The organism is Streptomyces sp. NPDC043867 (genome assembly GCF_056435845.1).
Genome location: NZ_JBWKDS010000027.1, coordinates 57,054 through 112,743 on the forward strand (window position 1 = coordinate 57,054; position 55,690 = coordinate 112,743).

At 70.8% G+C, this 55,690-nt stretch carries 57 protein-coding genes and 3 pseudogenes (2 of these 60 only partly in view); 36 read left to right on the plus strand and 24 right to left on the minus strand.

Translation table 11 applies throughout. From position 1 onward, the window contains the following. The 4 genes from AC069T_RS25275 to AC069T_RS25290 form a co-directional block, all read left to right on the plus strand. Positions 1-419, plus strand: partial view of a MarR family winged helix-turn-helix transcriptional regulator gene (locus AC069T_RS25275; protein WP_478784890.1) — the 3' portion only. 85 nt of this gene lie to the left of the window's left edge; 419 of the gene's 504 nt are visible here — the last part of the coding sequence; its start codon lies beyond the left edge, outside the window; its stop codon occupies positions 417-419. 305 nt (positions 420-724) lie between these two features. Then, positions 725-2,446, plus strand: coding sequence for a dolichyl-phosphate-mannose--protein mannosyltransferase (locus AC069T_RS25280; RefSeq protein WP_478784891.1), 1,722 nt, complete (start codon positions 725-727; stop codon positions 2,444-2,446). 154 nt (positions 2,447-2,600) lie between these two features. Next, a complete protein-coding gene (locus tag AC069T_RS25285; RefSeq protein WP_478784892.1) occupies positions 2,601-2,780 on the plus strand; it encodes a hypothetical protein in 180 nt (59 codons plus the stop codon). A gap of 51 nt (positions 2,781-2,831) precedes the next feature. After that, the gene (locus tag AC069T_RS25290; protein ID WP_478784893.1) at positions 2,832-3,017 is read left to right on the plus strand and encodes a hypothetical protein; all 186 of its coding nucleotides are present in this window, start codon (positions 2,832-2,834) and stop codon (positions 3,015-3,017) included. Positions 3,018-3,540: 523 nt separating this feature from the next. Here the strand turns inward: AC069T_RS25290 and AC069T_RS25295 are convergent. After that, the gene (locus AC069T_RS25295) at positions 3,541-5,190 is read right to left on the minus strand and encodes an FAD-binding dehydrogenase (protein ID WP_478784894.1); all 1,650 of its coding nucleotides are present in this window, start codon (positions 5,188-5,190) and stop codon (positions 3,541-3,543) included. Positions 5,191-5,314: 124 nt separating this feature from the next. Between AC069T_RS25295 and AC069T_RS25300 the strand changes: the two genes are divergently transcribed. From AC069T_RS25300 to AC069T_RS25310, 3 genes are all read left to right on the plus strand, one after another. After that, entirely contained in the window at positions 5,315-6,496 is a 1,182-nt protein-coding gene (locus AC069T_RS25300; RefSeq protein ID WP_478784895.1) for an RsbRD N-terminal domain-containing protein, read from the plus strand. A gap of 111 nt (positions 6,497-6,607) precedes the next feature. Further along, the gene (locus tag AC069T_RS25305; protein ID WP_478784896.1) at positions 6,608-6,829 is read left to right on the plus strand and encodes a hypothetical protein; all 222 of its coding nucleotides are present in this window, start codon (positions 6,608-6,610) and stop codon (positions 6,827-6,829) included. 298 nt (positions 6,830-7,127) lie between these two features. Continuing rightward, positions 7,128-8,132, plus strand: a complete 1,005-nt coding sequence (locus tag AC069T_RS25310) for an AraC family transcriptional regulator (RefSeq protein WP_478784897.1) — start codon at positions 7,128-7,130, stop codon at positions 8,130-8,132. Positions 8,133-8,314: 182 nt separating this feature from the next. Here the strand turns inward: AC069T_RS25310 and AC069T_RS25315 are convergent, their stop codons facing one another. Genes AC069T_RS25315 through AC069T_RS25335 form a run of 5 tightly spaced genes read right to left on the minus strand, consistent with a single transcriptional unit; the run spans position 8,315 to position 13,344 of the window. Continuing rightward, positions 8,315-9,361 (minus strand): SMP-30/gluconolactonase/LRE family protein, encoded by a 1,047-nt coding sequence (locus tag AC069T_RS25315; RefSeq protein WP_478784898.1) that lies wholly within the window; start codon positions 9,359-9,361, stop codon positions 8,315-8,317. Positions 9,362-9,363: 2 nt separating this feature from the next. After that, entirely contained in the window at positions 9,364-10,512 is a 1,149-nt protein-coding gene (locus AC069T_RS25320; RefSeq protein ID WP_478784899.1) for a phosphotransferase family protein, read from the minus strand. Further along, positions 10,509-11,267: an SDR family oxidoreductase gene (locus tag AC069T_RS25325; RefSeq protein WP_478784900.1), complete on the minus strand. Its 759-nt coding sequence runs from the start codon at positions 11,265-11,267 to the stop codon at positions 10,509-10,511. The genes AC069T_RS25320 and AC069T_RS25325 overlap by 4 nt, the downstream gene beginning before the upstream one ends. After that, positions 11,264-12,103 carry an SDR family NAD(P)-dependent oxidoreductase gene (locus tag AC069T_RS25330; RefSeq protein WP_478784901.1) on the minus strand — a complete coding sequence of 280 codons (840 nt, stop codon included), beginning with the start codon at positions 12,101-12,103 and terminating at the stop codon, positions 11,264-11,266. The genes AC069T_RS25325 and AC069T_RS25330 overlap by 4 nt, the downstream gene beginning before the upstream one ends. Further along, positions 12,100-13,344, minus strand: coding sequence for an acyl-CoA dehydrogenase family protein (locus tag AC069T_RS25335; protein WP_478784902.1), 1,245 nt, complete (start codon positions 13,342-13,344; stop codon positions 12,100-12,102). The genes AC069T_RS25330 and AC069T_RS25335 overlap by 4 nt, the downstream gene beginning before the upstream one ends. A 547-nt stretch (positions 13,345-13,891) precedes the next feature. Between AC069T_RS25335 and AC069T_RS25340 the strand changes: the two are divergent. Further along, positions 13,892-14,071 (plus strand): annotated as a pseudogene (locus AC069T_RS25340) (phospholipid carrier-dependent glycosyltransferase); the annotation flags it as partial. A gap of 272 nt (positions 14,072-14,343) precedes the next feature. Here AC069T_RS25340 and AC069T_RS25345 read toward each other — a convergent pair. After that, a pseudogene (locus tag AC069T_RS25345) lies at positions 14,344-14,562 on the minus strand (HD domain-containing protein); the annotation flags it as partial. A 513-nt stretch (positions 14,563-15,075) separates the two neighbouring features. Here AC069T_RS25345 and uppS point away from each other — a divergent pair. Together uppS and AC069T_RS25355 are read left to right on the plus strand one after the other, a co-directional pair. Next, complete coding sequence (gene uppS, locus AC069T_RS25350; RefSeq protein ID WP_478784952.1) at positions 15,076-15,777, plus strand: polyprenyl diphosphate synthase; 702 nt, start codon at positions 15,076-15,078, stop codon at positions 15,775-15,777. Continuing rightward, on the plus strand, positions 15,774-17,279 hold the full coding sequence (locus AC069T_RS25355) for an oxygenase MpaB family protein (protein WP_478784903.1): 1,506 nt from the start codon (positions 15,774-15,776) through the stop codon (positions 17,277-17,279). Before uppS ends, AC069T_RS25355 begins: the two co-directional genes overlap by 4 nt. Before the next feature lie 66 nt (positions 17,280-17,345). Here the strand turns inward: AC069T_RS25355 and denD are convergent, their stop codons facing one another. Continuing rightward, positions 17,346-18,362 (minus strand): D-erythronate dehydrogenase, encoded by a 1,017-nt coding sequence (gene denD, locus AC069T_RS25360; RefSeq protein ID WP_478784904.1) that lies wholly within the window; start codon positions 18,360-18,362, stop codon positions 17,346-17,348. A 508-nt stretch (positions 18,363-18,870) separates the two neighbouring features. On the opposite strand from denD, the gene AC069T_RS25365 reads away from it, so the two are divergent. The 4 genes from AC069T_RS25365 (at position 18,871) to AC069T_RS25380 (ending at position 21,531) form a co-directional block, all read left to right on the plus strand. Continuing rightward, positions 18,871-19,476: a hypothetical protein gene (locus tag AC069T_RS25365; protein ID WP_478784905.1), complete on the plus strand. Its 606-nt coding sequence runs from the start codon at positions 18,871-18,873 to the stop codon at positions 19,474-19,476. Position 19,477: 1 nt separating this feature from the next. Next, a complete protein-coding gene (locus AC069T_RS25370; RefSeq protein ID WP_478784906.1) occupies positions 19,478-19,885 on the plus strand; it encodes a phage holin family protein in 408 nt (135 codons plus the stop codon). Further along, a complete protein-coding gene (locus AC069T_RS25375; RefSeq protein WP_478784907.1) occupies positions 19,861-20,541 on the plus strand; it encodes a DUF3618 domain-containing protein in 681 nt (226 codons plus the stop codon). Before AC069T_RS25370 ends, AC069T_RS25375 begins: the two co-directional genes overlap by 25 nt. A 498-nt stretch (positions 20,542-21,039) precedes the next feature. Next, complete coding sequence (locus tag AC069T_RS25380) at positions 21,040-21,531, plus strand: cupin domain-containing protein (RefSeq protein ID WP_478784908.1); 492 nt, start codon at positions 21,040-21,042, stop codon at positions 21,529-21,531. A 64-nt stretch (positions 21,532-21,595) separates the two neighbouring features. On the opposite strand, the gene AC069T_RS25385 is transcribed toward AC069T_RS25380, so the two are convergent. Further along, positions 21,596-22,483: a LysR family transcriptional regulator gene (locus AC069T_RS25385; protein WP_478784909.1), complete on the minus strand. Its 888-nt coding sequence runs from the start codon at positions 22,481-22,483 to the stop codon at positions 21,596-21,598. A gap of 105 nt (positions 22,484-22,588) precedes the next feature. On the opposite strand from AC069T_RS25385, the gene AC069T_RS25390 reads away from it, so the two are divergent. From AC069T_RS25390 to AC069T_RS25405, 4 genes are all read left to right on the plus strand, one after another. After that, positions 22,589-23,452, plus strand: coding sequence for a PhzF family phenazine biosynthesis isomerase (locus tag AC069T_RS25390; RefSeq protein ID WP_478784910.1), 864 nt, complete (start codon positions 22,589-22,591; stop codon positions 23,450-23,452). A 416-nt stretch (positions 23,453-23,868) separates the two neighbouring features. Beyond that, on the plus strand, positions 23,869-24,072 hold the full coding sequence (locus AC069T_RS25395; RefSeq protein WP_358852537.1) for a cold-shock protein: 204 nt from the start codon (positions 23,869-23,871) through the stop codon (positions 24,070-24,072). Between the two features lie 77 nt (positions 24,073-24,149). Next, the gene (locus AC069T_RS25400; RefSeq protein WP_478784911.1) at positions 24,150-24,854 is read left to right on the plus strand and encodes a DNA alkylation repair protein; all 705 of its coding nucleotides are present in this window, start codon (positions 24,150-24,152) and stop codon (positions 24,852-24,854) included. A gap of 175 nt (positions 24,855-25,029) precedes the next feature. After that, a complete protein-coding gene (locus tag AC069T_RS25405) occupies positions 25,030-25,737 on the plus strand; it encodes an SDR family oxidoreductase (RefSeq protein WP_478784912.1) in 708 nt (235 codons plus the stop codon). Positions 25,738-25,788: 51 nt separating this feature from the next. On the opposite strand, the gene AC069T_RS25410 is transcribed toward AC069T_RS25405, so the two are convergent. The 4 genes from AC069T_RS25410 to AC069T_RS25425 all read right to left on the minus strand — a co-directional run bounded on the left by AC069T_RS25410 (position 25,789) and on the right by AC069T_RS25425 (position 30,620). Next, a complete protein-coding gene (locus tag AC069T_RS25410) occupies positions 25,789-26,457 on the minus strand; it encodes an SDR family oxidoreductase (protein WP_478784913.1) in 669 nt (222 codons plus the stop codon). Positions 26,458-26,750: 293 nt separating this feature from the next. After that, positions 26,751-28,211, minus strand: a complete 1,461-nt coding sequence (locus AC069T_RS25415; RefSeq protein WP_478784914.1) for a dihydrolipoyl dehydrogenase family protein — start codon at positions 28,209-28,211, stop codon at positions 26,751-26,753. Positions 28,212-28,413: 202 nt separating this feature from the next. Next, positions 28,414-28,857 (minus strand): VOC family protein, encoded by a 444-nt coding sequence (locus tag AC069T_RS25420; RefSeq protein WP_478784915.1) that lies wholly within the window; start codon positions 28,855-28,857, stop codon positions 28,414-28,416. A gap of 461 nt (positions 28,858-29,318) precedes the next feature. Next, entirely contained in the window at positions 29,319-30,620 is a 1,302-nt protein-coding gene (locus tag AC069T_RS25425) for an MFS transporter (RefSeq protein WP_478784916.1), read from the minus strand. A 74-nt stretch (positions 30,621-30,694) separates the two neighbouring features. On the opposite strand from AC069T_RS25425, the gene AC069T_RS25430 reads away from it, so the two are divergent. The 7 genes from AC069T_RS25430 to AC069T_RS25460 all read left to right on the plus strand — a co-directional run bounded on the left by AC069T_RS25430 (position 30,695) and on the right by AC069T_RS25460 (position 34,792). Next, positions 30,695-31,264 carry a TetR/AcrR family transcriptional regulator gene (locus AC069T_RS25430; protein ID WP_478784917.1) on the plus strand — a complete coding sequence of 190 codons (570 nt, stop codon included), beginning with the start codon at positions 30,695-30,697 and terminating at the stop codon, positions 31,262-31,264. Between the two features lie 192 nt (positions 31,265-31,456). Further along, on the plus strand, positions 31,457-31,825 hold the full coding sequence (locus AC069T_RS25435; RefSeq protein ID WP_478784918.1) for a sortase-dependent protein: 369 nt from the start codon (positions 31,457-31,459) through the stop codon (positions 31,823-31,825). Continuing rightward, the gene (locus AC069T_RS25440; protein ID WP_478784919.1) at positions 31,822-32,439 is read left to right on the plus strand and encodes a class F sortase; all 618 of its coding nucleotides are present in this window, start codon (positions 31,822-31,824) and stop codon (positions 32,437-32,439) included. The genes AC069T_RS25435 and AC069T_RS25440 overlap by 4 nt, the downstream gene beginning before the upstream one ends. A gap of 98 nt (positions 32,440-32,537) precedes the next feature. Next, positions 32,538-33,029 (plus strand): RNA polymerase sigma factor, encoded by a 492-nt coding sequence (locus tag AC069T_RS25445; RefSeq protein ID WP_476750606.1) that lies wholly within the window; start codon positions 32,538-32,540, stop codon positions 33,027-33,029. Beyond that, a complete protein-coding gene (locus tag AC069T_RS25450; RefSeq protein ID WP_478784920.1) occupies positions 33,013-33,468 on the plus strand; it encodes a hypothetical protein in 456 nt (151 codons plus the stop codon). Before AC069T_RS25445 ends, AC069T_RS25450 begins: the two co-directional genes overlap by 17 nt. A 150-nt stretch (positions 33,469-33,618) precedes the next feature. Then, positions 33,619-34,131 (plus strand): peptide-methionine (S)-S-oxide reductase MsrA, encoded by a 513-nt coding sequence (gene msrA / locus AC069T_RS25455; RefSeq protein WP_478784921.1) that lies wholly within the window; start codon positions 33,619-33,621, stop codon positions 34,129-34,131. Positions 34,132-34,300: 169 nt separating this feature from the next. Beyond that, entirely contained in the window at positions 34,301-34,792 is a 492-nt protein-coding gene (locus AC069T_RS25460; RefSeq protein ID WP_478784922.1) for a DUF5949 family protein, read from the plus strand. Between the two features lie 162 nt (positions 34,793-34,954). Here the strand turns inward: AC069T_RS25460 and AC069T_RS25465 are convergent, their stop codons facing one another. Next, entirely contained in the window at positions 34,955-35,809 is an 855-nt protein-coding gene (locus AC069T_RS25465; protein ID WP_478784923.1) for a helix-turn-helix domain-containing protein, read from the minus strand. Between the two features lie 285 nt (positions 35,810-36,094). On the opposite strand from AC069T_RS25465, the gene AC069T_RS25470 reads away from it, so the two are divergent. Both AC069T_RS25470 and AC069T_RS25475 read left to right on the plus strand, forming a co-directional pair. Next, the gene (locus AC069T_RS25470; RefSeq protein ID WP_478784924.1) at positions 36,095-36,499 is read left to right on the plus strand and encodes a hypothetical protein; all 405 of its coding nucleotides are present in this window, start codon (positions 36,095-36,097) and stop codon (positions 36,497-36,499) included. A gap of 376 nt (positions 36,500-36,875) precedes the next feature. Continuing rightward, the gene (locus AC069T_RS25475; RefSeq protein ID WP_478784925.1) at positions 36,876-38,255 is read left to right on the plus strand and encodes an APC family permease; all 1,380 of its coding nucleotides are present in this window, start codon (positions 36,876-36,878) and stop codon (positions 38,253-38,255) included. A gap of 66 nt (positions 38,256-38,321) precedes the next feature. Here the strand turns inward: AC069T_RS25475 and AC069T_RS25480 are convergent, their stop codons facing one another. From AC069T_RS25480 to AC069T_RS25495, 4 genes are read right to left on the minus strand one after another with little or no spacing between them, the layout of a single operon-like run. Continuing rightward, complete coding sequence (locus AC069T_RS25480) at positions 38,322-38,849, minus strand: MarR family winged helix-turn-helix transcriptional regulator (protein ID WP_478784926.1); 528 nt, start codon at positions 38,847-38,849, stop codon at positions 38,322-38,324. Positions 38,850-38,907: 58 nt separating this feature from the next. Continuing rightward, positions 38,908-39,384, minus strand: coding sequence for an STAS domain-containing protein (locus AC069T_RS25485; RefSeq protein ID WP_478784927.1), 477 nt, complete (start codon positions 39,382-39,384; stop codon positions 38,908-38,910). Continuing rightward, positions 39,381-40,466, minus strand: coding sequence for a cobalamin B12-binding domain-containing protein (locus tag AC069T_RS25490; protein ID WP_478784928.1), 1,086 nt, complete (start codon positions 40,464-40,466; stop codon positions 39,381-39,383). The genes AC069T_RS25485 and AC069T_RS25490 overlap by 4 nt, the downstream gene beginning before the upstream one ends. After that, on the minus strand, positions 40,463-42,061 hold the full coding sequence (locus AC069T_RS25495; RefSeq protein WP_478784953.1) for a PP2C family protein-serine/threonine phosphatase: 1,599 nt from the start codon (positions 42,059-42,061) through the stop codon (positions 40,463-40,465). The genes AC069T_RS25490 and AC069T_RS25495 overlap by 4 nt, the downstream gene beginning before the upstream one ends. 902 nt (positions 42,062-42,963) lie before the next feature. On the opposite strand from AC069T_RS25495, the gene AC069T_RS25500 reads away from it, so the two are divergent. Further along, positions 42,964-44,124, plus strand: a complete 1,161-nt coding sequence (locus AC069T_RS25500; RefSeq protein WP_478784929.1) for a PP2C family protein-serine/threonine phosphatase — start codon at positions 42,964-42,966, stop codon at positions 44,122-44,124. Positions 44,125-44,276: 152 nt separating this feature from the next. Next, a complete protein-coding gene (locus AC069T_RS25505; RefSeq protein ID WP_478784930.1) occupies positions 44,277-45,488 on the plus strand; it encodes a PP2C family protein-serine/threonine phosphatase in 1,212 nt (403 codons plus the stop codon). 10 nt (positions 45,489-45,498) lie between these two features. On the opposite strand, the gene AC069T_RS25510 is transcribed toward AC069T_RS25505, so the two are convergent. After that, positions 45,499-46,002, minus strand: coding sequence for a MarR family winged helix-turn-helix transcriptional regulator (locus tag AC069T_RS25510; protein ID WP_478784931.1), 504 nt, complete (start codon positions 46,000-46,002; stop codon positions 45,499-45,501). A 248-nt stretch (positions 46,003-46,250) separates the two neighbouring features. On the opposite strand from AC069T_RS25510, the gene AC069T_RS25515 reads away from it, so the two are divergent. Beyond that, positions 46,251-46,394 (plus strand): hypothetical protein, encoded by a 144-nt coding sequence (locus tag AC069T_RS25515; RefSeq protein WP_478784932.1) that lies wholly within the window; start codon positions 46,251-46,253, stop codon positions 46,392-46,394. 427 nt (positions 46,395-46,821) lie between these two features. Then, positions 46,822-47,106 (plus strand): hypothetical protein, encoded by a 285-nt coding sequence (locus tag AC069T_RS25520; protein ID WP_478784933.1) that lies wholly within the window; start codon positions 46,822-46,824, stop codon positions 47,104-47,106. A gap of 150 nt (positions 47,107-47,256) precedes the next feature. On the opposite strand, the gene AC069T_RS25525 is transcribed toward AC069T_RS25520, so the two are convergent. Continuing rightward, a complete protein-coding gene (locus AC069T_RS25525) occupies positions 47,257-48,222 on the minus strand; it encodes a magnesium and cobalt transport protein CorA (protein ID WP_478784934.1) in 966 nt (321 codons plus the stop codon). 208 nt (positions 48,223-48,430) lie between these two features. Here AC069T_RS25525 and AC069T_RS25530 point away from each other — a divergent pair. Next, positions 48,431-48,852 (plus strand): annotated as a pseudogene (locus tag AC069T_RS25530) (Hsp20/alpha crystallin family protein). 115 nt (positions 48,853-48,967) lie between these two features. Beyond that, complete coding sequence (locus AC069T_RS25535) at positions 48,968-49,363, plus strand: DUF2267 domain-containing protein (protein ID WP_478784935.1); 396 nt, start codon at positions 48,968-48,970, stop codon at positions 49,361-49,363. An 83-nt stretch (positions 49,364-49,446) separates the two neighbouring features. Here the strand turns inward: AC069T_RS25535 and AC069T_RS25540 are convergent, their stop codons facing one another. Beyond that, positions 49,447-50,070 carry an NAD(P)-dependent oxidoreductase gene (locus AC069T_RS25540; protein ID WP_478784936.1) on the minus strand — a complete coding sequence of 208 codons (624 nt, stop codon included), beginning with the start codon at positions 50,068-50,070 and terminating at the stop codon, positions 49,447-49,449. 461 nt (positions 50,071-50,531) lie between these two features. Between AC069T_RS25540 and AC069T_RS25545 the strand changes: the two genes are divergently transcribed. After that, the gene (locus AC069T_RS25545) at positions 50,532-52,247 is read left to right on the plus strand and encodes a PP2C family protein-serine/threonine phosphatase (protein WP_478784937.1); all 1,716 of its coding nucleotides are present in this window, start codon (positions 50,532-50,534) and stop codon (positions 52,245-52,247) included. A gap of 108 nt (positions 52,248-52,355) precedes the next feature. On the opposite strand, the gene AC069T_RS25550 is transcribed toward AC069T_RS25545, so the two are convergent. Continuing rightward, complete coding sequence (locus AC069T_RS25550) at positions 52,356-52,973, minus strand: GAF and ANTAR domain-containing protein (RefSeq protein WP_478784938.1); 618 nt, start codon at positions 52,971-52,973, stop codon at positions 52,356-52,358. 355 nt (positions 52,974-53,328) lie between these two features. Further along, on the minus strand, positions 53,329-54,066 hold the full coding sequence (locus AC069T_RS25555) for an SAM-dependent methyltransferase (RefSeq protein ID WP_478784939.1): 738 nt from the start codon (positions 54,064-54,066) through the stop codon (positions 53,329-53,331). Between the two features lie 274 nt (positions 54,067-54,340). Between AC069T_RS25555 and AC069T_RS25560 the strand changes: the two genes are divergently transcribed. Beyond that, positions 54,341-54,565, plus strand: coding sequence for a hypothetical protein (locus AC069T_RS25560; protein WP_478784940.1), 225 nt, complete (start codon positions 54,341-54,343; stop codon positions 54,563-54,565). Positions 54,566-54,669: 104 nt separating this feature from the next. On the opposite strand, the gene AC069T_RS25565 is transcribed toward AC069T_RS25560, so the two are convergent. Then, complete coding sequence (locus AC069T_RS25565) at positions 54,670-55,107, minus strand: ATP-binding protein (RefSeq protein WP_478784941.1); 438 nt, start codon at positions 55,105-55,107, stop codon at positions 54,670-54,672. A gap of 240 nt (positions 55,108-55,347) precedes the next feature. Here AC069T_RS25565 and AC069T_RS25570 point away from each other — a divergent pair, with 240 nt between their 5' ends. Further along, positions 55,348-55,690, plus strand: the 5' portion of a protein-coding gene (locus AC069T_RS25570; RefSeq protein WP_478784942.1) for an Orn/Lys/Arg decarboxylase N-terminal domain-containing protein. It continues 197 nt past the right edge of the window; only the first 343 of its 540 coding nucleotides appear in the window; the start codon lies at positions 55,348-55,350; the stop codon falls past the right edge of the window.

Sequence of the window (55,690 nt, forward strand, 5' to 3'; positions counted from 1 at the left end):
TTGCGCTGTGCCGGGTGGCCCGCCTGCACCGCACAGCCGCCGCGGCCCTGCTGCGCGATCTCGGGCTCTACCCGGGCCAGGACCTGGTGATGATGCACCTGTGGGAGAGCGGCCCGGTCGTCCGCCAGGCGGACCTGCTCCGCATGCTCGGCCTCGACCCCTCCACCCTCACCAAGACGCTCCAGCGGATGGAACACGCCGGGCACGTACGACGCCTGCCGGACCCCGCGGACGGCCGGGCCGTGCTGGTGGAGCCCTCGGACTCCGGCGCCCGCATGCTGGCCGAAGTCGACCGCGCCTGGAGCACCCTGGAACAGGAAAGCCTCGCCGGACTGGATCCCGCCGAGCGTCAGCAGCTGCTGACCCTCCTCGGCCAGGTCGAAGCCAACCTCACCACTTACAACGCACAACAGCACTGACCCAGCCAGCCAGCCAGCCAGCCAGCCGGACGGATCGGACGGCAGCGACTGCCTCAGCCAGAAGCAGCCGCAACCTGCAATGTCGCGTGCCGTAGCGAACGGGCAGTACTCACCGGACACCCACTACCTCTGCGACGTGACGTTCGGGCGGGACAGGGGGCGACAGCGCCGATCGCTGCCCTGACTGACCGATGCCGTAGGCGGCCGCAGCCCGTGAGCCGGTCCCGATGCCGAGACGGACCTCATGGCCGGGCCCGCGCGCTGGCCATACCTGTCCTGCTCTCGATGAGCTGAAAGCTGACCACGTGATCCGTAAGAACGCTCCCGCGTCTGTCGACGTGACACCGGCGGCACATTGCCGGCCGATCTCGTGGGAGGGGCGGCTGCGCCGCTTCGGGTACGTCGGGGGGCCGCGGACGTCCGTGCGCGACCGCCTGGTGGTGCCGTTTCCCGAACCCGGAGCACGGCCGTGGCGCGCGCTCGGGCTGTCGCCTGAGGCGGCGGGCCGGCTGGCGCGCTGGTCGGGCTGGGGCGGGCCGCTACTGGTGGCGCTGCTTGCCGGGCTGCTGCGCTTCTGGCATCTGGGCAGCCCGCGGAGCATCGTCTTCGACGAGACCTATTACGCCAAGGACGCGTGGTCTCTAGTGCGGCTCGGCTACGAGGGCACCTGGCCGGGCGGCAAGATATCTGATCCGCAGGTCCTGGCCGACCCCCAGGTGGTCCCGCTCTCCGGAGCCGGTTCCTTCGTCGCCCATCCGCCGACGGGGAAGTGGGTGATCGCCCTCGGTGAGTGGATGTTCGGCCTCAGCCCTTTCGGCTGGCGCTTCATGACCGCGGTCATGGGGACGCTGTCGGTGCTGATGCTGTGCCGCATCGGGCGCCGCCTGTTCCGCTCGACGGTGCTGGGCTGCCTGGCCGGAGTGCTGATGGCGGTGGACGGTCTGCACGTCGTGATGAGCCGCACCGCGCTGCTCGACCTCATCGTCATGTTCTTCGTACTCACGGCGTTCGGCTGCCTGCTCATCGACCGGGACCGTGCGCGGGCCCGGATCGCAGCGGCCCTACCGGTGGAAGGTGACGGTCGCGTACGACCAGACCACGACACCGCCAGCCGCGCCGGTACAGGAGTGCGTCCGTGGCGGCTCGCAGCCGGCCTGTTCCTGGGCCTGGCGGCCTCCACCAAGTGGAACGGCCTGTATTTCCTGGCCTTCTTCACCATCCTGACCCTGCTGTGGGACGTCGGGGCCCGCCGCGTCGCCGGGGCACGCCACCCGTACCGGGCCGTGCTGCGCAGGGACCTCGCACCGTCGGTGCTGTCCCTGGTTCCTGTCGCCGCGGTGACGTATCTGGCAACGTGGACCGGCTGGTTGCTGTCCGACGGCGGTTACGGGCGTCACTGGGCGGACGGCCGTGGCGGCACCTGGTCATGGATCCCGGCGCCGCTCCGCAGCCTGTGGCACTACGAGTACGGGGTCTACCAGTTCAACGTCGACCTGCACGCCCCGCACACCTACCAGTCCAACCCGTGGAGCTGGCTGGTTCTCGGCCGCCCTGTGTCGTTCCACTACCAGTCGGTGAAACCCGGCCAGGACGGCTGTCACGCGGCGTCCGGCTGCTCGCAGGCGATCCTCGCCCTGGGCACGCCGCTGCTGTGGTGGTCGGCATGTTGCGCGCTCGTGTACGTGCTCTACCGCTGGGCGCTGCGCCGCGACTGGCGCGCGGGCGCCGTCCTGTGCGCGGTGGGAGCCGGATACCTTCCCTGGTTCCTCTACCAGGAGCGAACGGTCTTCTCCTTCTACACCGTCGTCTTCGTGCCGTACCTGTGCCTGGCCCTGGCGATGATGCTGGGCGCCCTGCTGGGTCCTCCGGGAGGGGGTGAAGAACGCCGCAGACGGGGTGTGGTGGCTGTGGGCACGCTGGTGCTGCTGATCGTCTGGAACTTCATCTATTTCTTCCCGATCTACACAGGGCTGACGATTCCAACTTCCGGCTGGCGCAACCGAATGTGGCTCGGCACCTGGATCTGAGAAGCCATCCGCATACCGCTCGATGGGCTTGATCAGTCGAACGGGGTTGTGGATCGGGTGATCGCTGCGGTGTTGGTGCATGTAGGAAGGGCCCCTCGGTAGCTCGGAGTTGCGAAGCTCAAGCACCGAGGAGGCCCTCTTGCCGTAGTCTTGCGTGACCGTGCCCGCCGCGTCCAACTCGCCGGCTTCGTTGTACCGCGAGGCCGCCGTCCCGGTGTTCGAGCGGCTGCGCAACCTTCACTTCGCGATCCGTCTCGTCTGGGCGGACGGCGCCTACTCGGGCGGCCTCGTCGACTGGGACAAAAGGAACTGCAGCTCACCCTGGACATCGTGAAACGCACGACAACAGCGCGGGGATTCGTGGTGCTGCCCAGACGATTGGGTGGTGGAGAGGACGCTGAGCTGGCTGATGGGTTCGCGCCGACTGGTGCGGGACTACGAGACGCTGCCAGGGATGCACGAGGCGATGGTGCTGTGGTCCATGACCATGCTGATGACGTGCCACCTCGCCGGACGCCGTCGGGATGCCTTCATCCCGCGCCGGCCGTCGCCGTCGTCGTCACGGCGGTGAACACGTCGGGCCGCACCTCACACGCCCAGCCCCGGGTGGCCAGCCGCTTCACCCGCGAGCGCACCCCCTCGGCCCGGGCCGGCACCATCTCCCACCCCAAGCCCGCCAGGATCTGCTTCTCCCGCATCCCGTCGGCGGCCTCCGGCGCGGCCAGGACCGGCAGAATCTGCTGCTACTCGGGAGCGAGTACCGCGGCGTCGGCACGGTGGAGCCCGCTACAGCACCACGGGTCAACCCGTCGTCCTGAGCGGGGAGTTCACCCAGTACCTCGGCCACCGTTTCCCGCGCTCCAGCCAGCCTCGCCAAGGCGCCCTCCGCCTCCTCGACGAGCGCGACCCGCACCCTCTCGCGCAGACGAGGACGACACCGGCGGCAAGGACTACCGGGCTGACACCCGCGTGCAGCCATCCCCGCATACGCGGTGTGACTGCGTCAGCAACCTCGGCCAACAGATGGTGCACCGGTGTCGACGTGTCGTACTCGTCCTGATCACGTTTCCTCGCCTTCGCCTTCGCCTTCGCCGTCAGCTGACGGCGTCCGCGGCGGCGCGGCCGGCCACCCGTCCCGAGAAGAGACAGCCTCCCAAGAACGTCCCCTCGAGCGCGTTGTAGCCCATCATCCCGCCACCGCCGAAGCCGCTGACCTCCCCTGCCGCGTACAGGCCCGGCAGGGGAGCGCCGTCGGACGCGAGGCAGCGTCCCGATAGATCGGTCTCGAGGCCGCCGAGAGTCTTGCGGGTCAGGATGTTGAGTCGCACCGCGATGAGCGGGCCGTTCTTGGGGTCGAGGAAGCGGTGCGGGGTGGCGACGCGAATGAGCTTGTCGCCGCGGTACCGGCGGCCGCCGCGCATCGCGGTGATCTGGGCATCCTTGGTGAAGGCGTTGTCGATCTCGCGGTCGCGGGCCTCGACGAGGTGGCGCAGGTCCGCCTCGTCGATCAGATGGCCGTCGCCGACGGTGTTCATGCCCGCGACGAGATCGGTCAGGTTGTCCGCGACGACGAAGTCCTCGCCGTGGGTCTTGAACGCCTCGATCGGACCAGGCGCACCGGGCTTGATGCGCGACAGCAGGAGCTTGATGTCCTTGCCGGTGAGATCGGGGTTCTGCTCGGAGCCCGACAGTGCGAACTCCTTCTCGATGACCTTCTGGGTCAGGACGAACCACGAGTAGTCGTACCCCGTGCCGCGAAGGTGCTTGAGGGTGCCGAGCGTGTCGAAGCCCGGGAAGAACGGCGCCGGGAGCCGCTTTCCGGTCGCGTCGAGCCACAGCGACGAGGGGCCAGGCAGAATGCGGATGCCGTGGTTGTCCCAGATGGGGTTCCAGTTGCGGAGGCCCTCGACGTAGGCCCAGAGGCGGTCGGGGTTGATGATGCTGGCGCCGGCCTTTTCGCTGATGGCGAGCATGCGCCCGTCGACATGCGCGGGAACGCCGGCGACCATCGTCGCGGGCGGGGTGCCGAGACGCTCGGGCCACACCTTCCGGACGAGGTCGTGGTCGCCACCGATGCCACCGGACGTGACGATGACCGCCTGCGCCCGCAGCTCGAACTCGCCGATCTCGAGCCGGCTGGAGGCGACACCGCGTTCGACATCGGTGGGCTCGAGGACCGCACCGTGCGCGCCGACGACTGTCCCGTCCTCGACAAGGAGGCCGTCGACGCGGTGCCGGAACGCGAAGAAGATGCGTCCGGCCTTGACGTGTGCGCGAACCCGGCGCTCGAACGGCGCTACGACGCCCGGACCGGTGCCCCACGTCAGGTGGAAGCGGGGCACGGAGTTGCCGTGACCCTCGGCGCGACCGTCGCCTCGCTCGGCCCACCCGACGACCGGGAAGAGCCGCAGCCCCATGGCGTGGAGCCAGGCACGCTTCTCGCCTGCGGCGAAGTCGAGATATGCCTCGGCCCACCGGCGCGGCCAGGCGTCCTCCTCGCGGTCGAACTGCGCACTGCCCATCCAGTCCTGTTCGGCCAGAGCGCGCGAGTCTTTCACACCCATGCGGCGCTGCTCGGGGGAGTCGACGAAGAACAGCCCGCCGAGGCTCCAGAACGCCTGACCGCCGAGGTTCTGCTCGCCCTCCTGGTCGACCAGGATGACGGAGCGTCCACGGTCGGCGGCCTCCGCCGCGGTGGCGAGACCCGCGATGCCGGCCCCAATGACGATGATGTCTGCGTCCACTGGTTCTCCTAAGGACGAGGCAGTGTTTTGTCCCCAAGCGTGTATGGGGGGCGAGCTGACAGCAATATGGTTTGTCACAGGTTGAGCAAGGCGCTCACCAGCGGGTGACAGGGAGCAGCGGCTGATGGGAACAGTCGAACGAGTGACGGTCCAGCAGCGGGTGGTGAGCAATCGGGAAACGGTCACCGAGCGTCTCTCCGCAGCCATTCGCACGCAAATCCCGGCGTACGCGTCGTTGAGTGAAGCGCAGCGGCTCGAGACCGAGGCGATCGCCACGTGGGGCATCCAGCGCCTGCTGGAGCTGTGGGCGGCTGGGACGTCGTTGAGCGAGGAAGACCTGCGCCGCTTCCACGGCATCGGCGTCGCGCGTGGCACCGACGGTCGACCGCTCTTCGCCGTGTTGCGGGCCTACCGCGTCGCAGCGGTGGAGGCCAACGGCCTGATCCAGGAGCTCGGTGGGACGGATCTTCTGATGGAGGACGCGCTGGCATTGAACACGACCCTGCTGGAGAGCTTGGACCAGCTGTCCGAGGCGCTTTTCGCGGGATACACCTCAGCGACCGAGCGCCTGACCGAGGATCGCTCCCAGGTCCTGCGCAGACTCGCCGACGACCTCGTCACTGGCCGCCAGACCTCCGCCGCTGCGTTGAAGGACCGGTCCGAGCAGCTCGCCATCACCCTGCCGACCACGCTGTGGATCACGGTGCTCGGCTCCGATGACAGGCACAAGGTCGAGATGACTGCTGGTGACGTGGCCCAGGTGGCGACAGCCGCGACAGACGCCGCCGGAAATACCCTCGTCCTGCCGACGTGTCGGCACGGGCAAGGCGTTCTTCTTCACTCCCAACCGCTCGATGACACGGCAGTCAGTCAGTGCCTGCCCTGGCGTTCATGTGTCATCGAGGACGTGGGTCTGACCGATCTGCCGGCGGCGTACCGAGCGGCGTCCGGGGCCGTCCGCTATGCGCCGCTGGAAGCAGATGGATTGGTTGTTCCATTGGACCGAGCTGATGCCCTGTTTGTCGCGCTGCTGCGCGGTGATCCGCCGGTGGACCCCCGCACCTTCGCCGACGAGGCACTTCGCCACGTCCTTGCCCCAGGTCAGGAGCACATCCTCGAAGGTCTGTCGGCGTATCTGCTGGCTGGCTCGTCGAGTAAGGCGAGCAAGGCGCTGGGCCTGCACGCGCAAAGCATGCGGTACCGTCTCCGTCGTCTGCGTGACGTCACCGGCCGCAACCTGAACAAGCCGTGGGACTACCTGCTGCTGAGCGCCGCGAACACCATTCACCGCCTCACATCAGACTGACCACCCATGAGTAGGCCAGTTGTCCGCCAGTGATGAAGAATGATCGAATACACGCTGCCGGGACCGCTCCTGGCGCAACGTCCCGCGGGGCCACGACCCGGAGGACGAACTGTGACCGAGCAGACCCGCTGGGGCGGGTTTGGCAGCTTTCTGGCGAACGAGCTGCGCCCGTCGCCGCTTCGGCAGCACTCGCGCTTCATCGAGAGACAGTCACCGGTACCTGGTCCCAACACGGTCCGTGTCACATTCCTCGGCGTGTCCACCCTCGTCATCACAGGCGGCACCGCGACCCTCCTCACCGACGGCTTCTTCTCCCGCCCGGGTGTTCTCTGAGCGCGTTTCGGCACCATTCGACCCGACCGTGACAGGGCCGAGTCGGCCCTGACCCGAACCCGGCTCTCACCTCGGCAGATGCCGTCCTTATGGCCCACTCCCATTTCGACCACGCAAAGTTCGACGGCCGGGCAGACCAGAACCTGGGAGCCGATCGAGGGCGCCGCGCTCAAGGGCGTGCTGTTCTCCACCCCCGACACCTGGAGCCGTCCCTGGGGTCCGCTTCACCGCGCTGACCGTGCACCGCACGCAAGCAGCGGCGTTTGATCCTGGGCGACACGAGCGGCATGCTGTGCGTGTGTCCCTGGTCCGGTCGGCAGGTCTTCAGAAGTTCCGTCAGTGTGTTGAGGGGCTCGGCGGTGACGCCGACGTGTACGCGCGGCGGGCCGGGCTGCCTGCGGAGGCGCTGGACGCCGATGAGCTGTTGGTGGAGGACACTGCCCTGGCCGCGGTGATGGAGATCGCCGCGGCTGACCTGGGCTGCCCGGATCTGGGGCTGCGGGTCGGCGAGAGGCAGGAGTTCGCCATGCTGGGCCCGCTGTCGGTGGCGATCCAGCATTCCCCGTCGGTCGCCGACGCGCTCGAGTGCACGTCCCGCTACATGTTCGTGCATGCTCGGGACTTCGGTGTCTGTGTGGTGGACGACCCGGACGGGGAGCACGGTGTGGTCGGGTTGCGGTACTCCTTCGGTGGGGGCGTGCGGCCGCTGCCGCAGGCCACCGACATGACGCTGCTGTTCTCCCACCGCGCGGTGATGTTCCTTCTGGGCGGCTGTTACGGCCTGCGGTCGGTCGATCTGCCTCATCAGCCCGTGGCACCGCGGTCGCGGTACGAGGACGCTTTCGGTGTCCGGGTCCGCTTCGGCCGGGCAAGCGCACTGCTGCGGGTGCCTTCCAGCCTGCTGGCCCGCCCCCTCGTCGGTGTCGACGAGACGGTGCGCCGGATCGTGCTTGCCTTTTTGTCCCAGCAGCCGCGTGAGGCCGGGCCGGTGGTGACGGCGAAGGTGCGCGCGGTCCTCGACCAGTCTCTGGGGACCGGTTCCACCGACCTGGCCGACGTGGCCCGGCTCCTTTCCGTGCATCCGCGGACGCTGCAGCGGCAGCTCGCCGCCGAGGGCCAGTCGTACGCCTCGGTCCTCGACGTGGTGCGTCGTGCCCGGGCCCGTACCTACCTGATGACGACGGACATGCCGTTGGCCCAGGTCAGCGACCTCCTGGGCTTCGCCGAGCAGGCGGTCCTGTCCCGCTGCGCGAAGCGGTGGTGGGGCCGGACGCCGAGCGAACTGCGCCGCGAGGCGCGCTAGGGCCTGTCGTTTGGATCATGCCGGCGTCGCGGGGTCTGGCACGCACATCTGCGGCGTTGTCGTCGGTCGCCGACGCTCCGCGTCGACTCCCTCCTCCGCCTTGCAGCTGCACGCGCCAGACCCCGCTCGGGTCGGTCAGGACGAACCGTCGGTCACAGCCAGCCTGATCCAAACGACAGGCCCTAGTTGTTGTGCTCGCCCGGCCGGGCGAGCACAACGACGTCGTCCTCGTGCAGGCTGCCGGCGACGACCGTGCCGTTGTGTTCGGTGACGCTGGTGACGAAACCGTACGAGACGTCGTCGGCGCGCAGGTCGTGGACGATACGCCCCTCGAGGTCGAAGGCCATGACCCAGGCCACGGGGGTGGCCTTGGGCCGCACGGCCTCGGGCAGGTTCCACAGGAGGACACGCAGGAACCCCGGCAGGGGCAGCAGCTTGTCCAGCAGCGCGTTGCGGGGAGCGGCGATCGACACCCAGAGCAGCCCGTCGCTGCCGAGGCTCATGTTGTCGGGCAGGCCGGCGAGGTTGTCGACGAACGGCTCGTGCGTCCCGGCCTTCGGGCCGGTGAGCCAGTGGCGGCTGATCCGGTACCCGGCGGTCTCGGCCACGAGCAGGTGAGAGGCGTCCGGGGCGAGGACGAGTCCGTTGGCGAACTTGAGGCCGTCGCGCAGCACGGTGACGGTGCCGTCGGGGTCACGGCGGACGAGCAGGCCGGTGCAGGAGTGCTCGATGATGTCGCCGAGGTAGTGCTCCAGGTCCCAGCGGCGGGTGGACACGGTGAACCAGATGGTGCCGTCCGGGCCTTCGACGACGTTGCTGGCGAAGGTGAGCGGCCGGCCCGCGACGGCATCGACGAGCACCTCGACCGATCCGCCGGCGGACATGCGCAGCAGTCCCCGGTGGTGGTCGCAGATCAGGATGCTGCCGTCGGCGGCCGGCTCGAGGCCCAGCGGACGGCCGCCGGTGCTGCCCACCACCGCGCGGGCTCCGGTGACGGGGTCGATGCGTACGATGCTGCCGTCGCCAAGACCGGTGAGCAGGCAGCCCTGCCTGTCGAAGATCACGTCCTCGGGGCCGTGGCCGCCGCTGGCGAGGCGTCGGGCGACGGCGAAGCGGCTCGTGGCGGGTGTGCGTCCCTCGTCGGCGGGGGCGGGGGGTGGGGTCCAGCGGCGGGGCGCGATGAGGCGGCGGGTCAGGGGCATGGCGTTGGGCTTCCTGTTCAAGGGCATGGCTATCTCCCTACCTGGGCATCGGCGATCTCGGGCGCCGTCCGACCGGCGGCGCGGATGATGCCGCGGCACCGCAACTCCAGCAGGACGACCGCGATGCCGAAGAGGCGGAACTGCTTGTTCGTCGTCTGCTTGGACAGGTACCGCTGGTACACCTGCTGGGCGATGGCGGCGACGCGGAACAGGCCGAAGACCTGGTACCAGGCCCATTCCCGGTTGGTCACGCGAGTGCCGGTGCGTGCGCAGTAGTACGCCACCACCTCCTCGCGGGTCATCATCCCGGGCAGGTGGGTGGGCTGGCGGCGGAAGGCCTGGCTGTGCCTGCCGTCGTCGGCCTGGATCCAGTATCCGAGGCCGTTCGCGAGGTCCATGAGAGGGTCGCCCACGGTGGCGAGCTCCCAGTCGAGCAGGCCGACGGGCCTCGTGGGGTCCTCGGGGTCGAGTACGACGTTGTCGAAGCGGAAATCGTTGTGCACCAGGGTGTGCGGACGGTCGAGCGGCTGGTTGTCGGCCAGCCATCGCATGACCCGCTCGAAGGAGCCGACGTTCCAGGTACGCGCCCTGCGGTAGCGCTCCGACCAGCCTTCGACCTGGCGGCGTACGTACCCGTCTCCCTTGCCGAGGTCCGCGAGCCCCGTGGCCGCGAGGTCGACCATGTGCAGGTCCACGAGCAGGTCGATGACGTTGCGGCACAGAGCGGCGGTCTGTTCGCGGTCGAGCGCCATCCCGCGCGGCAGGTCCTTGCGCGGGACCGGTCCGACGAGCCGCTGCATCACGTAGAACGGTGTGCCGATGACCGCTGGGTCCTCGCACAGGGCGACCGTGCGCGGCACGTACGGCAGGAACTGCCCGAGTTGGGTCTGGATGCGGTACTCGCGCCCCATATCGTGGGCGCCCTTGCGGTGGGTGCCCTTCGGGGGCCGGCGCAGGATGAGGTCGCCGCCCGGGTAGCGCAGCAGATAGGTCAGGTTCGACACGCCGCCGGAGAACTGCCGCACGTCCGGGACGGCGGAAAGCTCGGACTCGGTGCTGCCGGGCGTGGCATTCTCGGCAAGCCAGGCGGCCATGGCCGCGGCGTCGAAAGCGTCCTCGGCGCGGACCGGGCGCGATCCGGCGACGTCACTACTTCCCCTGGTGACACGAGCGTTCACATGAGCCTCCGGACGATCCGCAGCGGCAGTACCTTGAGGGCGATCCCCAGGGGCACCCACGGCCACACCGGCACGTAGGCCTTCCCGCGACGCTTCTCGATCGCCGCGACCATCGCGCGCACACCCGTCTCGGTGTCGACCATGAACCGGGCCTTCTCCTCGACGTGGGCGTTCATCTCCGAGCGGATGTACCCCGGGTGGATGACCGAGACGTCGAGGCCCCTGATGTTCTCCGAGCGCAGGCCCTCGGCGAGGGAGGTCAACCCGGCCTTGGTCGCCGCGTAGGTGGTCATGGACCTGCGCATGCCGCGCAGGGCGGACATGGACGAGATGAGCACGAGGTGACCGCGGCCCTGCCGGCGGAAGAGCTCCAGAGCGGCCTCGGTCTGGGCGAGAGCTCCGACGAAGTTCGTCATCGCCGTGGCCAGGTTGGCATCGGACCGCCCCGTTCCGAGGGGAGCGCCCTTGCCGATGCCGGCGTTGACGACGACCCGGTCGATCGTCCCAAATGTGTTCGCGAACTCGTGGAACACCGGGGCGACCGCGTCGCTGTCGGTGACATCGAGGGCGGTGGTCTCGACCCGTCGGCCCGTGGAGATACGGATCTCGTCGGCGAGGGCGTCGAGCCGGTCGGTGCGCCGGGCGCAGAGGGCGAGGTCGTAGCCCAGGGCGGCGAACTGCCGGGCCATTTCCTCACCCAGGCCCGAGCTGGCCCCGGTGATGAGGACTGCGCCGCGGCCCGTCCGGCTGCTCATACCGGCTCCTTGCTCACCGTGGGTGTCTTCTCACTCAGTTCGGCCCGGCGGATCTTGGCTCCAGCGGCGAACATCTGGCGGTCGTAGAGGGGCCGGACCAGACGCTTCGTCCAGTACGCGACCCGCGCGGACCGATCCGGCAGGATCAGGAAGCGGCGCGCGTCGACACCCCGGAGCACCCGTGCGGCGATCTCCTCGGCCCCCCACGGCGCCCGCGAGATCAGCTTGGCGGCCACCTGGTCCATCAGCGGATCCTCTCCTCCCAGGGAAGCGGCCAGGTTGGTCCGGAAGAACGACGGGCACACCACCGTGACGTCGACGCCCCAGGGGCCGAGCTCGTGGCGCAGGCTCTCCGAGAGGGCGACCACAGCCGCCTTGCTCGCGTCATAGGAACTCATCGCTGCCGGGTGGACCAGCCCCGCGAGGGACGCCACATTGACCACGTGGCCGTGCCCTTGAGCCTTCAGCAGTGGGGAGAAGGCCCGGCAGCCGTTCACAGCGCCCAGCACGTTGACCTCCAGGACCCGCCGCCAGTGCGTGTCGTCGAGACGGTCCACGCGACCGCCCGCGGCGATGCCGGCGTTGTTGACCAGCACGTCGAGCCCGCCGAGATCGACGCGGACGCGCTCCAGAGCGGCCGCCCAGTCCGACGGCGAGGTGATGTCCAGGCGCTGGTAGCGCGCGCCCGCGGGCACCTCGGCTTCGGCGGCGAGGTCGGTGACGAGCACACGGTCCCCGCGCTCGGCGTAGCGGGAGGCAAGAGCCGCACCGAGGCCGGAGGCGCCCCCGGTGATGAGCACCGCTCGGCTCTTACCGGTGCCGGTGACGCGGCTCATCGGGTGGCTCCGTGCTTGCTGAGCTCCATGCGGGCGACGACGCTCTTGTGCACCTCGTCGGGTCCGTCGACCAGGCGAACGGCCCGCGCAGCAGTCCAGGCACCTGCCAGCGGGAAGTCACTGGACAGCCCACCACCACCGTGGATCTGCATGGCGAAGTCGATGACCTGCTGGGCGACATTGGGCGCCGCGACCTTGATGGCGCTGACCTCGCTCTGCGCGCCCCTGGCCCCGACGGTGTCGAGCTTCCACGCCGCGTCCAGGATGAGCAGCCGGGTGGAGTCGATCGCGATCCGTGCCTCGGCAATGCGCTCGCGGTTGCCACCGAGGTCGGCCAGCGGCTTGCCGAACGCCTTGCGCGCCAGACCGCGCTCGCAGGCCAGGTGCAGGGCACGCTCCGCCAGACCGATCATGCGCATCGCGTGGTGCACCCGGCCCGGACCGAGCCGGCCCTGAGCGATCTCGAACGCTCGCCCCGGGCCGGCGATGATGTTCGAAACCGGGACCCGGACATCGGTGAAGGAGACCTCGCCGTGGCCGAAGGGCTCGTCGAAGAAGCCCATCGTGTCCAGCATCCGCTCGACCTTCACCCCCGGGGTGTCCCGCGGGACCAGGACCATCGAGTGCCGCGCGTACTTGGGTGCGTCCGGGTCGGTGAGCCCCATGACGATGAGGACCTCGCAGTCAGGGTGCCCGATGCCAGTGGTCCACCACTTGCGGCCGTCGAGGACGACGTCATTACCCTCGACCACAGCCGTGAGCTGCATGTTCGTGGCGTCCGAGGACGCCACGCCCGGCTCGGTCATGGCGAACGCCGAGCGGATCCGCCCGTCCAGCAGCGGATCGAGCCAGCGGTCCTTCTGCTCCTGGGACCCGTAGCGCAGCAGCACTTCGGCGTTGCCGGTGTCCGGTGCGTTGCAGTTGAACACGTACGGGGCCAGGAACGACCACCCGGTCGCCTCGGCGATCGGTGCGTAGTCCACGTTCGTCAGGCCCGTGCCGCCGCGCGTGTCGAACCGCTCTGCGTAGGGCCCCTCGTGCCCGGCGGGCAGAAACAGGTTCCACAGCCCCCGCTCCCGCGCCCGACGCCGCAGCTCGTGCACCTCCTCAGGCACCTGCCACGGGGCCGCCCCGCCGCCGGAGCGGTGCAGCTCGTGCTCGACGGGGGCGATCTCGTCCTGGATGAACGACCGCACGGCTTTGGTCAGCTCGGCGGCACGTGGTGAAGGGCTGAAGTCCATGGCCACCACGGTAGGGACGGCACGATGGGCATCCTTGATCCAGCACGACACATTTTTGATCAGAGACGACAAGCCGACTACCGGTTCACATCCTCCGGATATGACTCGTGGGAGACTCTCCGACGTGACGCGAGCGGCCGAGGCCTCGGACGCCACCGTGGATGCGGTCGTTCTACGCCTGGTGTCAAAGCCTCTGCGGTCCTTCCAGGGCCCCGTCCAGCCGCAGGCGTTGAGCGTCACTTCCACCAGGCGGCGGCGTACAGAGGCCCCGGACATGGGGGCGACGAGGCTGTCGAGGCCTCCGGGGCGGTATCCGTGGACGACCCGGCGACGGTCTGAGGGGCTGGGAAGGGCCGACCGGCAGGTCGAAACCAGCCGCTGGCGAGGTCCGGTCCACCTGGATGTGCAGTTTCCCGCGGCTGGCCGTGGCGATGAGGTCGCTGAGGACCAGTGCGGCGGCGAAACGATACAGCGGCAAGGCCGGTGACCGCGAAGGGTGAGCGCAAGGCACCGTGTCCCTCGAATCGCACGCGCTCCAGAGCCCCGGTCATGGATCCCGGCGCCGGTCCGCAGCCTGCGGCATGACGAGTACGGGGTCTACCAGTTCAACGTCGACCTGCACGCTCCGCACACCTACCAGTCCAACCCGTGGAGCTGGCTGGTTCTCGGCCGCCCTGTGCTGTTCCACTACCAGTCGGTGAAACCCGGCCAGGACGGCTGTCAAACTCATAGGCCAGGTCAACTACCTCCTGCGCTGCTGGAGCCAAGACGGGCCCCAGCAGCCCGTCGTCACCGCCTTCCCCGCAACCACCCCCGACGACCGGCGCCCCCCGGGTGTACGCGTCACCCGGCCCGAGACTCGCCTGACCATCGGCGGGTGACGACCCGGACGCGGTAGCGCGCGTCCTCGTCGAGACGAGTAGATCCCCAGATCAACAGCACGAAGACGGCAGCCCGACCTTCATCGGCCGGGCAGCCGCCCACTGCTTACGATCGCGCTCAGCTGCACGATCCGACGAAGTCGGTCCGCCGGAAACCCGGGGCGAAGTGCTCCAGGACGTCCGCGTTCACCGTGCCGAAGGTGGTGTCGGGGCGGTGCCGGAAGCCGTCGGTGAACGCTTTGAGGATCTGCCGCTTGAAGTCGGGCCGGGGATGGGCCGCGATGACGGCGTCGATCTGCGCCTGGGTGAGGTGGGACAGGTTGAGGCCCAGCACATCAAGCGGGGTCCACGGGAGCGGGCGGATGGTGCGTCGTTCTTCGGTGATGCCGACTTCCCGGCCGCGGCGCCGCTTCGGTCCGGCCGTGAACCGCCCGGAAAAGGACGGCGGATGGCGAGCGGTACACCCTCGGTACGCCGGGGCAGGGGGCATCGGTCCGTCGGCGTGAGGGGGCCCGCCGTCGATCCCGTCGCCGGAGGCCCGCCAGGACGTACCGGCTCCGCTAATCGTCCACCTGTGCGTCCGGGCGCGCGCGGGAGTGAATGCGCGGGGATCGCGGCGTGCCCCGGTCGCGGCCACGGCACGCTGCTGCTCGTTGATCCAGACAGGGGCCAGGGGGCCGTCTGGAGCGGAACGGGCGCGTGCTCGTCGAGGGGGACCGTGTGGTGGCAGCCGTGAGGAGCAGGCGTGACAGTTGACGAAGCCGTCGGAAGTGCCACCTCGACGCCGGTCGATGCCCCGTGCCGGGGCCCCGCTGACGAGGACCGGAAACCACGGACGCCGCCGCGGCACGTGGCCTGCGTGATGGACGGCAACGGCCGCTGGGCGGCACGGCGGTCACTGCCGCGGACCTCGGGGCACCGGGCGGCCGAGGTGACGGTGATCGACGTGATCGAGGCGGCCAGGACGGCAGGGGTGCAGTGGCTGAGCCTGTACGCGTTCTCCACCGAGAACTGGCGACGCCCGGGCAACGAGGTCGACTTCCTCATGCAACTGGTGCGCCGCGTCGTACGCAAACACGCTCCGCTGCTGCACGCCCGGGGCATCCGCTGCCGGTTCCTCGGCGTGACGGACTCCAGAATCCCGGCGGTACTCGCCCGGGACTTCGAGGACCTGATGACGCTGACCGGTATGAACCGCGGCATGACGCTGACCGTGGCGTTCGACCACGGCGGGCGCGGGGACATCGTCGAGGCGGCACGGTCGCTGATCCGCGGCGGGGTGCCGGCCGACGCGGTGACCGAGCAGAGCTTCGCCGCCCATCTGCCCTTCCCCGACACACCCGACGTGGATCTCGTCATCCGGACCTCCGGGGAGCAGCGCATCTCCAACTTCATGCTGTGGCAGGTCGCCTACGCCGAGTGGATGTTCCCGCCGGTGCTGTGGCCCGACTTCCGCGCGACGCACTTCGTGGAGTGCCTGCACACGTATCAGCAACGCGACCGCCGCTTCGGCGGCGTCCCGCCGACCGCGAACGGAGCACCCTCAGCGTGACCGAAACCGCCAGCACCCACTCCAGCAGCGCCGACTCCGGCACCGGCGGCCCCGGCGGGGGCCCGTCCCGGCCGGCGTCCGAGGCAGCGGACGGGACGGGCACAGGGGCGCAGTTCCACGAGTTCTTCAACGACCCGCGCTGGGCGCTGGCCATGGTGCGGGCGACCGTACTGGAGGCCGCCCACCCGCAGATCGGCGCTGCCCTCCTCGACAACTCGACCTTCGTGGCACACCCGTGGCGGCGGCTGCGCAACACCTTTGTCAGCATGCAGCGCATGTTCGGCGCCGACGAGCACGCCCGGCAGCGGGAGGCGGCGCGGCTCAATCGCCTGCACGCGCGGCTGAACGGTACCGATGCGCGCAACCGGCCCTATGACGCGATGAATCCGAAGGTCCGCGCCTGGGTCGTGGCGACCCTGTTCGAGAGCGCCGTCACCCTGTGCCGACTGGGCGGCCAGCCTCTCGAACAAGGCACCATGGACAGGCTGTACGCCGACTTCCAGGCGCTGCTCGCGGCAATGGGCGACCAGGCCGGCCATCTGCCGCCCACCCTGCAGGAGTTCTGGCAGTACTTCGACCACATGGTCGAAGAGGAACTCGAGAACACCGAGGCGCTGCGCATCATCCTCTACAAGCTCTTCGACCATCTCCCGGCGCCGCCCCTGCTGGACGGGCTGCCCACGGTGTGGGCGGCCGGCCGGGCTCTCGCCGGTCCCGTCGTCGGAGCCATCACGGTGGCATCCCTTCCCGAATCCTTCCGCCGCCGGGCAGGACTGCCCGAGATCCCCGGGGCCCAGACTCTGATGCAGAGCGCCTACCTGGCCGTCGGCCTGGCGCGCTTCCTGCCGGACGGCTGGATCAAGGCCGAAAACATCGCCGGCCTCCTCTCGCTCTCGCCCGACAGCGACGACCCCCGCGCGCGGAGCATCACGGCGGTGCGCGACGGGATGAAGCGGGCAGGCGCCCTGATCAGGCTGATCACCCCCCTGCCCGCGCAGCCCGATCCCGCCGGGGCGGGCGAGCCGCAGCGCAGCGCCGAGGAGTTCTTCGACGCGGTACTGGACCAGACCGGCGACGGATTCCTGGACTGGCCCGACCTCGCCGCCATGGCCCGGGAACTGTCCGGCCGCCTCGACCTCGACGAACCGGAGGAGACCAAGCTCTACGACGCGTACGCCGACTGGTGGCGGGAACTGCAGGCCGCCCTCGACGCCGACGGTGACGGCCGTATCAGCAGGGCGGAGTACGCCGCCGGTGTCCCGTCGCTGGCCGGGCCCGCGCTGATCAGAGTCGCGGAAGTCCTCTTCGACGCCACCGACCGGGACGCAAGCCAGACCATCGACGGGGACGAGTACCGGGCATTGTTCCGGACAGGGTTCCGGCGTGACATGGCCGACGCCGAGGGCACGTACTCCCGCAGCGCGTTCCTGAAGGACTTCCTGTCCTTCATGTCGGGTCGCCGGCGCTCGAGCGCGTTCGACCCCCTGCTCAGCGAGGCGTGACCCCGCCCGCGCGAGGGTCTGCTCGGCGGGACCCCGCGCGGACGCGGTGGGCTGCCGGGCGCACCCCTACGCGTCCGAGGGGCGGGTCACCGCGTGGGGGTGATCGTCGAGGTAGTCCCGTACCACCGAAAGGAAGCCCGGGTCCGGCTCCAGCCCGAGCGAGGTGGCGCGCGTGTTGTCGAAGACGGCCGGCCATGAGCCGACGATGGCCTCGACCGCCGGGTCGGGGGCGATGGTCACCAAGTCGGCTGCGGTTCCGGCCACTTGCCGCAGGACGGCGAGCATCTCCGCGACGGAGACCGTGACAGCGGGGAGGTTGACGGGCAGCGGGCCCTCGATCCGCCCCGGTCCGGCGCCCCGTTCGGCCTCGGCGACACGGAGGATCCCCTGCACCGTGCGTCGCGGTGAGGCCAGAGCCACGCGCAGGGCGGGGTCGACCGGGCAGGTCGCCGGGAGTCCGGCGAGCGGCTCGCGAATGATGCCGGACAGGAAACCGGAGGCGGCCGCGTTCGGCTTGCCCGGCCGCACGGCGACGGTCATCAGACGAGCGACGCGTCCGTCGACGAAGCCACGGCGGGTGCAGTCCGCGACGAGATACTCGCAGGCGAGCTTCTGTGTCCCGTAGCTCGACTGCGGCGTCGGCAGAGTTGTCTCACTGACCACGGACGGCAGGGGCATCGCCGGGTGGGATCCGTAGACGGCGAGGCTGCTGGCGAAGACCATCCGCGTGACGGGCCCGCCGGCCAACGACTGGGCCCGTGCGGCTTCCAGGAGGGCTCGGGTGGTGTCCAGGTTCACGCGCATCCCGAGGTCGAAGTCCGCCTCGCACTCGGCCGACACCGCGGCTGCGAGATGGAACACCACGTCGACCGGCCTGGCGAACAACTCATCCAACCTGTCGAGCAGTTCACCGCGCACGATGTCCACGAGCGGGTCGGCCGTCAGCGGGAGGTCCGGGTGCACGACCCGGTCGGCGAGCACCAGCCGGGTGATCGGTTCACCGCCGAGGGTGCGCGTACGCAGCAGGGCCCCGGTGAGCAGGCGCCCCAGGAAGCCGTACGCACCCGTGATAGCGATCCTCATGTGACTTCTCCTCGGAGGCGGCCGGCGAGCGGGACATGCGCGCCGTAGTGCTACCCCTTCGCGGAGCGCGGCAGGCCCCCCGTCGACCGGCGAGCGCCGCGCGGTGGGAGTGAGAAGCGGGACGGCGGCGCATCGGCACCGCTTCCTTGACGAGCTTCGGCGGGCGGGCGAGGTCGCTTCCGGCCCGGTGGCCCCCGGCGGGAGCCGCTTCGCGCTGCGGCTTCCCCGTACTCACCGGGGAAGCCGGTCGCTCCGGGCCCCAGCCCTGACCCGGGCCCCGGCGCGACCTGGCCGACACCGGCTGTCCTATTTATGCGCACCCAGGCTGTTTCGCATGGAATGCCTCGGATACTCGCAAAGGGTCTCAATCGGTACATGAGCACATAGGCGCGGTAAGGCCCCTTCACCGAGTCGAGAGACGACCACCGTGGCGAGCGGGTGGTAGCCCCCGCACTGTCTTTCACCGAAGCATGACGGCCGATCCGCGCCCGGAAAGAGGGTGAGGGCCATGAGTACTGAGTCCGCCGACGGCGGGGCCGGGCGCGTACAGGCGGCCGGACAGACCGCGAGAGAACAGGCATCGGCCACAGCGGGTCAGGCCAGGGACGCCGCGGGCGAGGTGGCGGGGACCGCGATGGATCAGGCCAGGACGGTAGCCGAAACGGCACGCCGCCAGGCCGAGGGCGCCGTGGGAGACCTGCGGGACCGTGTGACCGAGGAAATGCAGGGTCAGACGCAGCGGGCAGCCGGGACGGTACGCCAGTGGGCGGACGACCTGTCGGAACTGACGCGCAACGCGCCCGGCGATTCCCCGGCTCGCAGCATGGTGTCCCAGGCCGCGAACGGTGGCCACCGGGCAGCGGACTACCTGGACCGGCACGGCGTGGAAGGTATGGGCGAGAACCTGAAGGGGTTCGCGCGGCGCCGGCCGGGAGCCTTCCTGGCGGGGGCGGCGCTGGCGGGGTTCGCGGCCGGCAGACTCGTCAAGGCCGGCGGCAAGGCGCAGTCCGGACCGGGAGTGCAGGAGGCCCGCACCCCGGTACCGGAGGTGGGGCCGCCCGGACCGCCGCTGGCGGCCGTACGTGTCGAGCCGCACGCCTACCCGGAGGTGTGACATGTCGTCGATGGCACCGGAGCCGCGCGGTCAGGACTCCTCGGTCGGGGAACTGCTGTCGGAAGTGGCCTCCGACGTCCAGACGCTCTTCCGGCAGGAAGCCGAACTGGCCAAGATCGAGATTCGTGAGGAGGCCACCAAGGCGGGCAAGGCCGCCGGAATGTACGGGGGAGCCGGATTCGGTGGCTACATGGTCGCCCTGTTCGCCTCGCTCGCGGCGATGTACGGCCTGGCCAACGTGATGGACACCGGATGGGCGGCCCTGATCGTCGCCGCCGTATGGGCGGTCGTCGCGGCAGTGCTGTTCAGCAAGGGCCGCTCCCGGATGCGGGAGGTGTCCCCGAAGCCGGAGCAGACCATGGAGACCCTGAAGGAGGACGCGCAATGGGCACGTCACCCGACCAAGTGAGAACCGATATCGAGGCCACCCGCGGGCGCCTGTCGGAGAACGTCGACCGGCTGGCCGACCGCACCAGCCCGGGACGGATCGTGCGCCGTCGCACCGGTCGAGTCCGCGGAGCGTTCTCCGGAGCGCGTGAGCGTGTCATGGGCACCGCTTCCGGGACCACGCAGAGCACCAGGGACCGCGGGCAGCAGGCCGCCGCGTCCGTCCAGGACAGCGTCGGGCAGGCCGCGGGCACGGTGCGCCAGAAGGCCGGTCAGGTCGGTGAAGCGGTCGGCGGCGCCCCGGAGCAGGCCGTCCGGCAGACGCAGGGCAATCCGCTGGCGGCGGGCCTGATCGCGTTTGGCGCCGGGCTGCTCGCCGCCTCGCTCCTGCCCGGCTCGCAGGCCGAGGAGCAGGCGGTCTCCCAGCTCTCCGAGAACGCCGGTGAGGTGATCGAGCCCGTCAAGCAGGCGGCGATGGAATCCGCGCAGCATGTGAAGGAGGACGCCGCCGAGGTGGCCAAGCAGGCCACTCAGGAGGTCAAGGACAGCGCCGCGGAGGCTGTCCGGACGACCAAGGAGGCATCCACCGACCAGGCGGGTCAGGTCACGGAGCAGGCCCGGCAGTCCGGCCAGGAAGTGGCCGACGAGGCCCGGCGACAGTCGCCCGGCGCCATGTGACCACCGTCGCCGGGGCACCGCGGGCGGGGGCATGCGTGGGGGTGTGACGCACCGCCTCCGACGGAGCCGCCCCACCGGCGCCCTCGCCGTATCCTGTCGCCGGCCCACCGGACCATGGGCCGGCGACCCTGGCATGCATGGTGAGTGTGGACGATGACTCTGCGGTCGCCCTTCCCACCCCGCTTGTAGGTCGACGAAGAGGGGGAGCTGGTCCCCGTCGTCGCATCACGGTGCCGACGGTCGTGATCATCCCCAGCAGTCGCCGGTGGTGACCAGCGTGTGCCTCACCCGGCCCGCTCAACCGATGGTGACGACACGAGCCCCTCGCTCGTCCCCGGCGCACTCGCCGCCGAGCGGACCAAGGCCCCCAACAACTGCCGCCACGGCTGGGGCGGATGAAACGCCTCGTCCGCCCTTGATCGCGGCACGCCACAGGCGGGGCTGCAACGGAGGAGGTCCAGTCGGAGAACTGCTCGACTGCCGGGTGACAATGTCCCGATGACCGATCACGAAGCCCACGCTCCCGCACGTGCGTTGCTGCGCCGCCCTCAGGACGGTGAACTCTTGCAGGTCGCCGGTGTCGCACACTTCTTCCGACTCACCGGTGAGCACACGGGCGGGCACTTCGCCTTCGAGGAGTTCAGCCTGGCTCCTGGCACGATCGGCGCCAGACCGCACGTGCACGACGGGCACGACGAGTACTTCTACGTCCTCGAAGGCGAGTTGACGCTGCACACCGGGGACGGCGAGGTGACGGCCGGCCCGGGCAGCCTGCTCGCCGCGACCCGTGGCGCCCCGCATGGTTTCCGCAACGGAGGTACCGTTCTCGCCCGCGCTCTGTGTCTGTACACCCCCGCCGGCTACGAGAACTACTTCCGCGACGTCCACGCTGCTGTCAGCGCGGGTGCCGAGGCGACCGACGAGCTGCTGGCCGAATTCCGCAGCCGTTACCGGACCTGGTCCTACGAGGACCCGTCAGACCGTTCCTGAAGGGGAACGGCAGAGCGGGAAGCCGTGCGCCGGCGGCAGCCCCCGCCCGATGTCGGCACCGGCCCTACGCGGTGGCGAAGTGCTTCGTCAGGGCCTCGACCACGACGCGGACCGCGGGCGAGGTCCAGCGCTCCCCGTGGCGCACCAGTTGGACGGAGACGTCGGGGAGTGCCGGGCCGCTGATGACGGTCAGGCGCTCCTCCCGCAGCGCGTTCTCGACCGCCGCGGCGGGGAGGATGCTGATACCGAGGCCTGCCATGACGCAGTTGCGGACGGCTTCACTGCTGCCCAGCCGGGTCAGGCGGGTCCGGGCGCCGGATGCGGCCTGGAGCAGGCCCGCGATGCGGTCGCTGTAGGAGCAGCCCTCCTCGTGCAGGAAGACGTCCTCCTCAGCAAGTCGGGGCCAGTCGGCGGGCTTTCGCAGCGAGGCCAGGGGATGACCCGGCGGCCCCACGAGGCAAAGCGGCTCAGTGGCGATCACGGATGCCGTCAGACCGGGGAAGGCAACCGAGTCCTCCAGGAGCAGGGCGAGATCCAGTTGTCCGCTGCGCAGCCCTTCGACCGCGGCCTGCGTGCCGGCGGGAAACAGATGCACGGCGATGTTCGGGTGGCTGCGGCGCAGGGCGACGATCACGTGCGGCAGGTGCGCGGAGCACAGAGTGTCACCGGCCGCGACGGCGACTGTCCCCGAGGGCTCCGAGTCCGCGGCGGCCGCCCGCAGCCTTGCCTCCGCTTCGAGGACGGCGCCGGCTTCCGGCACCAGCCGTCGCGCCGCCGCCGTCAGGCGGGCACCGCGCGGCATGCGGTCGAAGAGCTGGACTCCCAGCAACTTCTCCAGGGTCTTGACCTGCGCCGTCACGGTGGACTGCGACAGATGGAGTTCGGCTGCGGCCGCGGTGAAGTTCTCCGTCCGCACGACGGTCAGGAAAGTCCGGATCAACTGCGTCTCCACACCGGGACTGTACGCGGGAAATCGGAATCGTCGATCGGAATCGTCGATGGAGACCATCGACAATCATCGCTTCCTTCAATGGCTGACAGGTGGCACCGTGGGGACATGACAGCGAGCCTCACCGACGCGGTACTCCACTACACCGCATTCACCGCAGACCCTCAGGGCGGAAACCCGGCCGGCGTCGTCCTGGACGCCACGTCGTTCGACTCCGCCCGCATGCTGGCCGTCGCCGCCGAAGTGGGGTACTCCGAGACGGCGTTCATCACGGGACACGATGCCGAGCGGCGCCGCTTCACCGTGCGCTACTTCAGCCCCCTCGCCGAGGTCGACTTCTGCGGGCACGCCACCGTCGCCGCGGCCGTCGCCCTCGCCGAGCGCATCGGTCCCGGAACGCTGGTGCTGGACACCCCGGTGGGCGAGGTCCCCGTCGTCACGGTCGCCGACTCCGCCGGGGCCCTCCACGCGACGCTCACCAGCGTCCCGACCCGCACCCGGCCGGCCGGTCAGGCCGAGCTGGACGAGGCCCTCGCCGCCCTGGGGTGGGCGAAGACGGACCTCGACCCCGCTCTGCCGCCGCATGTCGCCTTCGGCGGCGTGCAGCACCTCATCCTCGCCGCCGCCACCCGGGCGCGACTGGCCGACCTCGCCTACGACTTCGACGCCCTCGGCGACGTCATGCGCCGTCACGGCTGGACAACGCTGCAACTGCTGTGGAAGGAGTCGGACGACCTCTTCCACGCCCGCGACCCGTTCCCCGTCGGGGGAGTGGTGGAGGACGCGGCCACCGGCGCCGCGGCGGCCGCGTTCGGCGGCTACCTGAGGAGTCTCGGCCTGGCACCCCGCGGCCGGACCGTGCGGATCCGCCAGGGCGAGGACATGGGCAGCCCCAGCCTGCTCAGTGTGGACATCGACCCTGCGGACCCGCGCATTCGCGTCACCGGCCAAGCGGTGCCGCTCAAGCGATAGGCGCGTCACCGGCCAAGCGGTGCCGCTCAAGCAGCAGGGCCCCGGGTAGGGGCATCCGCTACGTACTCCCCTCCCTCACCGGTCGGCCCGACCCCGAACGTTCGGCACCCGCCGTCAGTGGCGCCCGTCACATGAACCCGTTGTCACAGGGGTTGGGGAGCACCGTTTCAACCTGTTCGACAGCCCGGCCGCCGCGAAGATCGCGAAGCGGTTCTACAACGTCGCCTCGGTCCTGGAGCAGTCACCCCTGCCGAAGACCCTCTCACCCGGCCCGGTGCCGCGGCACGCTGCGACCGGCGGAAAAGCCGGATACCGAGGCGTCGACGGGGTAGAACGGATGCCGGGTGCCGTCCGGTCGCGGAGGGCCCTGCCAACAGACCAGCCGGGACGCCCGGCGATATCGAAGGACGAGCAGCATGGCCAGCGGTACCGTGAAGTGGTTCAACTCCGAGAAGGGCTTCGGATTCATCGCCCAGGACGGCGGCGGACCGGACGTCTTCGCCCACTACTCCAACATCTCCGGCAACGGCTACCGGGAGCTTGTTGAGGGCGAGCAGGTCACCTTCGACGTGGGCCAGGGCCAGAAGGGCCCCCAGGCCGAGAACATCGTGCGCGCCTGACCCGCCCGCAGAAGGGGCCCGGTGCACCGCCGGGCCCCTTCGCCCTGCCGGGCCCCGGAGCGCTAACGTCCGTCAGCATGACGACTGGCACTCTCGGGAATCTGCGGTCCGAGCTGAGGGATCACGCGGAGCCGGCTGTCCGGGCGCAGCTGGTTCGGGTGCTCAGCCGCGCGGAAGACGACGAGCTGCTCGGCGTACGCGTTCCGGTGATGCGCCAACTGGCGCGCCGGTGTCCGGAGTTGCCATTTGAAGACGTGGATGTCCTACTGCGCAGCCGAGTGCACGAGGAGCGGTTCACCGGTCTGCTGATTCTGGCCGAGCGGATGCGTGGTGCCCGTGATGACGACCGGAAGGCGCTGGTCGACTTCTATCTGGCCCGCACCGACTGCGTGGACAACTGGGACCTGGTGGACGGTTCCGCCCATGTCGTGCTGGGGCCATGGCTCCTGGACGGCCCACTGGACGCGCTGAACGTGCTGGACGAACTGGCCGCGTCGCCGTGGCTGTGGGACCGCAGGATCGCCGTGGTGGCCACGCTGGCGCTGATCCGAGCCGGCAGCTTCGAGCCGACCCTTCGGCTGGTTCTCAGGCTGCGGCGGGACCCGGAGCCGCTGATCCACAAGGCGCTGGGATGGATGCTCAGGGAGATCGGCCGCCGGGACGAGCAGGTGATCGTGGACTTCCTCGACCGGAATCTCGCGGAGCTGCCGAGGATCACGGTGCGGTACGCGACCGAGCGCCTGGCGCCGGACAAGCGGGCGCGGTACGTGAAGACGCGGTAGCCCTCCGTCCGTCCCGGCAGCGCCCGGCCATGCGGAGCCCCGACATCTGATGCACGCTGGCAGAAGGGGTTTCTGCCCGGGGGGTGCGCACTGTGCCCGGCGGCCGGCGTGCATTCGGTCAGGACGTCCGCAGGCCCGCTCAACGGGCGGCAGGCGCCGACGGGAAGGAAGCGCGATGGACATCGAGGGATCGGTCGCCCTGGTGACGGGAGCCAACCGCGGTATCGGCCGCGCGTTCGCTCGGGCTCTGATCGGTCATTGCGCGACCAAGGTGTACGCCGGCGTTCGCGATCCGGCGACCGTGCACGACGACGACCTCGTTCCGCTGCGCCTGGACGTCACCAGGCCCGAAGAGGTAGCGGCGGCAGCCGACGCGGCCGGGGACGTCAACATCGTGATCAACAACGCGGGCATCGGGGGCGCGAGCACCAGGCTGTGGGAGGGACCGTTCGACGGAGCGCGCGAGGCGATGGAGGTCAACTACTTCGGAACCTGGGCGGTCTCCCGTGCCTTCGCTCCGATCCTCGCCCGCAACGGAGGCGGCGCCATCGTGAACATGCTGTCGCTGGCCTCCTGGGTCGGGCAGCCGCTGCTCCCCAGCTACGCCGCGTCCAAGGCGGCGCAGTGGTCCCTGACGAGTGCCCTGCGGCAGGCGCTGAGTGAGCAGGGCACCCTCGTCGTGGGCGTCCATGCGAGCTTCGTGGACACGGATTTGAGTGCCTGGACGGACGCGCCGAAGATCAGCGCGGCCGACGTGGCCGAGCAGACCGTGCAGGCGCTCGTCCACGGCCGGAGTGAAGTCCTCGCCGACGAGGAGACCCGGCGGGCCAAGGCCGCTCTGGCAAAGACCCCGGGGACGCCGGACCCGGAGTCCCGCACCTGATCCGAGTCCCTGGACCCTGGTCCCGCGGCCGGAACCCAGGACTCTCCAGGGCTACAGCAACTGCTGACCGCCGTCGATGTCGTACGTGGCTCCGGTCAGCGCCTCGTTGCACATGATGTGTACGGCCAGCGCGGCGATGTCCTCGGGACCGACGACCCGCCGGATGGGGAGAGTGGAGCGCAGTTCCTCCCGTCGTGCTTCAAGCTGATCGCCGAGTACGGCGGCCGACAAAGGGGTGTCGACGAACCCGGCGGCGATGAGGTTCACGCGGATCCGCGCCAGTTCGAGCGCCAGACTCGCCGTGAGCGCGGGAAGCGCCGCCGTGAGCGCTGAGGTGGCGGCCAGGCCGACACCGGGGCGCCGGCCGCCGGTGCCCCCGATGAACAGCAGCGTTCCGCCGGCTCGGACCTTGCCCCGGCTTCCCTTGGCGATCGCGAGAGTCATCGCGAGGCGTTCGCCGAAATGGCGGCTGGTCTCTGCTACGTCCATGTCCGCCAGCGGAGCGTACGACGGGGTGCCTGCCGTCGAAAACACGTGATCGACGGTGTGGGGGAGGTCCTGGAAGAACTGCTGGACCCGGTCGGGGTCGGCGGCGTCGAGGCTCGCGGTGCTCAGTGGCCCGATCGCGGCGGCCGCTCGCTCCAGCCTTTCCCGGTCACGTCCGACCATGACGACCTGGCCGCCTTCGGCCCGTACTCGGTGAGAAGTCGCCAGACCCATCCCCGAACTGGCGCCACGACCGTCTGGCCGGCCAGGCCGAGGCGTTGGTTCTGTGGACTCATCATCTGCACCTCCGGAGATTCGGGCGCCCGGGAGGACCGGGCACCTCGCTCGTCGAACCGGCTGCCGAGTGCCGCGAGCAGAGTTCGCGGCGCGCGACTCAGGCGGTCTCCACGAAGCCGACACGGCACCCGCGTCGCCGCCGGTCTGGCCGGTACCGCGCCCAGCGGGAGAGCTCGCGACCACGGGGAGCACGTCGGCTTCACCGCGACCGCGACGGCGACCGCGTCACCTCAGCGCTCGCTCTCCACGGTGTCCCGGTAGGTCTCGAGGATGCGCAACCACACCTCACTGATCGTGGGGAACGCCGGCACGGCGTGCCAGAGCCGATCGACGGGCACCTCGCCGGCGATCGCGACGGTGGCCGAGTACAGCAGTTCCTGGGTGCCGGGCCCGACGAAGGTCACTCCGACGACGGTCCTGACGTCGGCGTCGATGAGCACGCGTGCCTTACCGCGGTACCCCTCGGCGAACTGGAGCGCGCCGGCCACTCTGCCGATGTCGTAGTCCACGACGTCGACACGGCGTCCGGTGCGCTCCGCCTCCGCAGACGTCAGCCCGACGCTGGTCACCTCGGGTTCGGAGAAGACGACTTGGGGCACGGCGGCGCTGTCGGCGGTCGGGGCGTGCGTTCCCCATCTGCCGTCGTCCAGCGGCTCGCCCTTGGCGTGCGCGCCGATCACCGCCCCCGCGATGCGGGCCTGGTACTTGCCCTGATGCGTCATCAGGGCCCGGTGATTGACGTCACCGACCGCGTAGAGCCACCCTTCGGGGACCTCCGTCACCCGGTACGAGTCGTCCACCCTCAGCCAGTCGCCCGGGGTCAGTCCGACCGTCTCCAGGCCGATGTCCGCCGTGTGCGGCGAGCGGCCGGTCGCGAACAGGATCTCGTCCGCCACCAGTGACTCCCCGCCGGCCAGGGTGACCCGCACGGGACTGCCGTCGCCGTTCTCGCGGACCACGCCGGCCACCGAGGTGTCGAAGCGGACGTCCGCACCGGCGGCGATCAGGGAGTCCGCCACCATCTCTCCCGCGAACGGCTCCATCCGGCTGAGCAGCCCCCTGTTCCCCCGCACCAGCATGGTCACCTGGGAACCGAGTGCCTGGTACGCCGTGGCCATCTCCACCGCCACCACGCCGCCGCCGACCACGACGAGGCGATCCGGGACGTGCCGGGCGGCGGTCGCGTCACGGTTCGTCCAGGGGCGGGCCCGCTCCAGCCCGGGCAGATCGGGGAAGGCGGTGGTCGTACCGGTGCAGACGCCGACGGCATGCCGGGCGGTCAGACGTACCGTGTCACCGTCCGCGGTCTCCACCACGACCTGTCGCGGGCCGTCCAGCCGCCCGTGTCCCCGCACCAGGTCCACGGACACCGAGTTCAGCCAGTCGACCTGGTCGTCGTCCCGCCAGTACGCGGACATCCTGTCGCGGTAGGCGAATACGGCGGGGACGTCCAGCGGTCCCTCCACCGCTGCCCTCAGCCCCGGTACCCGACGGGCGTCGGCGCGCGCCACCACAGGACGCAGAAGGGCCTTGCTCGGTTCACACGCCCAGAACGAGCACTCGCCGCCGAGCAGCTCGTTCTCCACGATCACCGAGGTGAGCCCGGCTGCCCTGGTGCGCTCGGCCAGGTTCTCACCCGCGGGACCAGCACCGAGGACCACCACGTCGTAGACGCGAGAAGTGCCGTCCATCCTTGCTCCAGTCCCTCATCCGAATCGCAGCCCCTGCGCGGCGCCCCACGCGAAGGGCGCCGCGTGACGCGTACTCGCCCGACGGAGCCGACGCAGTTCTCCTGCCATGTTCCTCCAGCGGTCGGGACGCCGCCTGGCGGGACGAGCACCTGCCGGACGTGTGGCTCCGGGACCCCGTCGCGCACGTCAGGCGGGCAGGTGATCACCGGCCCGGAAGCCGGGTCGTCACCTCCTGGAGCACCCATCCGTTGCCGTCCGGGTCGCTGAATGCGGCGAACGAGCCGTAGCTGGCGCGCTGCGGCTCCGGGCCGCTGACCCGGCCCTCCTCCGTGCCGCGGTGGAAGACCCCGCCCGCGTCATGGAAGATCTCGCCCATCTCGATGCCCCGGCCGACGAGCTCGGCATGGGCGGCCTCGATGTCGGAGACGATCAGGTGCAGACCCTGGACGGAACCCGGCGCGGCCGTCGTGACCCCGGTGCCGAAAAGGATCGAGCACTGCGAGCCGGGAGGAGTCAGGTGCACTACGCGATAGCTGTCATCGGCCACGTGGTCGACGTCCAGACGGAACCCCGCCTTCTCGTAGAAGGCCTTGGCCACATCGACGTCCGAGACGGGCAGAACGAGAACTTCGAGCTTCAGATCCATCTACGCCTTCACTTCCCCGAACGGCGGGCGCGCCGGGAGGCGTCACCCGTTCAACAGGTGTGATCCTCACAGCCTGTACGTCACCGGTCAAGGCGGTGACGAAGCTGGTTACTCGCTGAAGGGGTCGGGCCTGGTGGCCGCGAGTCGACGATCACCGCGCGAGCGTAGGTGGTCGGCGGTCGGTGGCCCGTCATGCGTGCGGCAGTCGCCCTGGCGCTTGGGCCTAATGGCCTACGGGTCACGTGCCGTGCATGGGTGCGCGTGCGGTGACTCGAAAGCGATGCCCGCCCGTCTGGCGGCCGGTCGCTCGCGGCCCGCCGTTCGAGCCCGACGCATTGTCACCGGCCGGACCGGTGAGGGTATTGGGGTCGTGATCGCCGCTGCGAGCAGGCAGCCCGGGTGACCGACGCCCCGCGCGACCCTGGCCGACCGGTCCCGCGCCTCGGCGTGCCCGCCACCTGTCACGTCTGCGGGCAGGTTCCCGTGCCGGCGGAGCGGTGGGAGCGCAGCCACTGGGCCAGCAGGGCGAGGGCGGAGAGGAGAGCGACCGTCGCGGCGTAGACGACAGACGTCTCGTGCAGGCCCACGTGGGTCGTTGCGACGCCGGCGACCACCGCGGGCACGCTGAAGGACAGGTACGAGATCACGAAGGCCACGGAGAGCAGTTCGCCGCGCTCGGCCGGGGCGGCGATACGGGCCAGGGTGCCGAAACTGGCGAGGGCCGAGCCGCCGAAGCCCACGCCGGCGATCATCGTGCCGACAGCCGCCGTGACCAGGGAGTTCCCCTCCACCCCGGCGAGGGCGACGGCCGTGCCGGCCAGCAGCAGGCTCGCGCCGAGCGTGAGCGTGCGTGCGGTGGGCCAGCCGCGCAGGGCGAGAGCGGTGAGGGAGGCGGGCACGGTCAGCAGGGTGACCACCAGGCCGCCGACGACGTGGCTCGACAGGCCGAACAGGCCGACGGCGACGGAGGGGCCGAGCGAGAGATAGAGACCGCCGAGTGCCCAGCTCGCGATCAGGATCGGCACCAGGCCGAGCAGATCGGCCCTGAGGTGCGGCGCGACCCTGAGGCGCGGCTGGAGCGAGCGGGCGGTTCCCGGACGCCGGAGCGAGGTCTCGGGCAGCGCGAGGAGAAGGGTGCCGGCCAGCAGCAGGGCGCCGAGCAGCAGCGCGTACACGAGGCGCGTGGGGTGCGGCCCGTACTCGACGAGGAAACCGGTGCCCAGGGAGCCGAGGCCCAGCCCGAACGTGGGTGCCGCACCCGTGACGACACCGGCGCGGTGGGGCGCGTGGGCCGGGTTGAGGTCGGCCAGGGCAGCGCCCAGGGCGGTCATGGCGGCGCCGGTGGCTATGCCCTGGACCAGTCGCGCGACCAGCAGCAGGGAGACGTTGTCCGCGGTGAGGAACAGGACCATCGACACCGCTTCGAGCGCGATCGCGGACAGCAGGACCGGCCGACGGCCGAGGTGGTCGGACAGGGCGCCGACCACCAGGAGCGCCGCGATCATCCCGATGACGTACACGGCGAAGACCGTGGTGAGGATGGTCGCGGAGAAGCTCCACTCCTGCTGGTAGACGACGTAGAGCGGCGACGGCGCGCTGGACGCTGCCATGAACAGGACGAAGACGACCGCCAGTGCGGCGAAGGCCGCCGGATGCCCGAGCCGACGGGAGCCGCCGCTGGTGGGGGAGGAGGTGGCGGGCGCCTGCGGAACGGTGGCGGGCGACGAGGGCCGGTGGTGCTGGGAAGGGGCGGAAGGGGGCACGATTCTCTCCAAACGCAGTGATCGATGCGTTAAGACGCCCACACTAACGCAACGATCAGTGCGATAATTCCGGCATGGTTGACGCTTCAGCTCAAGTACGTCCCGGCGGCCGCTCCGCGAAGGTGCGGGCGGCTGTGCACCGCGCCGTCGCGGACCTCCTCGCCCAGGAACCCGCGGAGGCTCTGACCATCCCCGCCGTCGCCGCGCGCGCCGGAGTGCACGCCACCACCGTGTACCGGCGCTGGGGATCGGCCGCCCAGTTGCTGAACGACGTCGCCACCAGCCGGTTCAGCGGCGACGTGGTCGTCCCCGACTCCGGTTCGCTGGCCGGCGACCTCGAACGGTGGATGGAGGACGTCGCCACCGACCTCGCCGACCCGGACACGCTCGCACTCATGCGCGCCACCATCGGGTCGGGGCCCGAGGGCGGCTGCGCCTGCACCGCGGACCGGCACGAGCAGCTCAGCGCCATCATCGAGCGCGAGCGGTCCCGGGGCGGCGACGTACCCACGGTCGGGAGCGCGGTCGACTTCCTCCTCGGCCCGCTGTACTACCGCGCCGTCTTCAGCGCGCAGCCCGCGTCCGGCGAGTGGGCGCGGGAACTCGTGACCACGTTCCTGACGGCATCCCGGGCGCTGCGCTGACCACGACGGCGGAGTGCCGGAGGCGGGCCGATGCTCCGGAGCGTCCCGGTCCCGCCGTACGAGCCGGAAGAATCCGTCGCACGCCTTTGCCTTCTCTTTACAACCCGGTCCCGCGCTGCCTCGTCTCTCCGCTCGACCTGTAACCCGGTCCGCCAGTGTCCGGGCGGGCCGACGGAAGAAGGAGAGCACCTCATGCGCCGAACTGCCCTGGGGACCATGACACTCGCGTGCACCGCCCTGTTGGCGGGCGCGGTACCGGCATTCGCCGACGGAGCGACCCCGACCCCGGTCCCGACCGTCCCCTCGGCGCGCCCGACCCCCGCTCCGACGCGCGCCCCCGGCGACGCGGCCCCGAGCGCGGTCCCGAGCGCGGCCCCGACCCGGGCGCCGGCTCCGGGTCAGGTCGGCCGAGTTCCGCAAGGCGCGCCCGAGACCGGTGTGGTGCCCGCGGCCGAGCGGACCGGGAACGGGGGAGCGGTGGCCGGCGGTGCCGCGGCGGCGGCCGCCGTGGGCGGCGGCGTGTTCCTCGTCGTACGCCGTCGGCGCGCTGCCACGGCATGACGTCACCCTCCAGGCGGGCCTTCACCGCTGCCGCGCTGGGCTCGCTGCTGGCGGGCTGTGGCGGGCACGAGGACGGCAGCCCCCGAACTGCCCGGCCGCGCACCGCGCCACAGACCTCGCAGCCCGGCGCCGCGGCCGAACCACCGCGGTCCACGGGCCGTTCGGCCCCGGTCAGGTTGTGGATCCCGGCCATCTCGGTCGACACCCCCGTCATCCGGCTGGGGTTGACCGAGGACGGCAGGGTGCAGGTACCGCCCGTGACGGCGCACGACCGCGCGGGCTGGTACCGGCACTCACCGACGCCGGGACAGGTCGGACCGTCGGTGATCCTCGGTCATGTCACGGTCGGTGCCTACGGGGACGGAGTCTTCCGGCACCTGGGCCGGCTGCGGCCGGGTGACTCGATCACCGCGACCCTGGAGAACGGCGCGGCGGCCGCCTTCGCCGTGCGTTCCGTACGGACGGTCGCCCAGGCCGACTTCCCTGCGGACGACGTCTACGGGGACGTCGACCGTCCGGAACTGCGGGTCATCACGTGCGGCGGCCCTCGAACCGGTGGCCACTACCGCGACAACGTGATCGTCTTCGCCGCACTGAAGTCCCTGACCCCCTGATTCCCCCGGATCCCGGGCGGACGGAACGTACGCCGCCCGCCCGGGATCCTCCCCCACGAGCCGCACGGCACCCCGTGCGGTCACGACCATGGAGAGCGTTGAAACGGTCCCGCGACAGGGCAGCGTCCGAGCTGTTCACTGCCGTCTACCCACGGCTGGCCGGCTGGTGCCGCCGGCTGGTCGACGACGACGAGACAGCCCACGAGATCGCCTCGGAGGCCTTCACCCGGCTCTGGGCCCGCTGGACGTCGGTGGAAGAGCCCCGCGGCTTTCTGTACGTGACGGCGGCCAACCTGGTCCGGGACCACTGGCGCAAGACGGAGCGCGAGCGCCGCGCGGTGCGTCGTGTGACCTCCGAGGCCGCCGTCCGTCCGTACACCGAGCAGACCGACCCCTCGGTACGCCTGCTCGTGCAGTCCCTGCCGGAGCGTCTGCGGGTCCCTACGCTGCTGCACTACTACGCGGACATGCCCATCCGGGAGGTGTCCGCGCTGACCGGACGCAAGGAAGGAACCATCAAGGCCGACCTCCACGCGGCCCGAGAACTGCTCCGCGCCCACCTGGGGAGAAGCCTTGATCGCACACCATGACGACGGTCCGGACCCGGACCTCGAACTCGACGACCTGCTCGCCGTCATCCTGCGGCCCTCCACCGGCTACCTGAGCCCGCCCCCCGGCCGGTACGAGGTGGTCCGGCGAGGTGCGGCTCGCCGCAAGGCGGTCCGTGCCGCCGTCGGCGTCGGGCTGTCCTGTGCCGTCGCGGTCCTCGTGGCGCTGCCGCTGAGCACGGGCGCATCCGAAGCACCGGTGTCCCCGACGGTCCCTCTCGCCCCGCCGCCCGTGAGCAGCCCTCCGGCCGGCACCTCCGCGCCGCCATCACCCGGTCCGGTCCGCCCCACACCGAGCCACAGCGGCCGCAGGACCGGCTCGAATCCGACCCGCGTGCCGGCCGCGACGCCGTCACCCGAGGGCGGCACAGCGGTCCCCACCCGGCCTGCCGCGCGGAGCGGCTCGGCCGCCGGGGAATGACTGATCCTTCCGCGGTGTTCGACGATCTGCGTCACCGGTGTCGGCTCGCACCACAGTGCGCCGCAGGGGCCTGACGCACCGGAGGCACGTCGCGAAGTCGTTGTGCACCGACGGAAAGTCGTCCTGCACCGACGGAAAAGGAGACAGATCATGAGTAACGAAGGGCAGCGGGCGCTGCTGGCGGGCGGCTGCTTCTGGGGCATGCAGGAGCTGATCCGAACGCTCCCCGGTGTCATCGGCACGCGGGTGGGATACAGCGGCGGCGACGTCCCCAACGCGACGTACCGGAATCACGGCGACCACGCGGAGTCGATCGAGATCACCTTCGATCCGGCGGCCACCGACTACCGCGCGCTCCTGGAGTTCTTCTTCCAGATTCACGACCCGACCACGAAGAACCGGCAGGGAAACGACATCGGCGCCAGCTACCGCTCCGCCATCTTCTACCTCGACGACGAGCAGCGGCGTGTCGCGGAGGACACCATCGCCGACGTCGACGCCTCGGGTCTGTGGCCCGGCAAGGTCGTGACCGAAGTTGTGCCGGCCGGCGCGTTCTGGGAGGCCGAGCCGGAGCACCAGGACTACCTGCAGAGGTACCCGGAGGGTTACACCTGCCACTTCCCGCGGCCGAACTGGCGCCTGCCGAAGCGTGCGGAGCGTTAAGAAGGCGCTGCACACCCCCGGCCGGCTTCCGCTGCCGGCTCTCGGCTGCCGCCGCGGGCGCCTTCGGACGTCGCACGCCGTCCTTCGTTCGGGTAGAGGACTCGTGGGGCGTCACCCGGTCGAGTGAGTGGACCCGAAGGTGCCGCGGTGGCGCCGATACGGTGACGCGGTGACCTCGAACTCAACAGAAACGCGCCCCGTGCGCTCCGCGGAGCTGGGGACCCTCGTCGCCATGTCCTGGAGTCGCGACACGCCCCAGGGCGCCGTTCCCTACGTCCTCGCCTTCTCCCTCGGAGACGGCGAGAACGGCCCCGAAGGCTCCTCGGCCGCCGTCGAACAGCTCATGCACAACGCCGGACTCTCCATGGACGAGGGCCTGGTCGACGCCAGTGCCCGGCCGAGCCTGCCGGTCGGCCTGCTCGTCGTCGAGGGCTCGGCGGTCCTGACCATGCCGCAGATCAACGCGCAGATCGTCCCGTCGGCGGCCTGGCTGGCGGCGATCGCCGAGCGCGGCTGTGCCTGCCTCGTCCTCACCACGCGGCCCTGGCCGGGCGGCGACCTGGACGACAACGACGCGCTGGCCGCCTTCGCCAACGACGAGGAGACCCTGAAGTCGTCCGCCACCGTCGTGCTGCCGGCCCGCAAGCTGCGCGACCGCTGATCCGGCCGCGGTCGGCAGCCGTGCACCCACCGCTGCCGACGCGGGCCACGGCCGCCGTCGGCAGCCCTCCAGCCACCTCTGCCGACGGGGCTCTCAGCCTCCCCCTCGGCCGGGCCGCACCTCCGCACGCCGGTCCCCCGGCGACCGGTCCGGACCCGGCAGCTACGCATGGTCCGTGAGGACCGCGCTCGTCACCTGCCCCGGCACGAAGTCCTGAGCGTCGTGCGGGGAGGCGGCGGTGCGGTTCGCGTGGAAGGCGGTGGGTGTGCGGCCCGTCATCGCCCTGAACGTGCGGTCGAAGTGCGGCTGATCGTGGTACCCGGCCTGTGCCGCCGCATCGGACCAGTTCGCGCCGGTCTCCCGCAGCCGCAGAGCCGTCTGGAGCCGCATCACCTGTGCCGCGCTCTTGGGGGTCAGCCCGATCTGACAGCGGAAGCGCCGTTCGAGGTGGCGGCGGCTCCAGCCGGTCTCGGCCGCCAGATCCTCGATACGGGTACACCCGTTCGTCCGCTGGATCCGCCGCCACGCCCAGGCCACCTCGGGGCTGCCCGCGGGGCCCGCGGCGAGTGCCCCGTGCAGCACGCGGTCCAGCAGGGCGAACCGCCCGCCCCAGTCCGGGATGTCCGCCAGCCGGGCGGGCAACCCGGCCCACGGCCGGCGGCACAGCTCCTGCGGGGCCACCGACAGCCGGGACCACTCGGACATGGGCACCCGGAACAGCCGGTGGGCGGCGAGCGGAGTCAGCAGGACGGTCACGCCGTGGATCAGGCCGGTGTGCTCGCCGATCGCGGCCGTCGCCCGGATGCCGTTGGCGAGGGAGACCCCGCTGCCGGAACATGCCGGGTCGCAGGGGTCCATCACCCGCAACGGGTCGCCGAACCCCAGCATCACCTTCACCACTCCGTCGGGCACCAGCAGCCGGCGCCGGCTGCCGATCACGTCGAAGCGGAAGCAACGGTACCCCAGCACCTCTCCCCGCAGATGTGTCGCCGCAGGCCGGCTGAGCAATTCGTGCATGGCCCGATCCCCCCATCGGTCAACGCGAACATGACAGCAATCGTAGAAGGCGCGGCCGTCAGGCAGCCCCAGGCCCCACAAGTTGGCCGACAACCGGTGCCGCGTACCAGTGCCGCGCACGAGTGCCGCGCACGAGTGCCGCGCACGAGTGCCGCACACCGTAGGTCGCATTCGTACAAGCCCGGGCGGCACGGTCTCGGCGACGCTGCTTACCGCGGACGACCGGTGCGGTTCCACTGATGCGCCGGTCGGTCCGGCCGAACACCGACGAAAACTGGGGGATCAATGACGAAGACCAGGCGACTTGCCGCCGTACTCGCCGGGACCGCGGCCGCGCTGGCAGCGGCCGTCGTGCCCGTGCAGGCCTCCGGGGCGCCTGCCACGGCCGGCGGCGCCCTGTCGTGCTACGGCTCGGCCTACTCCTACTGGGCCGAACCCGGCGCCAACGGCGACTACGCCCACTACCCGAGCTACGGCAACTGGGACGTCGTGGACGGCAACTGCAACGACCTGAACATCAAGACGGACGCCACCCGCACCGTGCGGGTCTGCACCGTGAACAAGTGCCACGGCTGGATCACGGCCCCGAAGGGGACCTGGACGGTGATCTTCAAGGACTCGCGGCCCGGAGCCTCCTACTACCTCCAGTTCCAGGGCTCGAGCTCCAACACCGGGCTGCTCGCGAGCTGACGGACAGGCGGTCCCGGCCCCGCGCGGGCCGGGACCGCTGCCACGCGCACGTCCACGTCCTCGAGACTGCTGTCGCCCCGCCCGTCGCCGGCGCCCGCACCCACCGCACGTATCGGCGTGTGAACCCGCTCTCGTGCCCGCTTCCGTTTCCCTTCGGTCCGACGGGCTACCCACCAGCACATGGACAGAGCTACTGATCTGCGACTCGGTACGACGACGGGCGACCGGGCCGAGACCGCCGCGACCCGGCCGGAGGCAAGCGGACGGCCGGCCGCGCCCCGACTGTTCCGACAGACGCCGCGACCGTCACCCGAACGGCACCGCACGAATCCCCGCCGCGCGACGGGGCTCGCCGGACGAGAGGCGGCCTGACCTCATGGACGCCCCCAACACCTCGGTACCGGGACGTTCGACGCAGGGCGGAGCACAGCCGGACACCTGGACGCCGTCGCCCAGTCCCCTCAAATCCGCTCTGTCCACTCCGCTGCTCTACTTCTTCATCCTCGGTGACGTCCTCGGCGCCGGCGTGTACGTCCTCGTGGGACAGATCGTCGCGGCCTCCGGCGGTGCCGTCTGGGTCCCTCTGACCGTCGCGCTGTGCCTGGCCCTGCTGACGGCCGGCAGCTATGCCGAACTGGCGACCAAGTACCCGCGCGCCGGCGGCGCCTCGCACTACACGACGCTGGCGTACGGTCCGTTCGCCGGGTTTCTGGCCGGGTTCTGCATGCTGGCAGCCGGGATCGTGTCCGTCGCCGCGCTCGCCCGTGGCTTCGCCGGTGACTACCTGACCGCGTTCGTCTCGCTGCCCGTGGCGGCGGTGGTCGTCGTGTTCCTGGTGGCCCTCGCGCTGCTCAACGCCCGCGGCATCCAGGAGTCCACCCGTGCCAACGTCGCCGCGACGCTCGTCGAAGTGGGCGGTCTGCTCATCGTCGTCGTGCTCGGCGCGTGGATCGTCCTGCGCGGTGACGGACACCTCGGTTCGCTGACCGACCTCGGCACCCCGCACGAGAGCGCGGCCGCCGCCGTACTCAGCGGAGCGGTGCTGGCCTACTACTCCTTCGTCGGCTTCGAGACATCCGTCAACGTGGCGGAGGAGACGCGCGACCCCGTCCGCTCCTATCCGCGGGCGCTGTTCGGTGCGCTCGGCACCGCCGGGCTGATCTACGGCCTTGTCGGGCTCGCGGCGACCGCCGCCGTCCCCGCGAAGACCCTCGCGGGCTCCAGCGGACCGCTGCTCGAAGTGGTCAAGGCGGCCGGGGGTGTACCGGAGCGGCTGTTCAGCGCGATCGCCCTGGTCGCCGTCGCCAACGGAGCGCTGCTGACCGGCATCATGTCCTCCCGCCTCGCCTTCGGTATGGCCCGGGACGGACTGCTGCCCCGTCAGCTGACGACCGTGCTGCCGCAGCGTCGTACCCCTTGGGTCGCGATCGCAGTGACCACGGCGCTCTCGCTGCTCCTCGCCCTGACGGGTGATGTCGCCACCCTGGCCTCCACCCTGGTCCTTCTCCTGCTCGTGGTGTTCTTCATGGTGAACACGGCGGCGCTGGTCCTGCGCAGGGATGTCGTCGACCGCAGGTACTTCCGGGTGCCGGCTGTCATCCCGGTGCTGGGTGCGGCGTCCTGCGTCCTGCTCGCGACCCGCGTCGAGGGCGAGGTATGGAAGCGCGGACTCGTCGTACTGGCGGTGGGGGTCGTCCCCGCCCTCGTCGCGGCCGGCCGACGCCGGCGCGACGATCGCGCCGCCCAGCCGGAATGAGGGCGACCGCGTCGCGAGGAATTACCTCAGCCACGCCACCCGCCCGGTGGCGGGTGGATCTCGGGCTCAGGCGGACTGCGCAGTGTCCCGCGGGGTGGGAGCCGGTGCGGTGTCCGGGTGGACGAGGCGCAGCATGGGCTGCTCGACCAGCGCTTGACGGAATCCGGTGAGGCCTTCCGCCAGTGCGTCCCGCTCGTGTGCGGGCATGGCGTCGAGGGCCTGGACGAGGAGCTGCTCGCGGCGTTCGCGGATCCGGGCCAGGTGTGTGCGGCCGGCGCCGGTGACGCAGAGTGTGACTTCACGGCGGCTGTCGGGGCAGGGCCTGCGTTCGATGAAGCCGAGGGCCTGGAGACGGTCGACCAAGCGGCAGACCGAGGGAGGCGCGGCGCCCAGGAGCCGGGTGAGGGCACGCATGCGGATGCCGTTCTCCCGGTCGACGAGGTACATCACGCGGAGCTGGGAGGCCGGGATGTACGGGGCCGGGGTGTCGTTGCGTGCCTGTTCCCACATGACGTCGAGGAGTTCGACGACGCCGCCGGCCTGGCGGGCCGCTGCGCGGACGGATTCGTGGGTGGAGCGGGTGCGTTCGGTCATGCGTTTCCCCTCCGAGGGGCCTGATCCCCCGATGCTGTCGTGCGCGCGCGTTCGGATGTCAGCTGCTGGTGTCCGGCCCGGCGGGACCGTGACCCTGGGCGGTGCGGTCCGCGGACACGCCGTCCTGAGGCGTATGACGGTATGCCATGCGGTGGGACCGGGCGTAATCACCGGCCGGTTCGCCCTCGTGACCGGGGGCGAGGTGGTCCAGGGCGCCGGTGATGTCCAGCATCCGTTCGAGTGCCGGTCCACGGTCGTCGAGGTGCAGGGCGACCTGCGCGGCGGTGGTGCGGCGGTGCAGCATCAGGAGCGCGGCCAGGCCCATCGAGTCGAGGCCCTCGAGGGCGCCGCAGTTCAGGCGCAGGGTGCGCAGGCCGGGGCTGTCGGCCAGGTGCCCGGCGGTCGTGGCCAGGAAGGAGTCCGAGCTGTCGTGGTCCAGGAACCCGTGCACCTCCAGGCGCAGCACGCCTTCGTCGGTGTCGGGTGACGTGATCAGGCGCAGGTACGCGGACTCGAACTCGGCGGGCGGCGTCATGCGGTGTTCCTGGTGTGCGAGGCGGTCACAGGGCCCGTGCCGGCGAGGCGGTCGGCGGCCCTGCCGAGTATGAGTGTGGCGCGGGGGAAGTCCTTGAGCTGTTCGCTCAGGATGTCCAGCGCCGGGTGGAGGGAACGAGCGGGTACGCCCCGGGCGTTGAGGATCCCGGCGGTCCAGACGAGGAAGTCGGAGAACAGCTCCGGGGCGTCGGTGTAGAGGGCCGTGGAGAGGAAGTCCACGATGTGGGCGACGTCCTCGGCCGTGTGCGACCGCTGTGCGGCCGTGTGGTCGCGCATGGCGGGGAAACGCTCTTGCAGTCCGTCCATGACCGCGCGCACCAGGCTGGTGCCGGTGCGGGCGACCATCGTGTATTCCTGGTCGGCCAGGTGCGGCAGGTCGTCGATGGGCTGGTGCGCGGCGGCGGGGCGGGGGAGCGGACCCCGGTCGAGGCGGTCCGCGGCGGCCCTCGCGTCGGGAGCCCAGGCGTCGGCGCCGAGCCGGCGGGCGTACTGGCCGTGGCGGCCGAAGGCGGCTCCGCCGGCCAGGACCGGGGTGCCGGTGGCCTGGACCGCGGTGATCGCGGCGTGCGCGGCCGGCAGCCGGGTGGTGATCGAGCTGGAGAGTGCGACCAGTTCGGGGCCGGTCTGGTGGACATGGGTGATCAGGTGGCTGGTGGGGACCTGGGCGCCGAGATAGTCGACCCGCCGGCCGCGCAGTTTGAGCACTTCGGCCAGCAGCCGGGCGGGCAGGCCGTGCCATTCCCCGTCCACGCAGGCCACGACGACCGTGCCCCGGTCATCGGCGGGGCGGGCGGAGCAGCGGTGGGAGAGGGCGGCGATGGCGCGGTCGCTGATGGCGGAGGCCGCGTGTTCCTGGGCCACGCTGATGCGGTTGGCGGCCCACTCCTCGCCGACTCGGCGCTGGACCGGGGCGATCAGGTCCAGGAGGACACTCTCGGCGGGGACGCCGTCCTCCAGCGCGCCGAAGACCGTGGCCGTGGCCGTCTGCTCGTCGCCGGCGGTGGCTGCCTCCCACAACCGGTCGATCCGGTGCTCGGGCAGGACGGTCGCGGTGGGACTCATGCGGTGAACCTGCCCCGAGTGTGACCGCCCACCGCGCTCAGGTGGTGGGAACTGGGAGCCGCGATGACCATGACGGCCATGTCGTCGTGCGGTTCGGAGCCCACCCACTGCGCGGCGAGCATCTGCACACGCTCCACGACCGCTTCGGCCGGCAGGCCCGCGCACTGGGCCAGCGCGTCCTTCAGCCGTCCCTCACCGAACATCTCGTCCCCCAGCGGACCGCCCACCGCCTCGGTGATGCCGTCGGTGAAGAGCACGCAGAACTCACCCGGCGCCAGCGTCTCGTGCGTGGTCGTCGCACGGGCCTGGGGGAAGACCCCGACCAGGGTGCCGCGGGAGCGTCCTTCCTCGACGGTTCCGTCCCGGCGCACGACGAGGGCCGGCGGATGTCCGGCGCTGGTCACCCGGAGGCGTACGGCGCCCGCTTCGCGCACCGCGGAAACCATGACGAGGGTGGCGAAGCGCGTGTGGTGGGAGTTGAGGAGTGCGCCGTTGAGCAGGTCGATCATCCGCTGGTGGTCGTCCGCCATCGGCAGCAGCGCGTGGAGCGTATTGCGGATCTTCCCGGTGAGGACGGCGGCCTCCAGGCCCTTGCCGCAGACGTCGCCGAGGACCGCGAAGGAGGCCTCGCCCTCGGTGGCGGCGGGATGGACGTCGTAGAAGTCGCCGCCGATGCGCTCGTGGTCCTTCGAGGGACGGTAACCGCCGGCGAAGTCCACGCCCGCGACCTGGTGCAGGACAGGCGGGAGCAGTTCGCGCATCAGGGTCTGGGAGAGCGACGACTGCTCCGCGTACAGACGGGCGGCCGACATCGCGGCGCCGGCGCGGGCGGCGAACAGACGGGCGAAGACCTCCTCCGCCTCGGTGAACGCCATCTCCCCGCTGCGGCGCAGCAGGATCAGGGCCCCGGCGGGCACGCCGTGTCCGGGCAGCGGGGTGACCACGATCGAGCCGACCGGGCCGAATCCCTCGGGTACCACCCAGTCGGGGGCGGAGACCGGGTCGATCCACCGGGAGGGGACGGGCGGGAATCCCTGGAGCGCCTCGGCCAGTCCGGAAACGTCCCGCGGGTCGGCGTTCCGCTGGGCGCGCTGAGGTTCACCGCCGTCCAGGCAGCTGACGACCGGCAGCCGGTGCCCGCTGCGCGGCGCGACGACCAGCGCCGCGTCGGCGAGGTGCTGGGCCGCCAGCTGCGCGATCACGTCCATGCACCGGTCCAGGTTCAGCGAGGAGAGGAGCGTGTTGGACGCCTGGATGAGGAACGCGGTCCGCTCGCGCTCCATCCGCAGGGCTTCGCGGACCAGCCGGTGGTCGGTGTCGTCCACGAGCCACCACACGACATCGCCGTCGGCCTGCGCGGTGGGGTGGGCCTCGAAGCTCCGCTCTCCCACCGCGCCCGACGCCACTGCGGTCCCGCCAGGACCACGGGCCCCCCGCAGCGTGTGAGCGTCGGCCAGCCATGCCGGTACGTTCCCGGCCAGGCCCATGCCGGGACCCATGCCGGGGAAGAGTCCGGCGGCCTGCGGGTTGACGTGCCGTACTGTGCCGGCGGGATCCACGACCAGGACGGGGTAGGGCACGGAGGTCCATGCCATGTGCGCCGGCGCGTGCGCGCTCTCGGCGTGTGCCTGCTGGGTGGAAGTCACAACCACGAAGGCCCGCTGCGCGAACCCCTCACCTCATCCGGTCGAAGAATTATTGCCGTTCGGCAACCATCCTCCATCGGCCCCCTCCTGTGCAAGCCGCCCCCGCCGGTACCTCCGTTGAGCAGGCATCCCGGCGGCGTAGGGCCTGTCGGGGGAGGGGGGAACCGTCTGTGCGGTGATGAGGCGATGACGTCTTCTCTTGCTATCCATGCAGGTCAGCGGCCGGACGACCCGTTCCGGCGGGGTGTGCGATGCTGCCCGTACACAAGAAGTGAAGAACCTGGGGAGAAGCTGAAACGGTCAAGGCCTCCGGGTCCCACCCGCCGCCGTGGGCGTCGGCCGCGAGTCGCGTCGGTAGCGGCCGAGGCGGCCTCGCCGGTTTCTCCGGCGTACGCAGGCACGATGCGCTCGGCGGGACACGACTCTTGTCGTTTGACAATTATAGCTGTTGGGCAACAAAGTGGCCGCGGTGGACGCGTGGGGGAGAGGACTGGAATGTTCCGGTGGACGCGCACTGATCGGCGGTGCGCCGGCCGTTGGCGCCCCGCGCGGCCGACGGACCCGGTGCCGCGTCGCGGGAGTTCAGGCGGACCGGGCGTCGGCGTCGTGGTGCGTCTGGACGGCCACGACGTCGCAGCGGGCCTCCGGGCCTCCAGCGGGGGCGCTCCGGGTGCGGGCGCCAGGGCCGGAAGGCGGCCTTTGTCACACCCCCGCAGGCGCTGGGGCGGCTGTCGGCGCACCGGGCGTGTGGCCCGGCTGCAGATGACGTGAACGAGCGGCAGGGCCTGCCGAACGGCTCATCCCTGGGCGAGGCCTTCAAGACCCGGCAAGAGATTGGTGTTCCCTCCATCGTGAACAGATTTGTGGCCGCTGAACGCGCCCTGCGTACGGCGGCACCCCATGAGCTGCTCGACGCCGTCCGGCGTGTGCTGGCCGAGCGGTATGCGGCGGAATCCGTCGAACTCTTCATGGCCGACTACGGTCTGACCGTGCTGCAGCCGGTGTCCGTGCTCCCGCACACCACGGAGCCGGTCTCGGCCCACGGCAGTCCCGCGGGCCGCGCCTTCGGCGCTCAGGAGCCCTTCGTGGAAACGGCCCCGGGTGACCTGGCACGTGTGCACCTGCCGGTCACGGTGCGCGGTGACCGGCTCGGCGTACTGTCCGTCACCCTGCCCGGGGGAGGCCACGTCGAGGACACCCTGGCGGAACTGACGGACATCGCGCAGGTGCTCGCCCACGAGGTTGTCGTGGCCGAGCGGGACACCGACCTGTACATGCAGGCGCGGCGCAAGGACCGGCTGACGCTGGCCGCGGAGATGCAGTGGCAGCTGCTGCCCGGCCGCTCCTGCGCCCGGCCCGAGTACGAGCTCGGCGCCCAGCTGGAACCCGCGTACGCCATCTTCGGGGACAACTTCGACTGGTCCGCGACGGCGGACCACCTGATGCTCTACGTCAGCAACGGCATGGGGGAGGGAATCGAGGCCTCCCTGCTGACGAACCTGGCGATCAACGCCCTCCGCAACGCGCGACGGGCCGGCATTCCCCTCGCCGACCAGGCGGCCCTGGGGGACCAGGCCGTCTACGCCCATTACCGGGGTGAGCGCTACCTCTCCGTGCTCATGCTCGAATTCGAACTGGCCACCGGGCGGGTGTCGGTGGTGGACGCCGGCTCGCCCCAGATGCTGCGGCTGCGCCGGGGCACGGTCGAACGCGTCCTCCTGGACGCGCAGCTGCCGCTCGGCATGTTCGAGGAGACGGACTACGTCATCCAGGAGTCCCACGTCGAGCCCGGCGACCGACTGATCTTCGTCAGCGACGGGGTCTACTCGGTCGCGTCACCCCGAGGGGAGGCGTACGGGGACGCCGCGCTGGCCCGGGCGATCCAGGCCACGCGCCTGCTGCCCGCCGCCGAGGTTCCGCGCGCCATCCTGCGTGAACTGACCGGTCACCGCGGCCAGTCCGTGCCGGAAGACGACGCGCTGGTGGTCTGTCTGGACTGGCTGGGGCGATGAACGAGAGGTCATGCACGCAGCTGACGTGAGCTGTGCCGACGCAGTGCCGAAGCAGGACGCGTCCCGGAAACCGGCGGCGCGGAGCCACGCGATAACGTGAGCACTGCCGAAGTGAAAACGTGGGGACTGCCGAAGAGAAGAGGGTGGTCGCCATGACCGCAGCGCAACCGGAGCCATCCGCCGAAAGCCTGCTGCGAGCGGCCCCGCCACACGCTCTCGTCGCCACGGCACGTCAGCTGCTGACCGACCGGTTCGGAGCCCAGGAGACGACCCTGCTCCTCGCCGACTACGGACTCAGTGTTCTGCAGTCGGTCACCCACCTCCCGCACACGGAAACCCCCGTGTCCGCACACGAGGCACCGGCCGGCCGGGCCTTCGTCACCCAGACCCCGGTCGTCGAAGTCACCGACCGCGCCTCGGCGTCCGATCTCATCCACCTGCCCATGACCGTCCGGGGCGATCGGCTCGGAGTCCTGTCCGTGCGCATGCCGCGCTGCGCGACCGGTACGGCCACCGTGCTGCGCCTCGCGGAGTTCGCCACCGCGCTGGGACACGAAGTCACCACCGCCGACCGCGACACGGACCTCTACCTCCAGGCCCGGCGAACCCGGCGTCTCACGCTCGCCGCCGAAATGCAGTGGCAGCTCCTGCCCGGCCGTGGCTGCGCCCGCCAGGAGTACGTCATCGGCGCCCACCTGGAACCCGCCTACGCCGTCGGCGGAGACAACTTCGACTGGTCGACCGGCGCCGACCACCTCACCCTCACCGTCACCGACGGAATGGGCTGGGGCGTCGACGCCTCCCTTCTGACCAGCCTGTCCGTGGGCGCACTCCGCAACGCCCGACGCGCGGGCCTTGGCCTCGCCGACCAGGCCTGCCTCGCCGACCAGGCCCTCTTCGCCCAGTACGGCGGCAAGCTGCACGCCTCCACCCTGCTGCTGGACTTCGACCTGGACACGGGAGCCGTACTGGCCGTGGACGCGGGCTCGCCGCAGCTCTTCCGGCAGCGGGGCGGCACGGTCGAGCACATCGCCCTGGACGCACAGCTCCCCCTGGGCATGTTCGAAGAGACCCCCTACGAGGAGCAGACCTTCCAGGTGGAGCCGGGCGACCGGCTGATCGCCGTCAGCACGGGGGTGCACGGCGCACGCTCCGCCGACGGAGACCTCTTCGGCGAACGGGCCCTGCGCCAGACGCTCGGCGCCGTCCGGGCTGCTCCGCCGCACGAAGCCGCGCGAGCTGTCGTCTCCGGCCTGATCGAGCACTTCGGCAGCAACGCCCTGTCGGCCGACGCGGCCGTGGTGTGCCTCGACTGGAACGGCCGCCAGGCCGGTACGGCCCGGCGCGACATCCCGGATCAGTGACCGGCCGGCGTCACACCGGCCCCGGCTCCCCGGCAGGCTCGCCCCCGCGTTCTGCCGCCAGGAACGCCTGCATCCCCCGGTTCAGTGCCGCCCGGTCGGCCTGCGACATTCCGTACAGCGCCGTCGTGAGCGCCGCCGTCCGGCGGCGGGCCACGCCGTCGAGCACGTGCCGCCCCCGCGCGGTCAGACTGAGCCGCACTTCGCGACGCCGGAACGGGTGAAGGGTGCGTTCGAGGAGTCCCGCCGCCTCGAGCCGGTCGCACAGCCGACTCGCCGTGGACAGCCCCAGGCCGAGCCGTTCGGCCAGCGCGGTGAGGTTGGCGCCAGGGGCCGCGGCCAGCGTGTGCAAGGCTCGCAACTGGTGCATGGACAGACGGAGCGGCGACTGTTGGACGGCGGCCGACCACAGCGTCGTCAGACGTTCCACGGCATCGGCGATGCCCAGGGCGACAGCCTCGGCGCCGTCTCCCGCTTCCCGCGCCCGGTCGTCGGCAGGGACGTCGCGGTGAGTCACTAGACGCCACTTTCATCAAACTTGGTCTCTCGATGCACTTCAGGCCGGCACCCGTGCAGACGCTGCTACCCGCAAACCCCACGTCCAAGCACCGACACGAAGGACCGGGCCAGGACAGTGCTTCGCCGCGCGGACCTTTTCGACCCGCCGCGAAGGGTCACCCATCCGCAAACCCGGCAGCGACGTATTACCTGTGGACCCGCCGTTTCATCGGCGACTTCCGCCAAGTGCGGGAAGGAGGCGAGGTCGTGATGACGGACGAGGAGTTCGGGAAGCTCATCGCGCAGGCCCGTCAGGAAGCGGAGCGAACCAGGCTTCCCCCGTCCCAGGTGGACGACACGGAGTACGCGATGCTCGCGCGGCACGCCGAGTTCGGAGCCTGCGCACACTGACGGCCCCACGTGCGGCGGACACCCCGTGCGGGGAGATGGCCCACGCGAGTGACCGGGGCCGCGCTGTTGCCGCAGTTGCCTGCAAGGGGCTTAACCCCGCCGCCGGCTGCCTCCGACGGCGGCCAGTCCCCCCGGGGCCCCGGGGGGAACGTCCCGTGTGCCGGTCGGTCACGATCGTCGCCGAGCACCAATCCGCCCGGCTCCCCGCAACGGATCCCCTTGGAGGTGCCGTCGGATCGGGCCCGCGACATCGATGAAGCACGCCACGCCACCGGATCGCCGACCGCTCCGGTGAAGGCCTGCGGACAGGAGCACCATGTCGGACTCGGATCATGAACGACCGCACGTGCAACGCCTCACGTGCCCGGACTGCACAGCCGGTCCCAGCCCCGAGAACACCTCTGTCCGGACCGGCTGCCCCGACGGAATGACCGAGGTCTGGCACACCGCCGACTGCCCTGAACTCGCCGTGCAGTGCATCCTCACCGAAGACCGGATGCGCCGCGCCAGAGAAGCCCACGCGCAGAGCGCGTTCTCCGGCGGCGTGCAGCGCCTGCACGCCGCGGTGATCGACTTCGACACCGATCCCGCCGCCGCGCCGTTCATCTCCGCGCTGTTGAAGCTGGTCGGCGCCCAGGCCCGGAACGTCGACCGCCCGGTGCCGCTGAGCCGGTGGGCGGAGATCCTGGACGAGTTCTTCCCGGACGGATGAGACGCGGTCGGCCGCACGCCCGGCGTGCGAGGGTCCGGCCGGCCAGAAGCCTTTCCATGCTGTGAAGCGGTCGGGGATTCGGCTTGCCGCATTCGGCGACGACATGATGACGGCCTCGTGTGGGGCCGTCTCCGGGCCGCGTTCGGAGCGTCACAGCCAGCCGTTGCGGCGGAACGTCCGGTGCAGCAGCGTGGCGGCGGTCACCATGACGGCGATGGCGAGCGGATACCCGTACGTCCAGCTCAGTTCCGGCATATGGGCGAAGTTCATGCCGTAGATGCCGGCGATGAGGGTGGGGGTCGCCAGGATCGCGGCCCAGGCCGAGATGCGGCGCATGTCGTCGTTCTGCCATGTGCCCACCCGGGCGAGGTGCGCGTCGAGGACCGAGTTCAGGAGTTCGTCCAGCGAGCGCACCTCGGTGTCGGTCCGGTGCAGGTGGTCGGAAACGTCGCGGAAGTACGGGAGCATCTCCGCGGGCCACTCCGCGCGAGGACCGGCGAAGTCCTGCACGACGGGCACCAGGGGCTGCACGGCATCCTGGAACTCCAGGACCTCCCGTTTGAGCGAGTAGATCTGCTCGGTCAGATCCTCCCGGCCGGGCGCGAAGACGCAGCGCTCCAGCGCGGTCAGGTCGGTGCGGACCTGCACGGAGGCCTCGAGGTAGGAATCGACCACCGTGTCCAGGACGGCGTGCAGCACCGCCGTGGGGCCGAACCGCTGCATCTCCGGGGTCCGGCTCAGCCGTCGGGCCGCCTCGACGGTCGGATCGACGGAGCCGTGGCGGACGGTCAACGCGAACCGGGGGCCGGTGAAGACCATGACCTCCCCGGTCTCCACGTCGTTCCCGTCCTCGAGGTACCACAGCGTCTTCAGCGCCACCACGAGCACATCGCCGTACCGCTCCCGCTTCGGGCGCTGGTGCGCCTGGGCGGCATCCTCCACCGCCAAGGGGTGCAGTCCCAGCGGGACCGCCAGCTCCTCGAGGTCCGCCGGGTCCGGATCGTCCAGATGCACCCAGCAGAACTCCCGCTCCCCGACGCGCTTCAGGCTCGCCAGTACCGCGGCCAGGCCGCCGTCGGTCTGCTCACAGTCCACCTGCTCAGGCGGGTCAGGCAACTCACGATAGATAAGACACCTCATCCCTTACACCTGCACCGATGTGGCGATTGCATGCCTGTGATCTGCGGCCCGTGCCTCTTGGTGATCCGCAGTCGGCAAGAAAACGGACTCAACCTGAGTCGCCTCTTGTCAAGTTTCATGACGCGCGCTATAGAGGAGGTGTCGTTTCCTGCGCATCCTGTCTGCGGAGAGGAGTTGACCGATGATGCTCATGCGAACCGACCCCTTCCGGGAACTGGACCGGCTCACCCAGCAGGTGCTGGGGACCGCGGCGAGGCGGCGGCCATGCCGATGGACGCCTTCCGCGTCGGGGACACCTTCGTCGTCGAGCTGGATCTGCCGGGCGTGGCTCCCGAGAGCATCGACCTGGACGTCGAGCGCAATGTTCTGACGGTCAGGGCCGAACGCCGCCCGAGCTCCGGCGAGGACGCCGAGGTCGTGATCACGGAACGGCCCGCGGGGACGTTCAGCCGCCAGCTCTTCCTAGGCGAGACCCTGGACACCGAACGTATCGACGCCTCCTACGAGGCGGGTGTGCTGCGGCTCGCGATCCCCGTCGCCGACCGGGCGAAGCCCCGCAAGATCGCCATCAGCGGCGGCGGCTCGCGCAAGCAGATCAGCGGCTGAGACCCGCGCACGGAGCGGGCGGGAGCCGGCCGGAGGTTTCCGCCCGCGGTGCCCTACCGCGGTGCCCTGCCGCGGCGCCCTGTGAGGCCCGTCACCCGGAGGCCCGGAGGCTGTCATGCGTATGCACTGGGACGAGTTCATCGCCGCGGTCCAAGAGCGCGGCCAGTACCCCGAACGGGAAGAGGCCGAACGATCCTCCCGTGTCGTTCTCGCTCTGCTGGGTGCTCACCTCGTCGGCGACGTCCGGGCCGAACTGGGCGCCCGGCTCCCCGAGACGATGGCGCTCGTCCTTCTCAACCCCCTGCAGGCCCACGAACCCCTCGCGCCGGAACGGTTCATCCGGGCGACCGCGGCGTGGATCGAAGGTGCCACGGACCAGACCGCGACGTGGGACGTCAGCGCCGTGCTCAGCGTCGTGGCCGACCTCGCGGGAGACAGCCTGACCGGCCGGCTCCTGCTCCAGCTCCCGCCCGGCTACGACCTGCTCTTCGGCCGCCCGCAGGCCGGGTGACCGCCGGCCGGGTCCGGCCGGCGGACTCCGAGGCACGCAAGACCCGGGCGAGCGGCGGATCCCGGTCCCGGGGATGGTCCGGCTCAGCGGTTCTCGAACAGGGCGACGGTGTCCGCGTCGGCGAGTTGCGGGGTTTGCGCCTCCGCCACCATGAGGGCGGCGACGCCCGCACGCGGTGCCCTGGGCGGGATCATCCGAGGTGAGAACTCCCCGGCGCGGATGAGGTGTCCGTTGCCCCGGTAGGGCCCATTGGTCAGCGGCCCGGCGTGGACGGTGGTTCCGCCCGCGTCGCGGACCGTACGGCCGGCGGCGTCCTTGGCGTCCCACTCGTGGCGCAGGACGCGCTTGAGGAGGGCTCCGTTGAACGCGCCGAGCGCCCCTTGGGTGGCGCCCAGGCCCAGTGAGGTCAGCCAGATGACGCGGGGCGCGGCCGACACGATCTGGCGGGCGCCCTCGACGAGAATCGCGGGGTCTTGCTTCTTGGTGATGCCCAGGGCGCTCACGACGACATCGGCGCCGTCGACAGCCGCGGTGACACTGCCGGGTTCGGTCACGTCCGCGCGGACCGTACGCAGGTTTCCGGAGGCGGACGCCTCGATCTGTTCCGGTCGTCTGGCCAGGGCCAGGACGTCATGCCCGCGCTCCAGGGCGTGCGCGATGATCAGGCGGCCGGTCTGTCCGGTGGCTCCGAGTACGGCGATTCTCACGGGATCTCCAGTTGTGGGCAGTGGGAGAGGGGTGGGTGGTGCGGGGCGCGGAGGCGCGGTGCGGTCAGCGCGGGTCGCTTGGCCGAGGGGCGCAGCGGCGCACCGTTGAGGAGAGCTCACTGCCCTGGAGGGCGGAGAAGGCGTTCATGCGTAACTCCTGACGCGGTAAGGGAGATTCGGCCTTCCGGCCGCTTGTCTTCGACGTTAGAAGCAGCCGTGATTAACTTCAAATGCAATCTAGTTACGACTGGAGTTACCTTCATGCAACTGAGTTTGTATCGGCGCTACGACAACGACCCTGTGTCGTCATCGCCGAGCGGCCCCGGGGCACGGTGAGGTCGTCCAGGCCGCCGGATGAGGGTTCCCCGCCGCGACGGGGCATACGGGAATCGGACGCGCGAGGGTTTCTGTTGCGCAGGGGCGGCCGTGACGGGGCCGCTCGATCACCGAGGAGGCAGCACATGGCGGAGCCGGACAGCGCGGACGGAGACGAGAGGCGGGCACGGACAGCGTCGTCCGCCCGGCTCCGGGGTGCGCTGGACGCCATCGGGACCGGTGCGTACGTCGTGGACGAGCAGGGCCGCATCATCGCGGTGAACACCTGCGCCGAACGCATGCTGGGCCGGTCCGCCGCTGAACTCGTCGGCCACGACGCGCACGATCTGCTGCACCGGGGGCCCCAGGGCCGGCCGCTGTCCACGACCCGGTGCGGCATGCGGCACTCGTTCCACGCCGGACTGCCCGCGCAGCGCCACGATGACCACTTCGCCCGCGCCGACGGAACCCTGCTGCACATCTCCTGGCTGATCACCCCCTACGCCCTGGACGACGGCGCGAACGGCACGCTCGTCGTCTTCCACACCCCGGAACAGGCGCCCCCCGCCGGCCCGGACACGGAACGGACCGCGGAACCGCTGAGCGAACTCGAAAGGCTCGCTCTGCTGGCCGAGACCACCACGCGGCTGACAGCCACTCTTGACGTCGACGAAGCGCTGCGCCGGCTGGTCGCGCTGGTCGTGCCCCGGCTCGCGGACTGGGTCGTCATCGACCTGATCACCGAGCGGGACGAGGTGTGGCGTACCGCCGTGGTCGAGGCCGACGGCGACAGTCTCGTGCACCACGAGGAGCTCCAGGGACCGATGCCGCCGATCCCGGAGGAGTCCCTGATGCCGCTGTCCCGGGCCCTGCGTGGTGCCGCCTCCACCCTGACGGGCCCCGAGACCTACCAGCGCGACCCGGACTCCGGTATCGCCGTGGAACAGCGTCGGCTGTTCGACGCCACCGGCATCCACTCCGCCGCCATCGCGCCCATCCGGAGCACCCGGGAGGTCCTGGGAGCCCTCACGCTCGGCCGGGCCAAGACGACGGGGAACTTCACCGGCGCCGATCTCTCCCTGCTGGAGGACATCGCCCGCCGCGCCGGCCTGGCTCTGGACAACGCCCGTCTCTACCAGCGGCAGCGCAAGGTCGCCGAGACCATGCAGAACCACCTGTTGCCTCAGATGCCGCGCGTGGCCGGCCTGCAGATGACGGTCCGCTACCTCCCCGCCCCGGACGCGTCACAGGTCGGCGGCGACTGGTACGACGCCTTCGCCCTGTCCGACCGCGCGACCGCGCTCGTCATCGGAGACGTCGTCGGTCACGACCTGGAGGCAGCGGCGGGGATGGCGCAGCTGCGCAACATGCTCCGCGCGTACGCGTGGTCGCAGAAGGAACCACCCAGCAGGATCGTCGAGCGGCTCGACGAGGCGATCATGCCCATCACCGACGTCACCATGGCCACCCTGATCTTCGGCCGGGTGATCGAGGGGGAGGACGGCCGCTGGGAACTGGCCTGGACCAACGCGGGCCACCCCCCGCCCCTGCTGGTCACCCGGGACGGCCTGGCCCGCTACCTGACCGAGGACCACGGGCTCCTTCTGGGCACCGGCGTCCGCCAGTCCCGGCCGGACGCCAGTACCGAACTGCCGCCCGGATCAACCCTCGTGCTGTACACCGACGGCCTGATCGAAGTACCCGGCCGCACCCTCGACGACGGCTTGGACCGACTGCGTCAACACGCCGCCGCCCTCGCCCACCGTCCCCTGGAGTCCTTCACCGACCTCCTCCTGCACCGAGTCCACCCGCCCGGCCACGACGACGTCGCCCTCCTCGCCCTGCGAACACCCCACCCGTAGCACCCCGTTCAGGGGGCCCTGTCGCGGCGCGTTGAGAGTCGGCCGGCCCGCCGTGGCCTCTTACACGGCACCGGGCGACCCTCCCAGGGGGCCTGGGGGTGTGCGGGGCTACGGCGACTGCGGTGGCTCGCGAAGGACGTCAGCGGTGATGTCCGCCAGCGATCCGCCGGTCCGGAAAGCCCCGGCACGCATGAGCGCCAGCGCGTCCTCAGGAATGAGTCCGCGACGCGCGACCAGGGCACCGACCGCACGCGCGGTGTCGAACCAGTGGGCACGGACGACCTGCTCCGGCTCCCAGGCCGGAGCACTGTCCCCGCTGAGGAGCATGTCGCGGATCGACATCAGAGCGGCCGACACGGCCTCGGCCACGTATTCCGCCTGATCGAGTTCCTCCGTGCTGAGAGCGTGGGTCCGAAGCGACAACAGGTCCACGGCTCCAAGGACGTAGTCGCCGAAGAAGACGGGCAGCGCGTAGACCGCACCGACCTGCGGCAGCCCCTCCCGCATGCTTGCCCCGAACAGGGGCCAAGGCGTCAGCTCGTGACGCAGGTCGTCCACCGCGACCGGCTCCCCCCGGTGAGCGGATGTGATGCAGGGGCCCTCCAGCACGGTGAACTGGATCTCTTCCAGCACCAGGGCGGTGTCGTTCGAGGCGGCGAGAAGCTGGCGGGAGGGGGTGTCGGTGAGCAGCGACAGGTGTGGCTCCGTCCATGCCGAGCCCCTCACACACGGCCGCACACACCTGCCGCGGGAGCTCCTCGGCACAGGCGCTGGCCGCGGCCTTCGCGACCAGCCGTGCCGTCTCCATCACCCTGGCCGTCATCCGGCACTCCGCGCGGGTGGCGCCGCCCGAAGTGCGCGCCTCGCGCGGTCGTCGCCTGCGCGACCTGCGACGCGCCGGTGGTGCGCGAGGCGTGGTGTTCCCGCCGGGTGCTGAGGAGAGGCCATGCGAGCGAAGTACCCGGCCACGCCTGGATCACGCTCGAGGGGACAGCGGCCGGCCGGCCACCGGTCTTCGCGCGCCACCCCGCGTCCCCGCCTGCGTCGCCCTTGTCCCGCTGCCCGGGGCGGCTGGGGCAGGTCAGCCGGGTGTCTCACGGAGGACCAGGCAGACGAAGCCGAAGCTGTCCCGGTAGGAGTGCAGCCATTCGGAGCGGCGGGCCGCGGCTGTCGCGAGCACTTCGGGACTGTCCGGGTCGTCCGGATAATCCAGGGCCCACGCTGCCAGCGATCCCCAGCAGCCCCATTCGTAGTCGTCCAGTTCACGGCGCGTGCTGACGTGGCCGTGGACGGGCGTCCAGCCCTCCGCGGTCACGCGGTCCAAGGTGGTGGCCAGGTCGGTGAAGTCGCCGAGCATGTGGACGGCTTCCGGGGAGGGCGTCTTCTCCCAGAATCCGTCTCCGATCAGGACACGTCCCCCGGGAGCCAGGTGTGTGCGTGCGGCCGCGAGCGTGGGCAGCAGACCGCCGAAGGCGTGGGCGGCGCCGACGCTGAGTACCAGGTCGAAGGAGTGTGCCGGGGCGAAGTCGGCGGCTGCCCGGTGGTGCAGGACCAGGCGCTCCCGGACACCGAGGCTGCTCGCGGCCGCACGGGCTTGGGTCAGCGCCTCTTCCGAGACGTCGACACCCTCGGCGCGCAGTCGAGGGTGGTCGGCCAGCGCGCGAAGAAGCCACTCTCCTTCTCCGCAGCCGAGGTCGAGCACACGCGCGTCAGGCCGGCAAACCCCGTGTTCGAGGAGTTCGCGCACCGAATCGTCGTCGAGCGGGGAGCGAATCGGGTGGCTGGTGTGCGCGATGCTGGACATCCGGTCACGGTTCATCGGCGCAGCCTCGCACCCCCGGGAGAAGATCCGCACCCATATATTCCTGGCTGGATCTCTGTGCGCCCCGTTGTCAACGAGCTTGCGCGGCAGAGATCACAGAGGGCAGCGTGAAAGCCCGCCCCGGAACGAAAAACGGGCGGGATGTGGTGAACCCGTCCCCCCGTCCTGTTCCCCCTGTCGGCCTACGCCAAGTCGCCTGTCCGGTCCTGGCGGGTTCTGATCGACAGGGGGTGCGAGGCCCCGCCGACCGCAATGCCAGGAGGGCACGCCGATGTACGAGATGCACGCGGAAGCGATGCCAGGCCTCGGCGGGCTGGTCTGGCATGTGATCAGCAAGGGAACGCGCGCCAGTGCCCTGTGCGGACGCCGACTTGCGTCACCCGTCTCGCCCGCCCTGTCGGACGGCGAGACACGTGAGGAGCAGTACTGCTCGTCCTGCATGGCGGTTGTCGGTTCAGCGGTGGCGAGCGACCTGCGGCGGCAGACCACCACCTGAGCCGCGCCCGCTCACTGCTTCGGACAGCTGCGCGCGCCGCCGGCCCGGCCAGCGCCGTACGAGCCTGCCACGGCTGTTGTCCCCGCCAGCACCCGCCTTCCCGACTACCAGGGGAGGAAGGTATGGACGGTCTTGCCGCCGCTGCCGGCAACGACGATGACTTCGTCGGCGACGGTGTTGACGAGATGCCAGCCCATCCCTCCATGACCGGTGAAGTCCGCGGGCCGTGCCGCCGGTGCGGTGGGGTTGGTGTCGGTCAGGGAGACGTGCAGGGCCCCGGTCATCAGGGCTTGCAGGGTCAGGGTGAAGGGCCCGGGCGCGAACGCCACGGCGTTGGAGGCCAGTTCGGTGACGACGAGCAGGGCGTCGTCGTGCGCGTCCGGTACGGCGGACGGGTGCATGTGGGCCAGTTGGCGGAGGAAGCCGTCCGCCCCGGCGCGGGCGTCGGCGACATCGGCCGCGGCTCCGTCGAAGCACCAGGTCTGTTCGAGACTGATGGCGGTCAGTAGCCCGGCATCTGCGTCATGTCGATCGGTAGCCACGTCGTGCCCCTTCTCTGGAAGCTGGAGCTTCAGCTACTTCCCGGACATTTCGGCTTTATGCCCGACCGTGCTGGCGGCCATCGGCACACCGCCTGTGGTGGCCGGCCAGCATCTTCCCCGGGTAAAGCTCAGGCCCGCCCGTTCCGTCCTGCGGGTGGTTTCGACCGTTCGGCCACATTTTTGCGCTGTCGGTGCTCGGACACTGAGGCAGAGGCGGCGCCGACCGCCGAGAGGGGTGTCATGGCGGACAGCAGGATTTTGCTCGCGGTACGGGAACGTCCACAGGATGAAGATGCCGACGCGGAGCAGCTGGTGCGCATCGGTGAGGCGATCGAGAAGCACGGCTTCGACGTGCGATGGGCCGCAGGCGTCACGGACGCCGAGGCGGTCCTGCGCACGGAGGCGGGGCTCACCGCGGCACTGGTCGCCTGGGAACTTCCGGGGCAGGGGCAGGGGCAGGGGCAGGACGGAGCGGACGGCGAGCCGGGCGGCGCCGCGGTACTGCGCTCCGTCGGACGGCGCTTCCAGAACCTGCCGGTCTTCCTCGTCATGTCCGACGACGGCGTACGGGACCTGCCGCTGT

Coding starts and splice junctions, on each gene's coding strand:
- AC069T_RS25300 (WP_478784895.1), top strand. CDS start 5,315: ATGGGAACAGTCGAACGAGTGACGGTCCAGCAGCGGGTGGTGAGCAAT.
- AC069T_RS25315 (WP_478784898.1), bottom strand. CDS start 9,361: ATGCCCTTGAACAGGAAGCCCAACGCCATGCCCCTGACCCGCCGCCTC.
- AC069T_RS25325 (WP_478784900.1), bottom strand. CDS start 11,267: ATGAGCAGCCGGACGGGCCGCGGCGCAGTCCTCATCACCGGGGCCAGC.
- AC069T_RS25330 (WP_478784901.1), bottom strand. CDS start 12,103: ATGAGCCGCGTCACCGGCACCGGTAAGAGCCGAGCGGTGCTCATCACC.
- AC069T_RS25335 (WP_478784902.1), bottom strand. CDS start 13,344: ATGGACTTCAGCCCTTCACCACGTGCCGCCGAGCTGACCAAAGCCGTG.
- denD (WP_478784904.1), bottom strand. CDS start 18,362: ATGAGGATCGCTATCACGGGTGCGTACGGCTTCCTGGGGCGCCTGCTC.
- AC069T_RS25365 (WP_478784905.1), top strand. CDS start 18,871: ATGAGTACTGAGTCCGCCGACGGCGGGGCCGGGCGCGTACAGGCGGCC.
- AC069T_RS25370 (WP_478784906.1), top strand. CDS start 19,478: ATGTCGTCGATGGCACCGGAGCCGCGCGGTCAGGACTCCTCGGTCGGG.
- AC069T_RS25375 (WP_478784907.1), top strand. CDS start 19,861: ATGGGCACGTCACCCGACCAAGTGAGAACCGATATCGAGGCCACCCGC.
- AC069T_RS25380 (WP_478784908.1), top strand. CDS start 21,040: ATGACCGATCACGAAGCCCACGCTCCCGCACGTGCGTTGCTGCGCCGC.
- AC069T_RS25390 (WP_478784910.1), top strand. CDS start 22,589: ATGACAGCGAGCCTCACCGACGCGGTACTCCACTACACCGCATTCACC.
- AC069T_RS25395 (WP_358852537.1), top strand. CDS start 23,869: ATGGCCAGCGGTACCGTGAAGTGGTTCAACTCCGAGAAGGGCTTCGGA.
- AC069T_RS25400 (WP_478784911.1), top strand. CDS start 24,150: ATGACGACTGGCACTCTCGGGAATCTGCGGTCCGAGCTGAGGGATCAC.
- AC069T_RS25405 (WP_478784912.1), top strand. CDS start 25,030: ATGGACATCGAGGGATCGGTCGCCCTGGTGACGGGAGCCAACCGCGGT.
- AC069T_RS25410 (WP_478784913.1), bottom strand. CDS start 26,457: ATGGGTCTGGCGACTTCTCACCGAGTACGGGCCGAAGGCGGCCAGGTC.
- AC069T_RS25415 (WP_478784914.1), bottom strand. CDS start 28,211: ATGGACGGCACTTCTCGCGTCTACGACGTGGTGGTCCTCGGTGCTGGT.
- AC069T_RS25420 (WP_478784915.1), bottom strand. CDS start 28,857: ATGGATCTGAAGCTCGAAGTTCTCGTTCTGCCCGTCTCGGACGTCGAT.
- AC069T_RS25430 (WP_478784917.1), top strand. CDS start 30,695: ATGGTTGACGCTTCAGCTCAAGTACGTCCCGGCGGCCGCTCCGCGAAG.
- AC069T_RS25435 (WP_478784918.1), top strand. CDS start 31,457: ATGCGCCGAACTGCCCTGGGGACCATGACACTCGCGTGCACCGCCCTG.
- AC069T_RS25440 (WP_478784919.1), top strand. CDS start 31,822: ATGACGTCACCCTCCAGGCGGGCCTTCACCGCTGCCGCGCTGGGCTCG.
- msrA (WP_478784921.1), top strand. CDS start 33,619: ATGAGTAACGAAGGGCAGCGGGCGCTGCTGGCGGGCGGCTGCTTCTGG.
- AC069T_RS25465 (WP_478784923.1), bottom strand. CDS start 35,809: ATGCACGAATTGCTCAGCCGGCCTGCGGCGACACATCTGCGGGGAGAG.
- AC069T_RS25470 (WP_478784924.1), top strand. CDS start 36,095: ATGACGAAGACCAGGCGACTTGCCGCCGTACTCGCCGGGACCGCGGCC.
- AC069T_RS25475 (WP_478784925.1), top strand. CDS start 36,876: ATGGACGCCCCCAACACCTCGGTACCGGGACGTTCGACGCAGGGCGGA.
- AC069T_RS25480 (WP_478784926.1), bottom strand. CDS start 38,849: ATGACCGAACGCACCCGCTCCACCCACGAATCCGTCCGCGCAGCGGCC.
- AC069T_RS25485 (WP_478784927.1), bottom strand. CDS start 39,384: ATGACGCCGCCCGCCGAGTTCGAGTCCGCGTACCTGCGCCTGATCACG.
- AC069T_RS25490 (WP_478784928.1), bottom strand. CDS start 40,466: ATGAGTCCCACCGCGACCGTCCTGCCCGAGCACCGGATCGACCGGTTG.
- AC069T_RS25495 (WP_478784953.1), bottom strand. CDS start 42,061: ATGGCATGGACCTCCGTGCCCTACCCCGTCCTGGTCGTGGATCCCGCC.
- AC069T_RS25505 (WP_478784930.1), top strand. CDS start 44,277: ATGACCGCAGCGCAACCGGAGCCATCCGCCGAAAGCCTGCTGCGAGCG.
- AC069T_RS25520 (WP_478784933.1), top strand. CDS start 46,822: ATGACCGAGGTCTGGCACACCGCCGACTGCCCTGAACTCGCCGTGCAG.
- AC069T_RS25535 (WP_478784935.1), top strand. CDS start 48,968: ATGCGTATGCACTGGGACGAGTTCATCGCCGCGGTCCAAGAGCGCGGC.
- AC069T_RS25545 (WP_478784937.1), top strand. CDS start 50,532: ATGGCGGAGCCGGACAGCGCGGACGGAGACGAGAGGCGGGCACGGACA.
- AC069T_RS25555 (WP_478784939.1), bottom strand. CDS start 54,066: ATGAACCGTGACCGGATGTCCAGCATCGCGCACACCAGCCACCCGATT.
- AC069T_RS25560 (WP_478784940.1), top strand. CDS start 54,341: ATGTACGAGATGCACGCGGAAGCGATGCCAGGCCTCGGCGGGCTGGTC.